Genomic DNA, 56,048 nt, shown 5'->3' with positions numbered 1-56,048 from the left:
GGTCGTCGTGGTCGCGGGCGAGACCGGCTCGGGCAAGACGACGCAGCTGCCGAAGATCGCGCTCGAGCTGGGCCGGGGCGTGCGCGGCCGGATCGGGCACACCCAGCCCCGCCGGATCGCCGCCCGCAGCGTCGCGGAGCGGATCGCCGAGGAGCTGGGCGCCCCGCTCGGCGAGGCCGTCGGCTACAAGATGCGCTTCAACGACCAGGTGAGCGAGTCCACGCTGGTCAAGCTCATGACCGACGGCGTCCTGCTGGCCGAGATCCAGCGCGACCGGCTGCTGCGCCAGTACGACACGATCATCCTCGACGAGGCCCACGAGCGGAGCCTCAACATCGACTTCCTGCTGGGCTACCTGGCGCAGATCCTGCCCCGGCGCCCGGACCTCAAGCTGGTCATCACCTCCGCGACGATCGACGTCGAGCGGGTGGCCGCCCACTTCAGCGGCGCGCCGATCGTCGAGGTCAGCGGGCGCACCTACCCGGTCGAGGTGCGCTACCGCCCGGTCGTCGACCCGGACGACGAGGACGCGGACGAGGACCGCGACCAGGTGTCGGCGATCCTGGAGGCCGTCGACGAGCTGACCGCCGAGGGGCCCGGCGACATCCTGGTCTTCCTCGCCGGCGAGCGGGAGATCCGCGACACCCAGGACGCGCTCGGGGAGCGGGGCCTCCCGAACACGGAGGTCGTGCCGCTCTACTCCCGCCTGTCGGCCGCCGACCAGCACAAGGTCTTCGCCCCGCACACCGGACGGCGGATCGTGCTGGCGACCAACGTCGCCGAGACCTCCCTGACCGTCCCGGGCATCCGCTACGTGATCGACCCGGGCAGCGCGCGGATCTCCCGGTACAGCCATCGCACCAAGGTGCAGCGGCTGCCGATCGAGGCGGTCAGCCAGGCCTCCGCGCGGCAGCGCTCGGGCCGGTGCGGCCGGCTGGGGCCCGGCATCGCGATCCGGCTGTACACCGAGGCCGACTTCGAGGCGCGGCCCGAGTTCACCGACCCGGAGATCCTGCGCACCAACCTCGCCTCCGTGCTGCTGCAGATGGCCGCCCTGGACCTCGGTCCGGTGGAGGAGTTCCCCTTCGTCGACCCGCCGGACCGACGGGCGGTCGCCGACGGCCTGGCCCTGCTGGAGGAGCTGGGCGCCCTCGACGAGCAGGGCGCGCTCACGTCCACCGGCCGGTCGCTGGCGGCGCTCCCGCTGGACCCCCGCATCGCCCGCATGGTGGTCGAGGCCGATCGCCGCGGCGTGCTGGAGGAGGTCCTGGTCATCGCGGCGGGCCTCACCATCCAGGACCCGCGCGAGCGCCCCACGGAACACCAGCAGGCCGCCGACGAGCTGCACCGCCGCTTCGCCGACGAGAACTCCGACTTCCTCGCGCTGCTCAACCTGTGGCGCTACCTGGCGGAGCAGGCCGAGGCCCTGTCGGGCAACCAGTTCCGCCGCACGGTGAAGCGGGAGTTCCTGCACTACCTGCGCATCCGCGAGTGGCAGGACCTGCACGGTCAGCTCCGCGGCACCGTCCGCCGGCTCGGGATGAACCTGGGTGAGGCCGCGACCGAGCCGGACGAGCGCGGCATCACGGCGTCCCTGCTGGCCGGCCTGCTGTCGCAGGTGGGGATGCAGGCCGAGCTCGGCCCGGGGCGGAGGGGTGGGCAGGAGACGCAGCAGCGGGACGGCAAGCCGGGACGGCCCGGACGGGAGTACCTCGGGACCCGCAACACCCGGTTCGTGCTCGCGCCGGGCACCCCGCTGGCGAAGAAGCCGCCGCGCTGGGTGGTCGCCGCCGAGCTGGTGGAGACCAGCCGGCTGTTCGCGCGCACGGTCGCCCGGATCGACCCCGAGACCGTCGAGAAGCTCGCCGACCACCTGGTCAAGCGGCAGTACTCCGAGCCGCGGTGGGACGCCAAGCGCGGCTCCGTCGTCGCCACCGAGCGGGTCACCCTCTACGGCCTGCCGCTCGTGGTCGGCCGGCGGGTGCAGTACGGCTCGATCGACCCCGAGGTGAGCCGCGAGCTGTTCATCCGGCACGCGCTGGTGCAGGGGGAGTGGACGACGCACCACCGCTTCTGGGCCGACAACGCCCGCGCGATCGAGCAGGTCGCCCAGCTGGAGGAGCGCGCCCGCCGGCGGGACATCGCCGTCGACGACGAGACGCTGTTCGAGCTCTACGACGCCCGGGTCCCCGCCGACGTCGTCTCCACCCGGCACTTCGACCGCTGGTGGAAGCGCGCCCGGCACGAGACGCCCGACCTGCTCACCTTCACGCCGGAGATGCTGACCAACGCCGCGGCGGCCGGTCAGGTGCGGGTGGAGGACTTCCCGGACGAGGTGCCGCTGACCCAGGCGCTGACCCTGCCGCTGTCCTACGCGTTCGCCCCGGGAGCGCCGGAGGACGGCGTCACCGTCGACGTTCCCCTCGGGATGCTGGACACGGTGGTCGGCGCGACGTCGGGGGAGTCGCTCGCGTTCACCGTCCCGGGGCTGCGCGAGGAGCTGGTGACCGCACTGCTGCGCACCCTGCCCAAGCAGCAGCGCCGCGCGCTCGTGCCGATCCCCGACCGGGTCCGGCAGGTGCTGCCGCACATCGATCCGGGTGAGCCGCTGCTGCCGGCGCTGGAGCGCGAGCTACGGCGGGCCGCGGGCGTCGTCGTCCCGCCCGACGCGTGGCAGCCCGCGCAGGTGCCCGACCACCTGCGCGCCACGTTCCGGGTGCTCGACGACCAGCAGCGCCCGCTGGCCACCGGCAAGGACCTCGCCGCGCTCAAGGCGCAGGTGGCCCCGCAGGCGCGGGCCACGCTGGCCGCCGCGGCGGCCTCGGTCGAGCGCAGCCGGATGACCACCTGGGACGTGGGCACGCTGCCGCGGACGGTCCAGGTGCGCCGTGGCGACCACCTGGTCACCGCCTATCCCGCCCTGGTCGACGAGGGGGAGACGGTCGGCGTCCGCGTCGTCCCCACCGAGGTGGAGGCCACCCGGCTCACCTGGCGGGGGGCGCGGCGGCTGCTGGTGCTCGTCGCCGGCTCGCCCACGAAGCAGGTGGTGAAGAGCCTCGGCCCGCGCACCCGGCTGGCGCTGCAGTTCAACCCGGACGGCGAGATCCCGGCCCTGGTCGACGACTGCGTGGACGCCGCCGCGGTGGAGCTGATCGCCGCGGCCGGTGGCCCACCGCGGGACCAGGCGGCCTTCGACGCGCTGGTGACGACGGCGAAGCGGGAGCTGCACCCGCTCACGGCCGACACGGTCCAGAAGGTGGAGGCGGTCCTCACCCAGGCGCGGGAGGTCGCGGTCGCGATCGGGGCGGCGCCCGGACGGCGGGTGCCCGAGGCGGCGGTCGCCGACCTGCGGCGGCAGATGACCGGCCTGCTGCACCGCGGCTTCGTCGCCTCGGCCGGCCGACGCCGGCTGCCCGATCTGGTCCGCTATCTGCGGGCGATGGCCCACCGGCTGGAGAAGCTGCCCGCCAACGCCATCCGGGACGAGCTGTGGACGGCGCAGCTGGCGGGGGTGGTTGCCGAGTACGAGCAGCTGCGCGCCCAGGTCCCCTCGACCGGGGCGCCCGACGACCCGGTGGCGCGGGTGCGCTGGATGATCGAGGAGCTGCGGGTCGGGCTGTTCGCCCAGGGCATCGGCACACCGCGCCCGATCAGCGAGCAGCGCGTCTACAAGGCGATCGACGCGCTCATCGCCTGACGGCTCGCCGCCTCACTCCGTCCGGTCCTGCGACTCCGGTTCCCGCAGCAGTGCCGAGATGCGCTGTCGGGTCACGCCGAACAGCGCGGCGATCCGGTTGATGCTGATCTGCTCCGCCTGCAGCGCGGCGGCCTGCTCGCGTCGCCAGGTGTGCCCGGCCGCGGAGAGCGACGCGAGCACGGTGGAGATCCGCTCGACGATGAGTGGGCGGGACTCGCTGGTCACGATCTCCAGCCAGGGCTCGCCTCCCTGCCGGCGGCGGAGGAGCGTCTCGGCCCGGGCGCGCGACTGGACCAGTTCGTCCACGCACCGGTCGAGCTCGGTGAGCAGGTCCGTCAGCGCCTGTTCGGCCACGTCCGGGGACGAGGTCGGACCGGCAACGTCGCCCATGACCTCCTCCTTCCGCTCGGAACCGGTTGCACACTACCAAACCGAACGGGCGTTGCGTGTAACCCCTATTGCGACGCAACAAGGGTGACACGCAATGGCCCTTGCATATGGTCGACGTCCGTGGTTGGTTGTGCGCAACGCAGTCGGCGGGTCCACCGTGGCCCGCGGCGCCGTCGCAGATCGGAGCCCGATGTCCAGTCGCAATGCCAGCTTCGATCTGCCGCCGACGGCAGGCAGCGTGCGCGTCGCGCGCCACGTGGTGCTGGAGCTGATGCGGGCCTGGGGCGTCCCGCACGACGGGGAGGACGCCGCACTCCTGGTCACCGAGCTGGTGGCCAACGTGGTGGACCACGTCGAAGGTGACGCGGTGCTGACGCTCGAGCTCGGCGCCTCGGAGGACTGGCTGCGCATCGCCGTCGTCGACGGTTCGGCCATCCGCCCGGTGGTGCGGGAGCTCTCGCTGGACGAGCCACGCGGCCGCGGCATGCGGATGGTGCAGGCGATCGCCGAGCGCTGGGGCGTCGAGGACCACCTCGGCGGCAAGCGGGTCTGGTTCGAGCTCCGCCCACCGGGGATGTGACCGGGCGGCTGGTTTGCCGCCGTCCGGGATCGGGGACGGTCAGGCAGACCACGACCGAGAGGAAGGACGGCGATGAGCGAGCCGAACAACACGCACGCCGCGGGCGAGGGTGTCTCCGACGAGGAGATGATCGAGAGCGTCGCGGGGCAGACCGACAGCGCCTCCGAGAACGCCGACACGGCGGGCAAGGACTGGAACGGCGACCCGAGCGAGGCCCCGGCCCCGACCGACCAGGCCTGACGCACCCAGCTGACCGCGGTCCCGGTTCCCCGCACGGGGGACCGGGACCGTGTGCGTCCGGGCGATCTACGGGGCGACCAGCATCCCGGCGCCGACGGTGGCGTTGGTGGCCTCGTCGACGAGGATGAACCGGCCGGTGGCCCGGTTGCGGGCGTAGTCGTCCACGAAGAGCGGCTGGGTGGTGCGCAGCCGCACCCGGCCGATGTCGTTGAGCCCGAGCTCCGCCGCGTCCTGGTCCCGGTGCAGGGTGTTGACGTCGAGCCGGTACGCCAGGTCCTTGACCACTGCCCGCACCGAGCGGGTGGTGTGCTTGACGGCCAGCCGCTGGCGCGGGCGCAGCGGCTCGTCGGCCATCCAGCAGACCAGCGCGTCGAGGTCCTGGGAGACGTGGGGCGCGTTGGCCGGCCGGCAGATCAGGTCCCCGCGCGAGACGTCGAGGTCGTCGCTGAGCCGCACGGTCACCGACATCGGCGGGAACGCCTCGTCCACCGGGCCACGCGGACCGTCGATGCCGGCGATCGTCGTCGTCAGCCCGCTGGGCAGCACCTGCACCTCGTCCCCGGTGCGCAGGACGCCGCTGGCCACCCGCCCGGCGTAGCCGCGGTAGTCGTGGTGGGCGTCGGACTGCGGCCGGATCACGTACTGGACGGGGAACCGGGTGTCGACGAGGTTCCGGTCGCTGGCCACGTGCACGTTCTCGAGGTGGTGCAGCAGCGAGGGGCCCTCGTACCAGGGCGTGTTCTCCGAGCGCGTGACGACGTTGTCGCCGTTGAGCGCCGAGATGGGGACGACGGTCAGATCGGGGATGTTCAGCTTCGCGGCGAAGGCGGTGAACTCCTCGCGGATCGCCTCGTAGGAGGCCTCCGACCAGTCGACGAGGTCCATCTTGTTGACCGCCACGACCAGGTGCGGCACCCGCAGCAGCGAGGCGAGGAAGGCGTGCCGCCGGCTCTGCTCCAGCATGCCCTTGCGGGCGTCGACGAGCACGATCGCCAGGTCCGCGGTCGAGGCGCCGGTGACCATGTTCCGGGTGTACTGCACGTGCCCGGGGGTGTCGGCGAGGATGAACGTGCGCCGCGGGGTGCTGAAGTACCGGTAGGCGACGTCGATGGTGATGCCCTGCTCCCGCTCGGCGCGCAGCCCGTCGGTCAGCAGGGCGAGGTCGACGTAGTCGCCCTTGCTGGCGCGCTCGACCGCCTCGTACTGGTCCTCGAAGACGGCCTTGCTGTCGTAGAGCAGCCGGCCGATCAGCGTGCTCTTGCCGTCGTCGACCGAGCCCGCGGTGGCGATCCGCAGGATGTCCTTGCGGGCGAGGGCGATGTCGTGGGCCTGGGCCGCGGCCGCGGAGTGCACGTCGACGGGCGCCTGGACGGGGGTCATCGGGCGGTCTCCTGGCAGCGGACGGCGGGGCGGCGCACCCTGGGGCGCGGACCCGGGGAGAGGTGCGCATGTTCGTGTTCGCGGTGGCCGCGCCCGCGCTGCTGGTCGTCGTCCTCGGCTACGCCGTGGGCTACGCGGCGGGTGCGTGGTTCAGCGGCCTGTTCGATCACGCGTCCCCGGTCGTGGCCGAGCGGGTCGGCTGGGCGACGGGCCTGCTGCTGCTGGCCGTCGTCGTGCGGGTCCTGGTCCTGCTGTGGCGTCGGCGCAAGGGTGCGGCTCATCAGAAGTAGCCCTCCTTCTTGCGGTCCTCCATGGCGGCGTCGCTGACCTTGTCGTCGCCGCGGGTGGCGCCGCGCTCGGTCATCCGGGTCACCGCGATCTCGGCGATGACCTCCTCGACCGTCGTGGCCTCCGACGGCACGGCGGCGGTCAGGTTGGCGTCGCCGACCGTGCGGTAGCGGACGGTCTCCCGGCGCACCTGCTCGCCCTCGCGGGGGCGGATGAACTCGTTGACCGCGTAGAGCATCCCCTGGCGCTCGACGACGTCGCGCTCCTGCGCGAGGTACAGCGCCGGGATCGCGATCTCCTCGCTGAGGATGTACTGCCAGATGTCGAGCTCGGTCCAGTTCGACAGGGGGAAGATCCGGATGGACTCACCGAGGTGGATCCGGCCGTTGTAGAGGTCCCAGAGCTCGGGCCGCTGGTTCTTCGGGTCCCACTGCCCGAACTCGTCGCGGAAGGAGAACATCCGTTCCTTGGCCCGCGCCTTGTCCTCGTCGCGCCGGGCCCCGCCGAACAGGGCGGTGAAGCCGTGCTCCTCCACCGCGTCGAGCAGCACCGGCGTCTGGATCCGGTTGCGGGAGCCGTTGGGCTCCTCCTTGACGGTGCCGGCGGCGATCGCGTCGGGCACCGAGGCCACGACGAGCTGCACGCCGAGCTCGGCCACCCGCTTGTCGCGGAACTCCAGCACCTCGGGGAAGTTCAGCCCGGTGTCCACGTGCATCACCGGGAACGGGATGCGGGCCGGTGCGAACGCCTTGCGGGCCAGCTCCAGCATCACGATCGAGTCCTTGCCGCCGGAGAAGAGCAGCACCGGCCGCTCGAGCTCGGCGACGACCTCGCGGATCACGTGGATGGACTCGGCCTCCAGCGTCTCCAGCTGGCTCAGCCGGTAGTCGGGCGTGGTCACGAGGGAGAGCTCCGGGGTTTCGATGGCAGGACGGCGCACCAGCACCAACCCGATCAGTTCGGTGCGGATTCCCTCCAGTGTCCGCTATCGCCCCGCGCGCACCGCAGCCAGGATGGGCGCCGCCAGCTCCGGACGACAGACGACCAGGTCGGGCAGGGCGGTCTCGGCGGCGTTGTAGACCAGCGGGGCGCCGTCGATCCGGCTCGTCGCCAGCCCGGCGGCGCGCGCGACGGCGACCGGCGCGGCGGAGTCCCACTGGTACATCCCGCCGGCGTGCACGTAGGCGTCGACCTCCCCGCGCACCACCGCGAGCACCTTGTAGCCGGCCGATCCCATCGGCACGAGCTCGCCGCCCAGGGCCCGCGCGACGGTCTCGGCCTCGGCCGGCGGGCGGGTGCGGCTGACGGCGATCCGGACCGGTCCGTCACGCCGGGCCGGAGACGGCGGTGCCGGCTCGGTGACGTGGACCTCGCCGAGCGCAGGGAGGGCCACGGCGGACGACGACAGCCCGCCGTCGGCCCAGAGGGCGACGTGCACCGCCCAGTCCGAGCGCCCCGCCTCGCCGTACTCGCGGGTGCCGTCGAGCGGGTCGACGATCCACACGCGGTCGGCCGACAGCCGCCGGTCGTCGTCGGCGGCCTCCTCGCTCAGCACGGCGTCGCCCGGTCGCTCGGCGGCGAGCACGGCGCTGATCGCCTCCTGCGCCGCGGCGTCGCCGGCGTCCCCGAGCGCGCGACCGGTCAGCGCGCCGTCGGCCCGCAGGGCCAGCAGCACCTCGGCCGCTGCGCGGGCGGCGCGGGCCGCGACCGCGACGTCGTCCACCGGGTCAGGCCAGCCGGAGCGCGGTCGCGTCACCGGGGCGCCGCGGCGGGGCGTGGTTGCCGGAGGCGTCGGTGATCGCGCCGAAGTAGGCCGCCTGCTTCTCGGGCCGGGGCAGGACGAACAGGCCGCGCGCCTCCACGAGGATCTTCTCCGGCGCCGACGCGAGCGCGATGGTGCCCGAGATGTGCGCCTTCCGCCCCTCGTGCGACTCCACCCGGGCGCGCAGCACCAGGGGCGTCTGCAGCGGCAACGGTCCGCGGTAGTCCAGCTCGAGGTGGGCGGTCATGCCCCACAGGCCCGCGGCGCCCGCCGCGCTGCCCAGCATCTGGTCCATGAACAGCGCGCTCATGCCGCCGTGCACGAAGCTGGGCGGGCCCTCGTAGGCCAGGCCCAGGGTCGCCTCGGCGACGACGCCGTCGCCCTCGACGCGCACGACCAGCGGCGGTGCCATCGGGTTGGCGATGCCGGTGACCGGGTTGAACACCCGGCGCCCCTCCGACGGGTCGTCGAGGCGGGGCAGCTGGGACACCGACCGGCGGGTGCCGCCGATCCGGGCGGTGGCCGCGCGCACCAGCTCGGCCGCCGCGGCGACCTCGCCGGCGGGGGCGGCGGTGGTCACCGACGCCTCGATCAGCTCGCGGAGGGCGTCGCCCAGTTCGGTCGTCACGGTCATCAGCTCGGCGTCGGGGGCGGCGCCGCCGTCGTTCGAAGTCACGTTCGAATGGTGACAGGCACCCTCAGCCGGGCCGGTCGGCGGCCCCGTCCGCGGCGGTGGGCGCGGGCTCCGCAGGGCCGGAGCGGCGGAGGCGGACGGTGAACGTGGCGCCCCGTCCCGGTGCGGTGTCCAGGGTGATCGTTCCGCCGTGCGCCGCGACGAGGGAGGCGACGATCGACAGCCCGAGCCCCGAGCCGCCGGCCTCGGCGCCCCCGCCGTTGCGGGTGCGGGAGCCGTCGGCCCGGTAGAACCGCTCGAAGGCGCGGTCGGCGTCGGCGGCGTCCATGCCCGGCCCCTCGTCGGCGACCCGGAGCAGCAGGACGTCGTCGTCGGCGTCCTCCGCCACGGTCACGGTGACCCGCGTGCCCGGCGGCGTGTGCGTGAGCGCGTTGGTGACCAGGTTGCCCACGACCTGGCGCAGCCGGCCCTCGTCGCCGAGCACGACCGGGACGTCGGCGAGGGACTCGTCCAGGTGCAGGGCGATGGGCCGGTCGGGCTGCACGGCGCGGGCGTCGTGCACCGCGTCACCGGCGATCTCGGCGAGGTCGACCGGGGTGAGGTTCAGCGGCCGGCGCTGGTCCAGGCGGGCCAGCAGCAGCAGGTCCTCGACGAGGACGCCCATCCGGCCGCCCTCGGCCTCGATGCGGGCCATCAGGCGGGCGACGTCCTCGTCGGAGCTCACCGCCCCCTGGCGGTAGAGCTCGGCGAACCCGCGGATCGACGTCAGCGGCGTGCGGAGCTCGTGGCTGGCGTCGGCGACGAAGCGGCGCATCTTCTCCTCCGAGCCGCGGGCCTCGGCCTCGGAGGCCTGCTGCGCGCGGAAGGCGCTCTCGATGCGGGCCAGCATCCCGTTGAGCGCGGTGGACAGCCGGCCCACCTCCGTGCGGGAGTCGCCCTCGGGCACCCGCTGGGAGAGGTCGCCGGCGGCGATGGCCTGCGCGGTGCGCTCCACCTCGGCCAGCGGACGCAGGGCGTTGCGGACGAGCAGGTAGCCGGCAGCGCCGAGGAGCGTCAGGATGATCAGCCCGACGACGAGTTCGATGCGGACGAGCCGGGCGATGGCCTTGTCGTCGCCCTCGAGGTCGACACCGACGACGAGCGTGTAGCCCTGGGGCAGCTGGCCGGTCATGACCCGCCACCTGGACCCGTCGTCGGCGCGGACGGTCATCGGGCGCTGGGACAGTTCGCCGGCGTCCACCTGGTCGGCCTCGATTTCCGGGATGCCGCGCTCCTCCGGCGGCCCCTGCAAGGCGACCACCGCGTCCGAACCCGGCGCCAGGCAGCCGAAGTAGGCGGCCTGCGGTCCTGCCTGGTAGTCACCCTTGAGACACGCCCCGAAGACCTGCGGGTTTGGGTCGCTGACCGCCGCGCGGAGTGCGTCGTCCTGCTGGTCGCGCAGGTAGTCGCGCAGCAGGGAGGTGGTGGCGAAACCGGTTGCCAGCAGGGCGAGGCTGAGCAGCACCACCATCAGCGCGACGAGGGTGACGCGCAGGGGGACCCGCCCGGGTCGGACCCGCCCGGGTTCCCGAGAGACGAGCGGGGTGGACGTCACGCGCCGCGGGGGAGCCGCAGGGTGTAGCCGACCCCGCGGATGGTGTGCAGCAGGCGCGGCTCGGTGGTGTCGATCTTGCGACGCAGGTAGGAGATGTAGGACTCGACGACGTTGGCCTCGCCGTTGAAGTCGTAGTTCCACACGTGGTCGAGGATCTGTGCCTTGGACAGCACCCGCCCGGCGTTGGCCATGAGGTAGCGCAGCAGCTTGAACTCCGTCGGCGACAGGCTGATCAGCGTGCCCGCCTTGATGACCTCGTGGCTCTCCTCGTCCAGCTCGATGTCGGCGAAGGTGAGCCGCGGCGCCTCGGCCGCCGCCTGCTGGGCGCCGGCGGTGCGCCGCAGCACCGCCCGGATGCGGGCGATGACCTCGTCGAGGCTGAACGGCTTGGTGACGTAGTCGTCGCCGCCCAGCGTGAGGCCGGAGACCTTGTCCGCGGCGGCGTCCCGCGCGGTCAGGAACAGCACCGGCGTGTGCTTCCCGGACTCCCGCATCCGGCGGACGACGCCGAACCCGTCGAGCCCCGGCATCATCACATCGAGCACCAGCATGTCGGGCCGGAACGACTCGGCCAGCGCGAGCGCCTGCTGGCCGTCGGCGGCCGTGGCGACCTCGAAGCCCGCGTAGCGCAGGCTCGCCGAGAGCAGCTCGCGGATGTTGGGCTCGTCGTCCACCACGAGCAGCCGTGCCTCGGGGGTCCGGTTCTGGGGGCTACCGGCCACGGATCCTCCGGTCGAGCGAGCGGGTGCCGTCGTCATGCGCCCGAGCCTCCCGGGCCGAGCTGCGGTCGGTCTGGACGCTACCTGTGAGCTGGCTGGGAAGCGCTCGGTCGGCCGTGTCCGACTGGCCGGCTTCCGCGCGCCGGTCCGCTCCTCGCTCGTTCCTCGCTGCGGTGCTCCGGCGCTGTCAGCCGGCGGGCGACATCGCGCGGCCGCGACGCCAGTACCCGATGGCGTGGTGCTGCGCCCGGCTCAGGCCCCACCGGCTCCGCAGGTCGGCGCGGATCGCGCGGACGGCGGCGGACTCGGCTCCTACCCAGGCGAACAGGTCGTCGGTGGCGGGCCGCTCCAGGGCGGCGACGGCGTCGACCAGCAGGGTGCTCTCTCCCGGTGGGGTGCCCATCCGGTGCAGCCAGTGCACGGCGATGCCGGCGGGTGCGGCCAGCGGCTGCTCCTCCTCCGGGCCGGCCACCTCGAGGAACGCCACACCGGTCGTCGTCGGAGCGGCGTTGGCGAGCAGCCTGCTGATCGCGGGCAGTGCTGTCTCGTCCCCGGCGAGCAGCAGCCACGAGGCAGGGCGGTCCGCGAGGGACGCCGCCCCCGCGACGGCGAGCAGCGCACCGGGCCGCGCGGCGGCGGCCCAGGCGGCGGCCGGCCCGTCGCCGTGCAGCACGAAGTCGATCTCCAGCTCGCCGGCGGCGGGGTCCTGCCGCCGCGCCGTGTAGCTGCGCAGCGCGACGCCGTGGCTGCCCTCGGGCCAGACGATGCGGCCGTCGCGCTGGATGCGGGGCCACCGGGGCTCGGCGTCCCCGACCCGCGGCACCAGCAGGTTCACCGTCGGACCCGCGGCGGCGACGGCGTCCGGGCTGCCGGCCAGCAGCACGCGGCGGACCGACGGCGTGACGTCGCTGACCGCGGTGACGGTGAGGACCTCGACGGCGCGCAACCCGTCGGAGGCGGGGCCGTCGAGGGAGACCCCGTCGATGGAGAACATGGGTCGGAGGCTAATCGGCGGCGGCGTGGGCCGACCCGGCCGTCCCCGGGGGAATGGGGTCGACCGGGCCGGCGATCGCGGACGGCTGGGCTCACGCACGGTGACGACGGGTGGGGGTCGGCACGCTGGGCAAGGCCCGATTCTTCGTCGGTGACCACGCTAGGTGATCGATCGCCTCCTGGCAGCGCCCGCACGGGTGACGCCCGCTCCCGAACGGGTGATCGAGCCGCGGGTCGCGGGGATGTGTGTGCGGGGGCCGGGGCGGGCACGGGACCTCAACCCGGCCCACCATCGCGAGGAGCCCGTCATGGCCGACCAACTGGAGAAGGGTGACCACGTCACCTGGCAGAGCCACGGGAACACGACCGAGGGGACCGTGGAACGGAAGATCACCTCGGAAACCGAGGCCTCCGGGCGCACCGTGCGCGCCAGCAAGGACGAGCCGCAGTACGAGGTGACGAGCGACAAGAGCGGCCGCACCGCGGTGCACAAGCCCTCGGCGCTCGACAAGGACTGACCGCCCGGCACTCGCCGGGACAAGCGACAGGAGACGACGTGACCGAGTCCGGAGACGACTTCGCCGGCGCCAGCCAGCGGAGCACCAAGCACAACCCGCGGGTCGACGAGGGGCTGGAGCACGAGATCCAGGGGATGCTCAAGGCCGAGCGGTCCACGCGCGCGAACGAGTGGCGCGAGGTGGAGCCGGTCGCCGAGGGCGGCCCCGACATCGACGCCGACCCGGCAGGCACGCTCGTCGGGGGCACGCCGGTCGGGATGGGCCCCGACGCGGTCGTCGCCCGCACGGAGCTGGCCCGCTGGCTGGACCGGGCCGACTTCCCGAGCACCGGACCCGAACTGGTCGAGGCGGCCCGGGACCACCGGGCGCCCGATGTGGTGGCGGCCGAGCTCGAGCGGCTGCCCGCGGACCAGACCTTCGAGCGCATCGGCGACGTCGTCCGGGCGCTGGGGTACCCGACCGAGACCGGTCCGGGTCCGGGTGCCACGGAGCCCCAGGCCTAGGCGCAGCCGCACGACCGTCCGCAGCGGCCGCCTCCCCCCGCTCGACGGTGGGCGAGGCGGCCGCTGCCGCGGGTCTCCAGGCCTAGCTGCTCTCCTCCTGTGCCTCCCCGGCGATCTCCTCCGCGCCACGGCGACGGAACAGCTTGGAGCCCGGGAACCCCTTCACCACCTGACGCATGTCCTGCACCGTGTCGACCAGGTCGTTCAGGTTCGGCCCCACGTCGCCCAGGGTCTCCAGGACCGGCAGGATGTCCTCGTCGAGGTGGATGATCAGCTGCGGCAGCCGGTCGACGAGGGTGATCAGCGCCTGGACCTCGGCCGGCTCGAAGCTGGCGGCCAGCTTCCGCACGGAGGGCGCCAGTGCCGTGAGGGCCGGCGCGTAGTCCTCCAGCATCGGCTCGACCCGCCCGACCATGCCCTCCGCGCGCCCGACGAGGGAGTCGGCGCGCGACGACGTGGTCTCGACCGCCCCGATGGCCGCGTCGGCCAGGGTGTTCGTGCGGCCGACGGCCTCGATGGCGGCGTCGGCCAGGGTGTTCGTGCGACCGACGGCCTCGATGGCCGCGTCGGCCAGGTCGTTCGTGCGACCGACGGCCTCGATGGCGGTGTCGGCCTTCGCGTTGGTCTGCGACACCGCCTCGATGGCGGCGTCGGCCTTCGCGTTGGTCTGCGCCACGGCCTCGATGGCGGCGTCGGCCTGGTCGTTGGTCCGGGCCACGCCGGCGATCAGCTCGTCCGCGCGGCCGACCACCCCGTCGACCCGCTCCAGGAGCCCGGAGACCTGGTCGAGCAGCTCCTCCACCCGCCCCAGCACCGCCGCCGCCCGCGGGACCAGGGCGAGAACGTCCGCCATCCCGTCGCGCGCGCCGGTCACGGCGGCGACGACGTCGGAGGGGCCGGGCAGGGAAGGCAGTCTCACCTGTCGCACGCTACGCACGTCGCCGGTCGGGCACATCTCGGTGGGACACCATCGGATGGTGCTGATCCGGGCACTCTGCGTTGCGCGCGTCGGGGGAGCGTCGTGGCTCGCCCCCGTATCGTGGAGGGCTGGCGCCTCCGGGCGCGGGACCAGAGCGGACCACGAACAGAGGGTGTCCACACCGGTGGGGGACGAGCCGACGGCCGACGACGCGGGCAACCGCGGCGTCCCCGACGGCTCCCGGCGACACCGCGGCGGCTCCGAGCCGCTCACCGTCGAGCAGCTGCTCGCGCGTTCGGGAAGCACCGGGGGCGGCCGCCGTGCGGCCCGCCGTGCGGGGAACCTGCCCTCCGCGCCGGCCGCACCGCCGCCGGGCGTGCGCAACGGGCTGCCACCGGTGCCCGGCGCGAGCACCACCCCGCCGCCCGCGCCGCAGGCCGGCCTGCCGCCGGTACCGGGTGCCCCGCCGCCCGCGCCGCAGGCCGGCCTGCCGCCGGTACCGGGTGCCCCGTCGCGGCCCGTCCGGCCACCGACGCCGGGAGCGCCGGCCGACTGGGCGCCCGAGCCCCGGCCCTCGCGCCGGAGCGGTCCGATCCCCCCGCTGCCCGGAACGGTCCCGCCGCCACGCACCGGCAGCACCCGGATGCGTCCTCCGCGGCCGGCGCCCCGGACGCCCGGGCGCCGACGGCTGGTCCGGACCGCGGCCGCGCTGGCGGCCGTCGCGGGCGTGGTCCTGCTCTACCACCTGGGGCTGTACTTCTACGTCGACCAGAAGATCAACCGTGTCGACGCCCTGGCGACCGACGGACCGGAGATCCTGGCCGCCCAGCTGCAGGAGGCCTCGGAGACCTACCTCGTCGTCGGCACCGGTGTCCCGGACCAGGACGGTCCGTCCTCGGTGGCGACGCTGCTCGCCTCGGTGTCCGACGACGGGGAGCGCGCCGTGCTCGTCGGCTTCCCGCCGACGGCACTGGTCGACACCCCCATGTGCCGCACGGCCGACGGCGAGGTGCGCGCGCCCACGACGGAGGTCTTCGCCCGGTCGCTCCTCGACGGTGGGCCGGCCTGCATGGTGCGCGCGGTGCAGCAGCTGTCCGGGGTGGAGATCGACCACTACCTCGGGGTGGACCTGGCGCGCCTGCCCGGGATGGTGGACGCGCTGGGCGGCGTCCCGGTGTGCGTCGTGCCCTCGCGGGCGACGGCCGCGGCCGCCGTGCCGCCCCCGGCCGGTCCGTCGGAGTTCTCCGGTGACACGGCGGCCGGCTACCTGCGGCCCGCGGGCGACGGCAGCGACGCCACGGGTACCGCCGTCGCGGAGCGCACCCAGCGGTTGCTCACCTCGACGCTGCGGGCGGCGATGTCGCGGGACAACGTGCTCGATCCGGTCACGCTCGCCCGCTTCCTCACCCGGGCGGCCGGGGCCCTGACCGTCGACGAGCAGACGACCCTCGGCGACCTCCGGGAACTCGCCACCTCCCTGGGCGCCGTCTCCGGCGACGCCGTGGTGCGGACCGGGCTCCCGGTGGCGCAGGTGGGCCACGTCCCCGTCGGCGGCGACGAGAGCTACGTGCTGCTCGACGGGGCGGGCACCCGCTCCCTGTTCGACGCGGTGATCGACGGCAGCCGGGTCCCCGAGGGCTTCGCCGCCGAGACCGACGCGCCGGCCCCTCCGCCGGGGGACGAGGCGGCAGAGCCGCGCCCGGCGGCCGACCCGGGCACCGCCGTGCTGCCGCCGGCCGACGTGGCCGTCGACGTGCTCAACGGGACCGGTACCCGGGGCCTGGCCGCCACCGTCGCCGATGCGCTCCGGGGCGAGGGCTTCGTCGTCGGCGCCGTCGGTAACGCCGAGGGCACGGTGAGCCAGTCCGTGGTGCGGCACGGACCGGGGATGGTCGCGCAGGCGCGCACCGTGGCCGCCGCCGTCCCCGGCGCGGTGCTGCAGGGCAGCGACTCCATCGGGGAGAGCGTGCAGCTGGTCATCGGTCCCGGATACGAGTCCGTGGTGCCGGTGCCGCCCCCGGCGGCCGCTGCTCCGGAGCCGGTGGCGGACACGAGAGCGGCCGCCCCCGAGGTGGAGGCGGCCGCAGTCAGGTGTTAGATCGCGATCCTCCGGATCGCACCGCGACCACCTGCCGTCCCCCGGTGCGCGGAGCGCGTCCGTCGCTCGGTCGCTCGGTCGGGACCATGCGAAGAACTCAGCCGAAGCGCCCGGAGATGTAGTCCTCGGTCGCCTTCTCGTCAGGGTTGCTGAAGATCTTCTCGGTCGGGTTGAACTCGATCAGCCGCCCCGGCTGGCCGACGCCGTTCAGGTTGAAGAACCCGGTCTGCTCGCTCACGCGCGCGGCCTGCTGCATGTTGTGCGTGACGATCACGATGGTGAACCGCTCCTTGAGCTCGGCCATGAGGTCCTCGATGGCGAGTGTGGAGATCGGGTCGAGGGCGGAGCACGGCTCGTCCATCAGCAGCACGTCGGGCTCCACGGCGATCGCCCGGGCGATGCACAGCCGCTGCTGCTGCCCGCCGGAGAGGCCCGAACCGGGACGGTCGAGCCGGTCCTTGACCTCGTTCCAGAGGTTGGCGCCCTGGAGTGACTTCTCGACCAGGTCGTCGGTCTCGGACTTCTTCATCTTCTTGGCGTTCAGCCGCATGCCGGCGGTGACGTTGTCGTAGATGGACATCGTCGGGAACGGGTTGGGCCGCTGGAACACCATGCCGATCTGCCGGCGGACGGTGACCGGGTCGGAGTCGGCGCCGTAGAGGTCCTGGCCGTCCATGACGACCTTGCCCTCCACGCGGGCGCCCGGGATGACCTCGTGCATCCGGTTCAGCGCACGCAGGAACGTGGACTTGCCGCAGCCGGACGGCCCGATCAGCGCGGTGATGCTGCGCGGCTCGATCGAGACGTTGACACCCTGGACCGCCAGGAACTTGCTGTAGTAGATATCGAGGTCGGACACCTCGATGCGCTTGGCCATGGGTGGTCCCTTCCGGGGAGGTCGGTCAGCTGGTCTTGGGGGCGAAGAATCGGCTGATCAGGCGGGCGATCACGTTGAGACCCATGACCAGGATGATGAGGACGAGTGCCGCCGTCCAGGCCCGGTCGATGGCGTTCTCCGGCGGTACACCCGGCTGGGTCAGCTGGTAGTACGCGTAGACCGGCAGCGTGGCCATGCGGCCGTCGAACGGGTTGAAGTTCGTCGCGTTCGTGATGCCGACGGTGACCAGGAGCGGAGCGGTCTCCCCGATGACCCGCGCGATGGCCAGGGTGACGCCGGTACCCAGGCCGGCGATGGCGGTGGGGATCACCACCTTCGTGATGGTCCGCCACTTGGGGACGCCGAGGGCGTACGCCGCCTCGCGCAGCTCGTGGGGGACCAGCTTGAGCACCTCCTCGGCCGAGCGGACGACCACCGGGATCATCAGCACGGACAGCGCGATCGCGCCCATGATGCCGAGGCGGACGCCCGGACCGAAGAAGATCACGAACAACGCGTAGGCGAAGAGGCCCGCGACGATGGACGGGATGCCGGTCATCACGTCGACGAAGAAGGTGATCGACCTCTTGAGCCGGCCGGAGCCGTACTCGACGAGGTAGATCGCCGTCATCAACCCGATCGGCACGGAGATCAGCGTGGCGAGGAGCGTGATGATCAGCGTGCCCATGATCGCGTGGTAGGCGCCGCCGCCGGCGCCGATGATGCCGACGAGCGAGGAGCCGAAGAATTCACCGTCGAAGCGCTCGGCCCCGCGGCGGATCACCTCGTAGGCCAGCGACACGAGCGGCACCATCGCGATCCCGAAGGCGGCGGTGACCAGGCACGTGACCAGCCGGTCGACCGCGCGGCGCTGACCTTCGACCACCCGCGACACCGCGTAGACCGCGATGGTCCCGAGGACCACGGTGTAGATCACCAGCAGGACGATGTTCGTGCTGGTGGCCAGCCCCACCAGGTACGCGACGGCGAACGCCCCGGCGAAGCACGCCCAGGGCGCCCAGTTGGGGAGCTTGCCGGACGGGCGGCCGTGCGGAGTGGTGGCCACGTCCGTGCGGGCCGGGCCCTGCTGGGTCGACGTGCTCATCAGTTGGCTCCGGAGAAGTCGGCCCGGCGGTTGACGATCCAGCGGGCGAGCATGTTGACCAGCAGCGTGATGATGAAGAGCACCAGGCCGCTGGCGATCAGCGTGTTGACGGCGAGCCCGGTGGACTCCGGGAACTGCAACGCGATGTTGGCGGCGATGGTCTGCGGGTTCGCGCTGGAGATGAGCGCGAAGGTGATACCGGCGGCGGAGCCGGAGAGGATGATGGCGACCGCCATGGTCTCGCCCAGCGCGCGGCCGAGGCCCAGCATGGCGCCGCCGATGACGCCGGACTTCCCGTAGGGGATCACAGCCATCTTGATCATCTCCCAGCGGGTGGCCCCGAGGGCGAGCGCGGCCTCCCGGTGCAGCGACGGCACCTGGCTGAAGACCTCGCGGGAGATGGCGCTGACGATGGGCAGGATCATCACAGCCAGGACGAGGCCGATCGTCAGCATCGTCCGGCCGGTGGACGAGACAGGTCCGGCGAAGAGCGGGATGAACCCGAAGTTCTCCTCGAGCCAGCGGTAGAACGGGACCAGCCGCGGGGCCAGCCAGGCGATCCCCCAGAAGCCGTACACGATGCTCGGGATGGCGGCGAGCAGGTCGACGACATAGCCGAGGACCTGGGCCAGCCGGCGCGGCGCGTAGTGGGTGATGAACAGCGCGATGCCGACGGCCAGTGGGGTGGCCACCAGGAGGGCGATGGTCGCCGACAGCAGCGTGCCGAAGACCAGCGGCCAGACGTAGGACATCAGCCCTTCGTCCCCGGGGATGTCCTCCGCCGGGGCGGTCAGCGCCGGGACGGACTCGGTGACGAGGAAGAGCGACACGCCGGCGAGGATGACCAGGATCAGGATCCCGGCCGCCTTCGCGCTGCCGGAGAAGATCCGGTCGCCGGGGCGTCGGACCGGGGGAGGGGCCGTCGGCTCGTGGGGTGGGCTGGTGACTGTCACCGGTGCTCCGTCTGCTGGGCTGCGGTAGGTGCCGTCGTGTGCTCGTGCCCGTCCACGACGGGCGGAGCGACGGCCCGGAACGTCATCCTGACGTCCGGGCCGTCGCTGTGGTGCCGAATCAGCCGGCGGTGATGGCGTCGATCGCCGACTGGGCCTGCTCGCGGAGGCCGTCCGAGATCGGCGCGGAACCAGCCGCGTCGGCCGCGGCCTGCTGCCCGTCCTCGCTGACCACGTAGGACATGAAGTCCTTGACCAGGTCTGCCTTCTCCTGGTCGTCGTACTCGATGCAGCCGACGTGGTAGCTGATCAGCACGATCGGGTAGTTGCCCGACTCGGTGGTGTCGCGGGCCAGCTCGATGGCGAAGTCGTACTCGCCGCGACCCTCGAGGGTCTCGGAGTTCTCCACGACCGCCGAGGCGGACTCCGCGGTCGGCTCCACGAACTCGTCGCCCACGCCGATGTTGGCGACGCCGAGGTCGCCGGCCTGGCTCAGGTCGGCGTACCCGATGGCACCGTTGCCGGCCCCGACGGCGCTGACGACGCCGGAGGTGCCCTGGGCAGCCTCGCCGCCGCTGACCGGCCAGTCGCCGGACGGCTCGTGCGGCCAGGCGTCAGTCGCCGCCGCAGCCAGGTACTCGGTGAAGTTCTCGGTCGTGCCCGACTCGTCGGAGCGGTTCACCGGGGTGATCGACAGGTCCGGCAGCGTGGCGTCCGGGTTGTCCGCGGCGATGGCCGGGTCGTTCCAGTTGGTGATCTGCTGGTTGAAGATCCCGGCGACCGTCTCGGGCGAGAGGTTCAGCTCGTCGACGCCCTCGAGGTTGTAGACGACCGCGATCGGCGCGATGTAGTTCGGCAGCTCGAAGATGCCGGACTCGCCGCAGCGCTCCTCCGCCTCGGCGAGCTCCTCGTCGTCCAGTGCGGCGTCCGAACCGGCGAAGTCGGTGCCACCGGCGAGGAACTGCTCGCGCCCGCCGCCGGAGCCGACCGGGTCGTAGTTGACGGTGACGTCCGGCTGGACGCTGGAGTACCCGGCGGTCCAGCCCTGCATGGCCGCCTGCTGGCTGCTGGCGCCGGCGCCGACGAGAGTGCCGCTGAGCGACTCCTCACCGCTGGCGGTGTCGCCGCCGTTGCCGGAGCCGGAGTCCTCGTTGGAGGCGCCGCACGCGCTGAGCGCGAGCGTGCCGGCGAGTGCCAGTGACAGCGTGAGCGCACGGGACTTGGTGCTGAGCTTCAACTCTGGAGCCTCTCGACATGAGCCCGGTTCCTCCGGGCAGCAGTGGACCGATCGACAGGAAAGCTAGGGAGCCGAAGTGGCCGGATCCCCCGGCGCGGGTTAACGGCCGATGAACGCGGGCTGAGGCCTGCCCCACACCCGGTGGGACGTGTCACATCGGGTCGATGAATGACGGCGCGCCCCTCTGTACATCACGGTCCGGTAACGGTAGAGATGGGCGGTTGTGGCCGTCATGGTCGCTCTCTCCGGCGTCCGCGGCGATCACGCACCGGGCGGTCCAGGTCACCGACCCTAGGAGACGGACCCGACGGGCGAGGGAACAGCGGGTGAAGGCGCCGCTGCGCGCCGGCGGTGGCCGGCCCGGTGACGATCAGGCCTGCTGACGCGGTTCGCGCCGCCAGGAGACGTCGACGGCGAACCGGGTGAACCCGCGGCCCTCGTACAGCCGCACGGCGGCCTCGTTGTCCTCCTCGACGTAGAGCAGGACCGAGCCCAGCCCCTTCCGCCGCAGGTGGGCCAGGCCGAGGTCGGTGAGCGCTCCGCCCAGCCGCAGCCCCTGGGCGTCGGGGTCGACGCCGAGCACGTAGATCTCCCCGACGGGATCGGGCCCGGCGTCCCCGGCGGGGTGCACCTTGGTCCAGTGCGAGCCCAGGAGCGTGCCCCCGTCGTCCGGGTCCCCGCGCCACGCCATCAGGAAGCCCTCCGGGTCGAACCACGGCTCGGCCTCCCGGAGCTCGAGGTCCGTCCGGGTCATGCGTCCCTGCTCGGGGTGCCAGTCGAAGGCCCGGGCGTTGACCCGCAGCCACGCCTCCTCGTCCCGGCCGGGACGGAAGGGGAGGACCCGCACGTCACCCGGCAGCTCCGGGCGCGGATCGGGGTCGATGCCGGCGAGGTCCCCCCGCATCTGCAGCAGCACCCGGGCGCGGGCGAAGCCGTGCGGGGTCAGCAGCTCCGCCGAGCCGGGCAGGTCGCCGTGCGCCCAGATGCTCAGCGGCTGGTCGCCGGCCAGGTCGAGGAGCTGCCGGAGCAGCGTCCGGCCGTGCCCCCGCCGCCGGTGGCCGGGGTGCACGACGAGCTCGGCCACGCCGTCGTCGTACCGGGCGTACCCCACGAGCGTGTCGCCGTCGTGCACGACGAGGTCGCGCCCGCCGGCGGCGCCGTGCTGCAGGCGCAGCTCGGTCTCCTCGGAGACCGGGCGGACACCGTCGGCCGCGGCCGCGGCCCGCAGCAGCGACAGGACCGCGTCGACGTCGACGCCGGGCTGGGAGCTCACCGCCCCATCAGACCAGCTCGGCGTCGCTCTCCGCCTGCGGGGCCCGGGAGGTGGCATCGGCCACCTGCTGGTCGAGCTTGTAGCCGACGTTGCGGACGGTGCCGATGAGCGCCTCGTGCTCGGTGCCCAGCTTGGCGCGCAGCCGGCGCACGTGGACGTCGACGGTGCGGGTGCCCCCGAAGTAGTCGTAGCCCCAGATCTCCTGCAGCAGCTGCGCACGGGAGAAGACCCGGCCCGGGTGCTGGGCGAGGTACTTGAGGAGCTCGAACTCCTTGTAGGTGAGGTCGAGCGGGCGGCCCCGCAGCTTGGCCGAGTAGCTGTGCTCGTCGATGACCAGCTCGCCGGCCTGCGTCACGCCCTTGTCGGCGCCGTCGGCCGGGGCCGTGGCGGCCAGCCGGCGGGCGGTGGCCCACTTGAGCCGGGCGTCGACCTCGGCGGGGCCGGCGGTGTCGAGCAGGACGTCGTCCACGCCCCAGTCGGCCGACAGCGCCACGAGGCCGCCCTCCGCGAGCACCGCGACCAGGGCCGCGGCCACGCCGGTCGAGGAGAGGAGGCCGCACAGCGTGCGGGCGCGGATGAGGTCGTGGCGGGCATCGACCAGGACGACGTCGCCGGAGTCGCCGTCGAGCAGGCTGGACAGCTCCGGGGCGACCACGCGGACCTGGTGACCCAGCAGGCCGAGGGCCGGCAGCACCTCGGTGGTGGCCTGTCGCGCCGAGGTCATGAGGACCAGTCGCATGTCGTCTCCTCGAGGGTTCCCACGACGCGCAGCCGTGGCGGCCGTCGACGACGCTGTCGAGGTGAGTGGGAAGGATAACCGACGGGCCCGCGTCCGGGCAGCTCCCGGTGCCGAACCTCCCTCGCGGCGGTGACCGGCCGGACGCCGCTGGTCTGCCACCATCGACGACGTGACCAGCGCCGCCCCGACGTCCCGACTGAGCGCGCGGGAGCACCATCTGCCCGCCGCGGCGCTCGCGGTCCTCGCGGTCGCGCTGCTCGTGGGACTGCCCGAGGCGCTGGGTCAGACCGGGCGGCTGGCCGCCGTGCTCGTGCTCCAGCTGGGTCTCGTCCTGTGCTGGGCGCTCGTCACCGGCGTCCAGGGTTTCGCCGGGTCGCTGGCGGTGGGGGCGGGCGCCGCGGTCGCTGCAGACCTGGCCCTGGTCCTGCCCGAGGATCCCGAGCTCGGGGAGCTGCTCGCGGTGATCGGCGTCGGGTTCCTGGCGGTCGTGCTGCAGCAGATGCTCCGTCGCCCGCGCTCCGAGGTGGTGGCCTCGCTGTCGCTCTCGGTGCTCATGCTGGTCGCCGTCGCCTCGCTCGCCGCCCTGCTGCTGCTCGGCCGCACCGACGCCGGCTCCGAGCGGGCACTCGTGGCGCTGCTGGCGGTCGGCGCCGCGCTGCTCGTCGGCCACGTCACGGACCTGGTGCTGCCGCGGCCGCAACTGGCCGACGGCGTCCCGCGCGGGCTGGTGGCCGTCGTCCTCGCCGTCCCCGCCGGTGCGGCGGTGGCCCTCGTGGCGGCCGGCGCAGGGAACGCGCTCGACGGCGAGCGGGCCCTGGTGCACGGCGGTGTCGTGGCCGGGGTGGCCGCGCTGACCGCCCTGGTGGCCAGCTACGTCGTCGTCGAGGCCACCGCCGGGGACGACCCCGACGCGGCGGACGGCGAGCAGAACTTCTCCCGGTGGCTGCTGCCGGTGATCCAGGTGGCCCTCCCGCTGGCTGCCTGCGCCCCCGTGGTGCTGGCCCTGCAGGCGACACTGTGAACGGGGCCCGGTGAGGGCGCTGTTGGTCGTCGTGCTCCTGCTCGCCGGCCTGGGGCTGCTGGCCGACCGGGTGGCCGTCGGCATCGCGGAGGACCGGGTCGCCGAGGAGCTGGCCGGCACGGGCGGCCTGGTCGGCACCCCCGAGGTGGACATCGCGGGCTTCCCGTTCCTCACCCAGGTGTTCGCCGGTCGCTACGAGGACGTGCGCGTGGCGTTCGACGCCGAGGAGCTGCCGCAGCCGGAGGGCACCCGGGCCTCGGTCTCGCTCCAGGGGGTGCAGGTGCCGTTGTCGGCGGTGCTGGCCGGATCGGTCACGGAGGTGCCGGTGGACCGGATCGACGGCGTCGCCACGCTCTCCTACGACCGGCTGGCCGCCGAGATCGGCGCCGGCACCACGCTCGTCCCGGAGGGCGACGGCCTGCGGATCGAGCGCAGCGTCGAGCTGCTCGGCCGGACACTGCCCGTCTCCGCCGCCGGGACGGTCGCCCTCGAGGACGACGAGCTGGTGATCGACGTCGACCGGGCCCGGGGGGCGGGGGTGGAGATCCCCGCCTTCCTCGTCGACCGGGTCAGTGATCTGCTGGACCTGCGCTACACCGTCCCGGACCTGCCGTTCGGGCTGCAACTCACCGGCGTGGCACCCGCGGCCGACGGCGTCCGCGTACGGGTCGAGGCGACCGGCTCGGTGCTGACGGCGCAGTAGGACGGGGTGGGGGCGGCGGAATAGCCGGCCGCCGCGCACCGGTTGCCGCTGGTGTGACGCTGCAGACCGCACCGGCCGCCGCGGCCCTCGCGCGCCTGGGCGTGCGCCCGGGGGAGGCGGACCTCACCGTCGTCCAGTTCTCGACGGCGTTCTGCGGCCCGTGCCGGGCGACGAAGGCCCGGCTGCAGCAGCTGCGGAGCACCCGCCCCGGCCTCGCCTACGTGCACGTCGACGCGGAGAGCCACCTCGACGAGGTGCGCGCCCTGGACGTCCGCAGCACCCCCACGCTGTTCTTCCTGGACCGGGCCGGTGCGGTGCGCGGCCGCAGCGACCGGGCGCTCGGCGCCGCGGAGCTGACCGCCCTGGTCGACGCCCGGCTCGGGGCCGGCCGGTGATCCGCTACCCTCGCGCCGTGGGCATCCTGCTGACCTCGCGCCGCACAGTCGACCTGTGCCGCGTCGGCAGCTGCCTGTGTCCGGCCCCCTGAGGGCGGCACTCCTGTCGTCCAGACGCGCGCGAACGCCGTCGGGATGTCCCTTTCTCCCCTGATCCGCGCGTTCGGGCGATCCGTGTCCAGCTGCTCGCACCTGACCGATCCCACCCCACACCGATCATCCGGAGGACCACCACCATGAGCCGCAACGACGTGCTCGTCACCGTCGACTGGGTCCAGGACCACCTGGGCCAGCCCGGCATCGTCTTCGTCGAGGTCGACGAGGACGCCAGCGCCTACGACGGCGGCCACATCGAGGGCGCCGTCAAGCTGGACTGGAAGCAGGACCTGCAGGACCCGCTGCGCCGCGACTACCTCGACAAGACCGCCTTCGAGGCGCTGCTCTCGTCCCGCGGCATCAGCAACGACGACACCGTGGTGCTCTACGGCGGCAACAACAACTGGTTCGCCGCGTACGCCTACTGGTACTTCAAGATCTACGGCCACCGCGACGTCAAGCTGATGGACGGCGGCCGCAAGAAGTGGGAGCTCGACGGCCGCCCGCTGTCCAAGGACGCCGTGCAGCGCCCCGCCACCCAGTACGTGGCCTCCGAGCCCGACCTCTCGATCCGCGCCTTCCGCGACGAGGTCGTGGCCGCCATCGGCAGCAAGAACCTCGTCGACGTCCGCTCGCCCGACGAGTTCTCCGGCAAGATCCTCGCCCCCGCGCACCTGCCGCAGGAGCAGTCCCAGCGGGCCGGCCACGTGCCCACGGCGATCAACATCCCGTGGAGCAAGGCCGCGAACGAGGACGGCACCTTCAAGAGCGACGAGCAGCTGGCCGCCCTCTACGGCGAGCAGGGGTTCGACGACAGCAAGGAGACCATCGCGTACTGCCGGATCGGCGAGCGGTCGAGCCACACGTGGTTCGTGCTCAGCGAGCTCCTCGGCAAGAAGAACGTGAAGAACTACGACGGCAGCTGGGTCGAGTACGGCTCGCTCGTCGGCGTCCCGATCGAGAAGTGAGCTGACATGTGCGGAGCACCGAAGCAGGGCGGCACCCTCGCGGGCATCGACCTGAGCACGCAGACCGTGATCCAGGGCTCGGTCTGGCACGACGGCGCCCCGGTGGCCGGTGCCTACGTCCGGCTGCTGGACGGCACCGACGAGTTCACCGCCGAGGTGGTCACCAGCCCCGAGGGTGAGTTCCGGTTCTTCGCCGCGCCGGGCACCTGGAAGGTCCGGACCCTGGCGCCGGTGGGGAAGGGCGAGCGCGTCCTCGACGCCGAGGTGGGCCTCAACGAGACGACCATCGTCATCGACTGACCACCCCGTACGACGACAGCGCCCGTCCCGGCTCCGGCCGGGGCGGGCGCTGTCGTGTCAGTCGAGGCCGGGCGGCAGCCGGTTGGGCCCGGCCTCGGGCGGCCGGGGGCGGTCCTCGCGGTAGGCGCGCACGGCGACGATCGCGACGTCGTCCTCGCCCGCCCGGGGCACCAGCCGGTCCAGCAGGGTGTCGAGCAGCTCGTCCAGCGGCCGCCCGCCGAGGTCGCGCAGCGCGTCCTGCAGCCGGGCCATGCCCTCGTCCAGGTCGGAGCCGCGCCGCTCGACCAGGCCGTCGGTGACCAGCAGGAGCGTGTGGTCGGAGTCCAGGTCGGCGGTGTGGTCGCGGCGGCCGGCCGACGGCTCGACGCCGAGCATCAGGTCGGGCCCGGTCTCCAGCACGCGGGAGCTGCCGTCGGGCGCGAGCACCAGCGGGGGGACGTGACCGGCGTTGCTCCAGCGCACCACCCGGCGCCCGGCGACGGGGACGTCGGGGTGGCGCTCGATGCGGGCGAGGATGGCGGTGGCGAGGGTGCCGACGGCGAGCCCGCGGGCGGCCCGGTCCGTGCGACCGAGCGTCGTCGCCGGCGTCTCGTCGTTGTCGTAGGCGAGGGCCCGCAGGAGCCCGCGCAGCTGGCCCATCGCGGCCGCGGCCTCGCTGCCGTGGCCCACGACGTCGCCGATGGCGATCACCGTCGCGCCGTCGGGCTGCATGAACGCGTCGTACCAGTCGCCGCCGACCTGGGACTCGTGGCCGGCCGGCTGGTAGCGGACGACGACGTGCAGGTGGTCCGGCTCGGGCGGCGGGGTGAGGAGTGCCTGCTGCAGCCGGTCGGACAGGGCGCGCGACGTGGCGGCCTCGTGCGCCAGCCGGTCGATCTCGGCGGCCTGCTGCTCGGCCGCGCGCCGCTCGGTGAGGTCGCGGAAGGAGACGATGACGCCGGTCACCGCCCCCTCCTCGACGGTCGGCACCGCGATGAGCTCCACCGGCACCGGCGTGCCGTCCTTGCGCCAGAACACCTCGTCGTCGGCGGTGACCGTCCGGCCGGTGCGCAGCGCCCGCCAGACGGGGCACTCCTCCCGCGGGTAGGGAGATCCGTCGAGGCGGTGGGAGTGCAGCAGGCGGTGCTGGTCGACCGCGCGCTGCTCCTCCAGCGGGTAACCGGTGATCCGGACGGCGGAGGGGTTCACGAAGTCGACGCGCCCGTCGGCGTCCAGGCCGTAGATCCCGTCGGCGACGTTGGCCAGCACCCACTCGTAGCGCACGAGCGCGCGTGCGAGCTCCTCCTCGGGCGTCCGCACGGGCACCTCCGTGTCCTGGCCGGGGGGCCGCGCCGGACCGGCTGCCGGCGTCGCAGATCCCGCTCGCACGGACTATAGGCGCCGCGGCAGCGCTGCCCGGCCCGGTCGGCGGCCGCGGTGGCGGAGCTGCCAGGCGGCGGCCAGCACCACGGCGACGCCCAGGGCGACGCCCCCGCCCCACGTGGCGGCGTCGTAGACGGCCTCGCCGACGCCGTCCGCCGACGCCGCGGCGGCCGCGCCGGTGACGCAGCCGGTTCCCGCCAGGAGCACCCACGGCCACCGGCGACCGGGCCGGCCGGACGGGCGGACCGGCGACCGCAGCCACCAGCGCACCACCCAGCCGACCAGCACCAGCCCGCCCAGCACGCTCGCGACGTACTGCAGCCACCGGTAGCCGGGCATGATCCCCCACTGCTCGGAGAGGACGGGGAACGTCGCGGGCCCCCACCGCCCGGCGTGGGTGAACTCGTCCCACAGGACGTGGGTGGCGGCGCCCACCGCGGCCGCGAGCACGGTCCAGGCCACCCGGCTCGCCGTCGCGACCCGGACGCGCAGCCCGACGGGGACGGCGGTCAGCCGGCCGCGCAGCGCCGCGGGCGCGGCGCGCAGCGCCGGCTCCGCGAGCAGCCCGTGCCAGAGCGCCCAGGCCGCGAGGGCGAGCAGCACGTCCACGGTGACGACGGCGGTGGCGGTGTGCGTGCGCCAGCCGAGGTCGAACGGCAGGTAGAAGGGCAGGTCGGGGGCGATGCTGCCGGCGACCAGGGCCGAGGCGGGCAGCGGCGTGCGGAGGAACGGCAGCACGGCCGCCGCGTGGCTCGGGGTGAAGGGCACTCAGAGGCCGATCAGGGACGCCAGCTCGGTCATCGCCCGGTCGAAGTAGCGGTCGGCGTCCTCGACCGAGCCGACGAAGTGGCCGAACAGCTCGAAGCTCAGCGTGCCGAAGAGCGAGCTCCAGGCGAGCAGGGCCCGCACGCGCACCGTGTCGTCGAGCGCCGGGTGGTCCCCACCCAGGACCTCCGCGGTCTCCCGGCTGATCAGGTGTACGTCCTGCTCCCCAGTCCCCTCGGGGAGGACGCCGGACCGGGCGGCGTCACCGAGGATGCGGCCCAGCACCACGCCGACCCGGGCGGCCGCCGGAACGGTGTCCTGCGGTGCGGCGTAGCCGGGTACGGGGGAGCCGTAGAGGAGCGCGTACTCGTGCGGGTGGTCCAGGGCCCACGACCGCACCGCGCGGCAGACCGCCAGCCAGCGCACCCGCGGGGCGTCGTCCGGGCGGTCGGCCGCCTCGGCGGCCGCGCCGAGGGCGTCGTAGCCGTCGATGATCAGCCGGGTCAGCAGGTCGTCCCGGCTCGGGAAGTACCGGTAGACCGCCGAGGACACCAGGCCGACGTCGCGCGCGACGGCGCGCAGCGACAGTGCCGCGGCACCGACCTCGGCCAGCTGGCGTCGGGCGGCGTCCGTGATCTCGGCGCTCACCTCGGCGCGGACGCGTTCGCGGGCGGTCGGCACGCCGTCCATGCTGCCTGGCGAGATCACTGATCGCAAGAGAGAGCACCGCTCTTGACACGGCGGGCCCATGCGCTGGAGCATCGCTCCCGAACGAGAGCACCGCTCTCGACGCCCGGAGGAGATCGTCATGGCACTGCACGTCATCGTCGGCAAGGGGCCGGTCGGCACGACGACCGCGGAGGAGCTGACCACCCGCGGGCACCGGGTGCGGGTGCTCTCCCGCAGCGGCGGCGTCTCCACCGACGCGATCGAGCACCGCCAGGTGGACGCCGCGGACGCCGGCGCCCTGACCCGGGCGGCGGCCGGCGCCGACGTCCTCTACAACGCGGTCAACCCGGCCTATCACCGCTGGGCCACCGACTGGCCGCCCGTCGCCGCGGCGCTGCTGACCGCGGCCGAGCGCACCGAGGCCGTCCTGGTGACCATGGGCAACCTGTACGGCTACGGGCGGCCCGCGGGCCCGATGACCCCGGAGACGCCGCTCGCGGCCACCGACGTCAAGGGCCGGGTCCGCAACCGGATGTGGGCCGATGCCCTGGCCGCGCACGAGGCCGGCCGGGTCCGGGTCACCGAGGCCCGGGCCGCCGACTTCGTGGGGCCGCAGGTACCCGCGGCCCAGTCGCACCTGGTCCGGCAGCTGCCCGCCCTGCGCGCCGGTCGCCGGGCCTGGGTGGTCGGCGACCCGGACGTCCGCCGCAGCTGGGCGTACCTGCCCGACGTCGCCGCCACGCTGGCCACCCTCGGTACCGACGAGCGGGCGCTCGGCCGGGCCTGGCACGTGCCCACCACGGCGCCGCGCAGCCAGCGCCAGGCGCTGACGGACCTCGCCGAGGCGATGTCCCTGCCTCCCGCGCGGGTCAGCGGGATCCCGTGGCCGGTGCTGCGGGCGGTCGGGCTCGCCGTGCCGGTGATGCGGGAGGTCGTGGACATCCGGCACCAGTGGGACGCCGACTACGTCTGCGACGGCACCGCGACGACGGAGACCTTCGGGCTGCGCGCGACGCCGTGGGACGACGTGGTCCGGGCGACGGCCGCGGGAGTGCCGGTGACCGCCTGAGGCCGCGGCGGCCCGGCGTCATTACCGTGGCACCCATGGTTTCTGCCTGGGTCCTCGTCACCCTGGCGGCGCTGGCCGCGCTCTCCTGCGGCTACGGCGCCGTGCGGCTGTCCCGCCGGCCGAGTGGGGGGCGGCGATGAGCGCGCCGACCGAGCTGCCGGTCCCCGACACCGTCGACGTCCGGAGCGGCCCGGAGGTCTCCGACCAGCTGCTCTCGGTGCTGCCGCTGCTGGGGGAGTGGCACGGCGAGGGGCAGGCGGCTGGGACCGGCGGGGACCACCGCTTCGGGCAGTGGGTCCGGTTCAGCCACGACGGCCGGGGGTTCCTGGCCTACGAGTCCCGCACGTGGCGGCTCACCGACGACGGGCAGATCGTCGGCCCCGATCTCCGGGAGACCGGCTTCTGGCGGCCCCGCGGTGAGGGTGACGACGTCGAGCTGCTGGTCGCCGGCGCCGACGGGGTGCTGGAGATCTACGTCGGCGCCGCCCGCACGACCACGAGCTGGGAGCTGGCCACCGACGTCGTCGCCCGCACGCCCGATGCCCCCGAGGTGACCCGCGCGGTCCGGCTCTACGGCATCGTCGAGGGCGCGCTGATGTACGCCGTGGACCGGGCGGTGGGTGACGGACCGCTGCGGCCGACGATGTCCGCCCGGCTGGAGCGGATCCGATGACCGACGCGGCCCCCACCATGCCCACCACCCCGCGGCAGGTCGCCGACGCCTACGTCGCCGCCGCCGCCGAGCTCGACCCGATCCTCGCCACCTCGCTGGGGGTCCGCCCGGGCGAGGACCGGCTGCCCGACCTCTCCCCGGAGGGGCTGGAGGCAGAGGTCGCCCTGGTCCGCGCCACCCTGGCCGAGCTCGACCGCGTGCTGGCCGAGGACCCCGCGCTCGAGGACGACCCCGTGGAGCGGCGGTGCGCCCGGCTGCTGCGCGAGCGGCTCACCGCGGAGCTGGACGCGCACTGGGCGGGCGAGGGCTTCCGCTCGCTCAACATCCTGTTCTCGCCGATCCACTCGGTCCGCCAGGTCTTCGCGCTGATGCCGACGGCGACCGACGAGGACTGGGCGGTCATCGGCCGTCGCATCGCCCGCGTGCCCGAGGCCTACCGCGGCTACCGGGAGACGCTCGAGGAGGCGGTGCGCCGCGACCTGCTGGTCGCCCCGCGCCAGGTGCGCACCGTCGTCCAGCAGCTGGACGAGTGGCTCGCCGGTCCGTTCTTCACCTCGTTCGTGGCCTCGGGCCCCGAGGCGCTGCAGCCGGAGCTGCTGGCGGCGGCGGCCGACGCCGACGCCGCAGTGGCCGCGATCCGCGACCACCTGCGCGACGAGTACGGGCCGCGCACCGAGGGCGTGCCCGACGCCGTCGGTCGCGACCGGTACGCGATGGCGGTGCGCCGGTGGACCGGCTCGGACCTGGGGCCGGACCGCGGCCTCGAGGAGGCCTACGCCTGGGGCTGGGCCGAGCACAAGCGGATCCTGGCCGAGCAGCGGATCGAGGCCGACCGTGTGCAGGCCGGCGCGACGCCGATGGAGGCGATGCGGCTGCTGGCCACCAGCGGCCCGGCCGTCGAGGGCGTGGAGGAGATCCGCGTCCGGCTGCAGTCGATGATGGACGAGGCGATCCTCGAGCTCGACGGCACGCACTTCGACCTCGCCGAGCCGCTGCGCCGGGTCGAGGCGATGATCGCGCCCCCGGGCAGCGCCGCGGCGCCGTACTACACCCGTCCCTCGCAGGACTTCTCCCGCCCGGGACGCACCTGGCTGCCCACCCTGGGCCGGACGCGCTTCCCGCTCTGGGACCTGGTGTCGATCTGGTACCACGAGGGCGTTCCCGGCCACCACCTGCAGCTGGCCCAGTGGGCGCACGTCGCGCAGGAGCTGTCGACCTACCAGACGTCGGTGGGCTCGGTGGGCGCCAACGTCGAGGGCTGGGCGCTCTACGCCGAGCGGTTCATGGACGAGCTGGGCTACTTCCCGGACCCGGGCACCCGGCTGGGCTTCCTCGACGCCCAGCAATTGCGCTCGGTGCGGGTGGTCATCGACATCGGCATGCACCTGCAGCTGCCGATCCCCGACGACGCCGAGGGCGCGCTGGCCGACCACCGCGGGCAGCCGTGGACGCCGGACCTGGCCCGCGCCTTCCTGGGCGAGAACTCCGGTGCGGCGCTCGCCTTCCTCGACAGCGAGCTGGTCCGCTACCTGGGCATCCCGGGCCAGGCGATCAGCTACAAGCTCGGCGAGCGGGCCTGGCTGGCCGGCCGGGAGAAGGCCAGGCAGGCGCGCGGCGAGGCCTTCGACCTCAAGGCCTGGCACATGGCCGCGCTGTCGCAGGGGTCGCTGGGCCTTGACGACCTCGAGGCCGAGCTCGCCCGGCTCTAGCCGTCAGCGGGCCCGGGGCGGCGGGTTGCGGGTGTCGGCCGCCAGGGCGGTCGAGTCGTGCGGGGCGGCCGGCGCGGCCTCCACGCCGGCCGTCCCGAGCAGTTCGCCGATGCAGGCGGCGGAGCCGCCCACGTACGTGCTCGTGAGATCGATGTCGGTGACCACGCACCAGGCCTGGTCGGCCGGCCACCAGAGGTTGGCGCTCTGCTCGTGCGGCTCCGGCGCGAGGTTGCGGACGGCGTCGGTGACGGCGCCGCGGACGAGCACGACGTCGTGGTTGCCGCGCAGCAGCAGCCGGGGCGGGGTCTCGGGATCGGGGAGGTCGTAGCCGAAGCCGTCCCACCGGCCGAACAGGCAGTCCTGCGGTGTCGTGGTGTGCCGGGCCAGGACGGCGGCGAGCCGGGCGGCCACGGCCACGGGCAGGTGGCCCTCCGCGGGGCCGTCGTCCCAGAACGCGGCCTGGTGCTCGGAGGGCTGGGCGTCCCAGCTGCCGGTGATGGTGTGCCACTGCATCAGCGGGTGGGCGGTGGTGCCGTTGTACGCGGCCACCTCGGCCCAGCTCACCTCGACGTCGTCGTCCCCGGCGTAGCGGACCGCGGGGTGGAACACCCGGGCGTAGGCCTCGAACGCGGCGGGGAGGAGGGCGGCCACGGTGGCCGGCTCGCCGCGGCGGCGGGCGGCGGAGATCCAGACGCCGCAGGAGACGTCCGTCTCGACCGGCAGGCCCCCCAGATGCATGAAGCGCAAAGTACCTGGAAAACGGACAACCCCCGGGCTGCTCCGCGGCGCTGTCCTCCGGAGAGGGAGCTGCACGCGGGCCGACTGGACAAATGTCGGCGGCCCGGGGGTCGGGTGACTGTCCGGTTCTCGCTCGCCGCCGTACGACGGACGGGCGATCTGCCGTCGCCCGGACGCGAGTCCGAGCGGGCGGCCCATCTGGACGGCGGCTAGCGGACAGCCACCTCACGAGTCCTGTAGCTATGCAAAGTTACGGACCACCTCCTCTCTCGTGTACGACGAAAGTACGTCGCCCGGCGAGGCTCGGCAACGAGGATTTGTCAGCCGTCGGCGAACGGCCTGGCGGGCCGCCCCGGCGGTGGCGCGCCCTTCCAGTCCGGGTCGTGCGCGGCCCGGTCGTCCACGGTCTCGTAGGCGGGGCGAGGAGCATCGCCCTCGCCGCCGACCGGGGCTGCCTCGCCGACGGCGCGCCCGGGCGGCGGCGCGCCCTCCCAGTCCGGGTCGTGCTCGGCCTGGTCGTCCACGGTCTCGTAGGCAGGGGGCGGTGCGTCGTCGGGGTCGGCGTGCTCGGCCTCCACGTCGGCCAGGGTCCGTCCCGGCGGCAGGGCGCCGTCCCACTCGGGGTCGTGCGCGGCCCGGTCGTCGACGGTGTCCCAGGCGTCGGGGATCCCATCGCGGTCGACGTCGCTGGTCTCGGCGGCGTACATCTGCTTGTAGCGGCGGTTGCGCAGCCGCAGGATGACGGCGGCGAGCACGGCGGCGAGCAGCGTCCCGAAGAGGATGCCGACCTTCGCGTGGTCGAAGCTCTCGGGGTCGTCGACGTAGGCCAGCTCGGTGATCAGCAGCGAGACGGTGAAGCCCATCCCGCCGAGCAGGGCGAGGCCCACGACGTCGAGCCAACCCAGGTTCTCGTCGAGCTGGGCACGGGTGAAGCGCGAGACCAGCCAGGTCGCCCCGGTGATGCCGATGGCCTTGCCCGCGACGAGGCCGACCACGATGCCGATCGCGATGCGGTCGCCGAGCGACTCGCCGAGCCCCGAGAGCCCGCCGACCGCGACGCCGGCGGAGAAGAAGGCGAAGACGGGCACGGCGATCCCTGCCGAGATCGGCCGGATGAGGTGCTCGAAGTGCTCGGCGAGCCCCGGGCCGGCGTCGGGCCCCCCGGCTGCCGCGCTGCGCACGACCGGGACGGTGAAGGCGAGCAGCACGCCGGCGACCGTCGCGTGCACGCCGGACTCGTGCATGAGCACCCACGTGAGGGCGGCGAGCGGCAGCAGCAGCCACCAGGACCGGATCCGCTTCTGCACGAGGTACCCGAAGGCCGCCAGCGGGAGCAGCGACAGCAGCAGGGCCGGGACGTTCAGCGTTGCGGTGTAGAAGATCGCGATGACCGTGATGGCCAGCAGGTCGTCGACGACGGCCAGGGTGAGCAGGAAGGTGCGCAGCGCGCTGGGCAGGTGCGTGCTGATCACCGCGAGCACGGCGAGCGCGAAGGCGATGTCGGTGGCCGAGGGGATGGCCCAGCCCTGCAGGGCGTCCCCGGGGCCGCCCAGGTTGAGCAGCACGAAGAACAGCGCCGGCACGGCCATGCCACCGACGGCGGCGGCGATCGGCAGCGCGGCCCGACGCGGTTCGCGCAGGTCGCCGGCGACGAACTCCCGCTTGAGCTCCAGGCCGGCGACGAAGAAGAAGATCGCGAGCAGGCCGTCGGCCGCCCAGGTGCCCAGCGTGAGGTCGAGGTGCAGCGCGGAGGGGCCGACCCGCGTGTCGCGCAGCGACTCGTAGCTCTCCGCCCAGGGCGAATTGGCCCAGACGAGGGCGATCAGGGCCGCGACGAGCAGCAGCACCCCGCCGACCGTCTCCTTGCGCAGGACGGCGGTGACGCGCTGCGCCTCGGTCCACGACCCGCGGCCGAGCAGACGGGTGGAGGGCGGGGTGGTCACGGGGGCGGCTCCGGGATCAGGGGTCGATGAGGACGTTGCCGACCAGACTTCCCGGCGCACCGTGGGTCCACGCTACCCGGCGAGCAGTTGCCGGATCCGCGGTGTCAGGTCGGCGTCACCGCGGCGTACACCGTCGAGGGTGTGCACCGGTGCGGCCCCGCGCACCCCCGACAGCAGCCAGACGGCGTCGGCGGCGTGCAGGTCGCCGACGGTGCCGCGGGTCCGCGCCGTGGGCCAGCCGTCGGCCTCCGCGCGCTCGAACAGCCGGGCGACCGTCGTGCCGGGCAGGATGCCGGTCTCCGTGGGCGGGGTGTGCAGGGTGCCGCCGGCCGCCCAGACGACCGTCGACGTCGGTCCCTCCAGCAGCTCGCCCTCCAGCGACGTGAGGACGACGTCGTCGGCGCCGAGCCGGTGCGCGTGCCGGTAGGCGGCCATGTTCACCGCGTAGGAGATGGTCTTCGCGCCGCCCAGCAGCCACGGTGCCTGCGCCCGGAAGTCCGCCGGGATCCCGAGCGACAGGGTGACGACCGAGATCCCGGTCGTGCGCTGGCGGACGGTCTCCGCGGGCACGGGAGCCAGCAGGGCGAGCGCGGTGGGCGCCGAGTCCTCGCCCGGGCCGCGGGTGAGGAACAGGCGCAGCACGCCCTCGGTCCGCGCGGGCCAGCCGGCCAGCACGGCGTCGGCCAGGGCCCGCCAGACGTCGTCGCCGGGGTGGGGGATCTCCAGCAGCGCGGCGGACCGGACCAGCCGGGCGAGGTGCGCGGCCAGGTGCGGCGTCCTCCCGTCGAGCACCGCCACGGACTCGAAGACACCGTCCCCCCGGACCAGGCCCTGGTCGGAGGCGGTGAGTACGGGCTCGTCCGCCGGGACGGCGACGGCCGCGCCGTCCCGCCAGATCGCGACGCTGCGCTGATCGGTCACCGGTCCAGACTGCCCGACGGCGGGCATAGGGTCGCGTCATGGGGCACGACGCCGGAGCCGACGAGCACGCCGCTCTCGGGCACACCGCTCTCGGGCACGCCACCGACGGGGGCGCCCCGCTGGCCGAGCGGCTGCGGGAGCGCGGGCTGCGGCTGACCCCGCAGCGCAGGCGGGTGCTGGCGGCGGTGGCGGCCCTGGAGCACGCCACCCCGGAGGCCATCGGGGCGCGGCTGCGCGAGGAGGCGGGGCCCGCCGGGTCGGCACCGGACGCCTCGACGGTCTACCGCAACCTGGAGCTGCTCGAGCGCCTCGGCCTCGTCTGGCACACCCATCTGGGCAAGGGGGCGCCGGTCTACCACGCATCCGAGCACCCCCACCTGCACGTCGTCTGCGCCTCCTGCGGGGAGATCTCCTCGGTCGCTCCGGATCTGCTCGACGGCGCCGCGGAACGTCTGGCCGCCGATCTGGGTTTCACCGTGGACGTGGGGCACGTCGCCTTGTCCGGGACCTGCCGCGCCTGCCGTGATCGAGCTGGATCGGAGACCCCATGAGTTCACCCCTGCTGTCCCGCCCGGGCGCCGTCGCCGTCGAGGAGCCGGTCGACGCCGCTCCCGCCGTGGCCGCCCACTACGGGGACCCGCTGCGGGAGCAGCGGCTGCTCGCCGAGGGCGCCGGGCTGGTGGACCGCAGCGACCGCGACGTGCTCGTCGTCCCCGGTGCCGACCGGCTGTCCTGGCTGCACAGCCTGACCAGCCAGCACCTCGACCGGCTGGCCGACGCCACCGGCAGCGAGGCGCTGGTCCTCTCCCCGAACGGGCACGTCGAGCACCACCTGGTGCTGGCCGAGCTGGCCGGCACCACGTGGGCCGACGTCGAGCCGGGCACGGGCGCGGCGCTGCACGCCTTCCTGGAGCGGATGCGGTTTCTGCTGCGGGTCGAGCCGCAGCTGCGGACCGGGCAGGAGGCCGTGCTCTCGCTGGTGGGGCCGCGGGCGCTCGAGGTGCTGGCCGCGGCAGGCATGCCGGCGCCCGCCGCCGAGTACGCCGTCGAGCCGCTGGCCGACGGCGGCTTCGCCCGCCGCATGCGGCCCATCGGCGACGGCACGGCGCTCGTCGTGGACCTGGTCGTGCCGCGGACCGCCGTGGACGGCCTCGCCGACCGGCTGCTCGCCGCCGGAGCCCGGCTCGCGGGGGTGCAGGCCTACGAGGCGCTGCGCGTCGAGGCGCGGCGTCCGCGGCTGGGCGTGGACAGCGACCACCGCACGATCCCGAACGAACTGGAGTGGCTGACCAGCGCCGTGCACCTGGACAAGGGGTGCTACCGCGGGCAGGAGACGGTCGCCCGGGTGCACAACCTGGGCCGGCCGCCGCGCCGGCTGGTGCTGCTGCACCTGGACGGCGTCAGCGAGGACCTGACCGAGCCCGGCGCCCCGGTGCTGGCCGGCACCCGCGAGGTGGGCCGCGTCGGCACCGTCGTGCGCCACCACGAGCTCGGCGTCATCGCGCTGGCGCTGGTCAAGCAGTCGGTGGCCCACGACGCCGCGCTGACCGTGGGCGGCTCGGTCGCGGCGATGGACCCCGACGACGCCGTCGCCGAGGTCGACGACACCCGGGCGGCGGCGCGGGAGCGGATCCGGGCGGTCCGGTCTGCGACGATGCCGCGAGCGTGAACAGAGTTCGACGCCGACGACCCGCCAGCGAGGAGAGCACGTGAGCCCGAAGACCAGTCCTGCCGGCGGCCCTGCCGTCGACGCGCTGCTGGAGCCCGCGTTCCTCGAGGACGCCACCCGGCGGTCCATGGCCGAGGTGCGCACCCTGCGCCGCCAGGCCGAGCAGGAGGAGGTCAACCTCTCCTACACCCGGCGTCTCCTGCAGGGTCGCCTGGACATCGTGCGCCGCGAGCTGCAGCGCCGCGCCGAGCACGACGGCCGGTCGCTGGTGGAGCTCCTGCCGGAGATCCTGGCCGAGAAGGGACGGGGCCCGGCGCACGGCCTGGGCCGGCACCAGACGGTGCAGCCGGCCGACCCGAACGGCTACGAGTTGTGGGTCAACGCGCTGACCCCCGGGGTCGACCTCTCCTCGATCACCGAGCTGAGCGACGCGAAGCTGGAGCAGGGTGCCCGGGCGCTGGCTGCCGCCGAGGCCGGGCTGTCGGAGCGGCGGCGCGGCGTGCAGCAGGTGATGGACGCCCTGGCCGCCGAGCTGGGACGCCGGTACCGCGACGGCGAGGCAGACGTCGCCGCCCTGCTGGCCGACGAAGGGCGATGACCGGCGGCTGGCCGGACAACCCGGTACTGGTCGAGGTCGAGCGCTCCGGGTTCCTGGAGTCGGTGCACCGCGGCTCGCTGGTGGTGCTGGGGCCCGACGGCGACGTGCTGTTCGCCGCGGGCGCCGTCGACCGGCCGATCCTGCCGCGGTCGTCCAACAAGCCCGTGCAGGCGACGGCGCTGCTCGCGGCCGGCTGGGCACCCCGCTCGGCGGCCGAGCTGGCCATCGGCGCCGGTTCGCACACCGGCGAGGACGGGCACCGGGAGCGCGCCGCGGCGATCCTCGACGGCGCCGGTCTGGGAGCCGGGCACCTCGGCTGCCCGCCCGTGCTGCCGTCGCACGAGGCGACCAGGGCGGCGTGGCTGTCCGGCGGCCGGGCTCCGGAGCGCCTGGCGATGAACTGCTCGGGCAAACATGCGGCGATGCTCGCCGCCTGCGTGGCGGCCGGCTGGCCCGTCGAGGGCTACCTCGACCGCGACCATCCGCTGCAGCGGGCCATCGAGGAACGGCTGGGCGAGGCCGCCGGGGAACCGGTGTCGGCCGTCGTCGTGGACGGGTGCGGCGCGCCCCAGCACGCGCTCTCGCCGACCGGCCTGGCGCGCGGGTTCCTCTCCCTGGTCCAGGCCGACGCAGGCTCGCGGGAACGTGCGGTGGCCGACGCGATGCGGGCCGAGCCGTGGTTCGTCGCCGGCACCGGCCGCGAGGACACCGGCCTGATGCAGGCCGTCCCCGGTCTGCTGGTCAAGGGGGGCGCCGACGGCGTGCACGTCGCGGCCGTCCCGGCGGCCGGTGCGGTGGCGCTCAAGCTCGACGACGGCGGCGACCGCGGCCGGATGCCGGCGCTCACCGCCGGGCTGCTCCGGCTGGGGGTGCCCGCGGAGCCGCTCGCACCGTGGTTGCAGCAGCCGGTCCACGGAGGTGGGGGCGTGGTGGGCGCCGTCCGCGCGGCGGCCTCGCTGAGCTCCTGACCTGCGGCGAGCGGTGTGACCAGGGCGACAGGCAGTGCTAGCTCACCCGCTTGCAAGAGCTAGCACCGGCGGTTAACGTCGTAGCTGTGCAGACACCCGGGGAGTTCGTCCGCGAGCAGGTGAGCACGGTCCGCACCACGGTGGACCGTGTCGCCGGCAGCGTGGCGGATTCGGTCGCCGAGGCCACGACCGCCTCGACGAGCAACGTCACCGCCGTCGGTTCGCAGGTGGGCAACTACATCCGCGAGCAGCGCAGTGCCGCCCAGGTGTCCCTGCGGGAGCTGGCCCGCACCGCCGGCGTCAGCAACCCCTACCTGTCCCAGGTGGAGCGGGGCCTCCGCAAGCCGTCGGCGGAGATCCTCGCGTCGATCGCCCGGGGCCTGAAGATCTCGGCCGAGACGCTCTACGAGCAGGCCGGGATCCTCGACCGGCGGTCCGGCAACCCGGACACCGTGGCGGCGATCCGCTCGGACGACGCACTGTCCGACCGGCACAAGGCCGTGCTGCTGGAGCTCTACGAGACCTACGTCCGCGAGCACCAGGCCGGCGCGGCGCGCGAGGCCGCTCCCCAGCCCGCACCCGCATCCCCACCAGTCCCTCCCGTGCACCCACCCTCCCGCCCAAGCAAGGAGTCGGCATGACCCCCACCCAGACCGTGAAGCAGGTCGGCGAGTTCGCCGTGGCCCAGGGCCGCACCCTCGCCGAGCAGGCCCGGACCCCGATCCTCGCCGTCGTCGGCGCCGGTGACCTGGCCGTCGAGCACGCCAGGACCGCCCTCGACCAGTTCCGCTCCAAGGCCGAGGCGCTGCCCGGCGAGGCGCAGGTCCAGACCGACCTGGCCGTCCGCGAGGCCCGCACCCGGGCCACCGAGGCCGCCGGCACCGCCCGCACCACGGCGCAGCAGCTGGCCGGCGCCGTCCGTCCCGACGTGCTCCGCAGCACCGTCACCGACCTGGTCGAGACCGCCCGCACCCAGGCGACCACCACCCTGGAGACCCTGGCCGGTCGCGGTGCCGAGGTCGTCGAGGACCTCCGCCGCCAGCCCGGCTTCCGCCGGGTCGTGCGCCGCGCCGAGCGGGCCGTCGACACCGTCGAGGACGCCCTCGAGGACGTCCTCGAGGAGACCGCCGAGACCGTCGCCGACGCCTCGGACGAGGTGACCTCGGTCGCGCAGAAGACCGCCGCGAAGGCCGGCAAGGTGGCCGCCAAGGCCGAGTCGTCGGTCGAGCAGGCCGCCGACGCCACCAAGGACGGGCTCGAGGACGCCGTGGAGGCACCGAAGGCCACCAAGAAGGCCTCAGGTAAGAAGAGCAGTGCCGCTGCCGGCACCTCGTCCGCCAAGACGACCTCGGCGCGCGTCACCCGGGCCCGGACCGCGAAGCGGACCGACCCGGCGGCTGTGCCGGCCAAGCGCAACGGCTGACACACGCCACCCACGGACCAGGGCCCCGGAGCTGCGCGAGCGCTCCGGGGCCCTGTCGCGTCCGGGGGCGGAGGCCTCCGGCGCGTACCCTCTCGCCCATGGCGGAGTTCGACGGTCTGGTGTTCGTGGTGCTCTACTGGGCGGCCCAGGCGCTGACCCTGTGGGCCTTCGTGGATGCGCTGATCCGCCCGGCCTCCGGCTTCGTGGCGATGGACAAGCTGACCAAGCCCGCCTGGGCGGCGATCACCGGGCTCGCGGCCGTCTTCGTCTACCTGTTCGGGGCGATGAGCCTGTTCGGGCTGCCGGCCGTCATCGCCGCGGTGGTCTACCTGGTGGACGTGCGCCCCGCCGTCCGCGGTCTGCACCGCGGCAACAGCTGGTGAGCTGAGCGCGCACCGCGGGACCTCACCGGGCGAAGACCCCGGCGGGTGGCTCGGGTGAGGGCTGGGCCTCGGCGTCGGTGACCGGCAGGGCCCGTCCGGCGAAGCGCTCCAGGTCCTCGCCGTCGACCACCCGCGCGGGCATCGGATCGCGCGCGCAGGCGCGGCTGAGGCCGGCCAGCGGCAGCTCGGCGTCGGACGCCACGGCGACCAGGTTGCCGAAGCGGCGGCCGCGCATGGTGCCCGGCTCGGCGAGCAGGCACACGTGCCGGAACACCTGGCGCAGGGTGGCGACCTGCCCGCGGGCGAAGCGGAGCGGTGGCCCGTCGGCGACGTTCGCGGCGTAGGTGCCACCGGGCCGGAGCACCCGGGCCACCTCGCGGGCGAACTCCACGGTGGTCAGGTGTGCCGGTGTCCGGGCCCCGGCGAACACGTCGGTGACGACGACGTCGGCGCTGGCCGCGTGCAGCGTCGCCAGCGCGGCGCGGGCGTCGGCGCCCCGGACCCGCACCCGGGCGTTCCGCGGCAGCGGCAGGTACTCGCGGACCAGATCGGTGAGCGGCTGGTCGATCTCCACGACGCGCTGGCGCGAGCCCGGACGCGTGGTCACGACGTAGCGGGGGAGCGTCAGTGCACCGCCGCCGAGGTGGACCACGTCCAGCGGCTCGCCCCCTCCCGCGGCGAGGTCGAGCACGTGGCCGATCCGGCGGACGTACTCGAACTCCAGGTGGGTCGGGTCGTCGAGGTCGACGTGCGACTGCGGGGTGCCGTTCACCATCAGCACCCAGGCGCCGTCGCGGTCGGCGTCGCCCAGCAGCTCGGCGGTGCCCCCCGCGACCTCCACCGGACCGGGCGGGATCCGCATCAGCTCCTGGCCGCCTCCGCGGCGGCCTGCAACGCCGCGTCGCGCTCGGCCGGGAGGTCTATCGCCAGGGCAGGCTCGCCGCGCTCGCGGTCCCAGGCCACGACGTCGGCCGCCGTCTGCTCCAGCGGGGTGGCGGTCAGCCCGACCGATCGGGCGAGGTCGGCGTTGCGGCGCATGCCGACGTCGAACCTCGGGTCGGGCAGCACGAGAGGGACCGCGCCGCCGGCGAGGGCGGGGTCGACCGGGACGACGTCGACGGTCGCGCCGGTCCCGCGTGCGCACGCCTCGACCAGCCCGGCGAGCGTGACCGGCTCGGCCGGCCCCACGGCGTTGAAGGTGCCGGGCCGGTCGTCGTGCAGCAGCGTGACGACGAGGCGGGCGAGGTCGCGGCTGTCGACGACCTGCACCGGCTGGTCCGGGCGGCCCGGCAGGGGGACCGTGCCCCCGTGGGAGGCCTTGCGGGCCCACCAGGTGAACCGGTCGGTCTGGTCGTGCGGTCCGGCCACGATCCCGGGGCGGACCAGCGTCGCCCGGTCGCCGTACCGCGCCAGCACCTCGTCCTCGCAGGCCACCTTCAGCGGGCCGTAGGTGCGCCCGTCGACCTGCTCGGTGCCGAGCTCGGGCTCGCGGCGGGGGGCCGTCTCGTCCAGGGGGCCGTCCGTGCGGCCGTCGTAGACGGCGCCGGTGGAGATGAACAGGTACCGGCCGGTGGATCCGGCGAGCGCGTCGGCGGCCTGCGCCACGTGGCGGGGGACGTAGCCGCTCACGTCGAGGACGGCGTCCCAGTCGGTGCCCTCCAGCGACGAGTAGTCGCCGGTCTCCCGGTCGCCGATCAGCCGGGCGACGTCGGGGAACAGGTCGGTGCCGGTGCGGCCGCGGCTGAACAGGGTGAGCTCGTCACCCCGCCCCAGTGCCTCCTCGACCATCGCGCGTCCGACGAACGACGTACCGCCCAGCACCAGGATCTTCACCGGCCGACCATAACGGCGGGCGGGCAGGTGCCGGCGGCCCGCGGCGGATAGGGTCCGCCGGACGGCGGAGGTGACCGCCGCCACACCCGGGAGGCACCGTGTCCACCGCATCACCCGCACCCGCCGAACTGCCCGCCGAGAGCACCGGCGGGGCCGAGGTCCTCGCCCGGCTGCGCGCCAACCGGCACGACGACGCCGACTGGCGCAACGGCCGCATCTTCGGGCTGATCTTCCACCCGGACGACGACGAGCTCGAGGAGCTGCTCGCGGAGGTCAGCCGCGAGTACCTCGCGGAGAACGCCCTGAACCCGGTCCGCTTCCCGAGCCTGGCCCGCCTCGAGCGCGAGGCGGCGGACATGGTCGCCGGCCTGCTGCACGGCACCCCGGGCGCGGGCGGCCTGACCAGCGGGGGCACCGAGTCGATCTTCATGTCCGTTCTCGTCGCGCGGGAGACGGCCCGGAAGAAGGGCATCGCCGACCCGGTGCTGGTCACCGGGATCACGGCCCACCCGGCGTTCGCCAAGGCCTGCCACCTGCTCGGCATGCGGCAGGTGCGGGTGCCGGTGGACGGCGGCTTCCGGGTCGACGTCGGGGAGATGCGCGCCGCGGTGGGCCCCGACACCGCCATGGTCGTGGCCAGCGCCCCCTGCTACCCGTACGGCGTGATCGACCCGGTCGAGGAGATCGCGGCGATCGCGCGGAAGGCCGGCGTGCTCTGCCACGTGGACGCCTGCCTGGGCGGGATGATGCTGCCGTTCTGGGAGCGGCTGGGCGAGCCGGTGCCGCCGTGGGACTTCCGGGTCGAGGGCGTCACGAGCATCAGCGCCGACCTGCACAAGTACGGCTACGCCTTCAAGGGCGCCAGCGTGCTGCTGCACCGCGACGTCGAGCAGTACCGGACCCAGTGGTGGTTCGACGACGGCGCCTGGGGCGGCGGGCTGTACGGCTCGCCGACGGCCGCCGGCACCCGGCCCGCGCCGCCCATCGCCGGGGCCTGGGCGGCGCTGCGCCACCTCGGCGAGGAGGGCTATCTGCGCCAGGCGGCCAAGGTGCGCGACGCCACCCGGCGGCTGATGGCCGGGGTCGAGGCGATCGAGGGCCTGTCCATCACCTCGACGCCGGACCTCTGCGTGTTCCAGTTCGGCAGCGACGTCCTGGACATGGGTGTCGTGGCCGACACCCTCGCCGAGCAGGGCTGGTACCCGAACCGGCAGCCCGGCGGGCTGCACCTGATGGTCTCCCCCTTCCACGTGCGCGTGGCCGACGAGTTCCTGGCGGCCCTGGCCGTCGCAGTCGACCGTGCCCGCGGCGGCGCCACGTCCGACACCGGCCCCGCCGTCTACGGCGCCGCCCTCCCGGGCAGGGAGCGCTCCGCATGACCGAGCCCTGGCTGCAGGACGCCTGCTCGCTGGTCGACGCCTTCCGGGCGCGCGAGATCAGCCCCGTCGAGGCGGTGCAGGCGGTGCTCGACGCCGTCGACGCCAGCGACCTGAACGCCGTCTGCCACGTGGACGCGGAGAACGCCCTGGCGGCGGCGCGGGACGCCGACGTGGGCAAGCCCTTCGGTGGCGTGCCGTTCGCGGTCAAGGAGCTGGAGCCGGTCGAGGGCTGGCCGTTCCCGCGGGGGAGCAAGCTCCTCGAGGGGACGACGGGCCCGTTCACCACGGTCCACGTGGAGCGCATCCGCGATCGCGGCGGCGCCATCCCGGTCGTGCAGACGACCAGCAGCGAGTTCGGGCTGGTCGGCTACACCTCCACCAAGCTGCACGGGACCACCCGCAACCCGTGGAACCCGGGCCTGACGCCGGGCGGGTCCAGCGGCGGCACGGCGGCCGCCGTGGCCGGGGGAGTGGTGCCCATCGGCACCGGCACGGACGGCGGCGGGTCGATCCGCATCCCGGCCGGCTACGCGGGCCTGGTGGGCATCAAGACGAGCTTCCGCACCATCCCCTTCGCGCCGTTCGCGCAGATCGAGCCGCTGCACTCCACGGTCGGCTGCCTGTCCCGCTCGGTGCGGGACACCGCGCGCTGGCTGGACGTCGCCAACGGCGCGCACCCCCGCGACCCGTTCAGCCTGCCGCGGGTCGAGGGGTTCGAGGCCGGGCTCGGGACCCACGACCTGGCGGGCCTGCGGGTCGCGGTGCTGCCCGACTTCGGGGGCACGGTGGTGCACCCCGACGTCGTGGCCGCGATCGAGGAGGCCGCCGGTGCGCTGATCGCCGCGGCCGGCATGCGGCGGGTCGACGTCGACTTCGCCGTCCCGGACATGGCCGCGATCTGGTCCGGGGCCTCGCTGCCGACCATGTGGCACGGCATGCACGCGTACTGGCCGCAGATCCGCGAGCTGCTCACCGACGAGGTCGCGGCGCTGATGGCCCGCTCGGAGACCTTCGGCATGGCCGAGGCGGCGGCGGTCGACCCGCTGCGCAAGCAGCTGAACGAGTCCTTCGCCGACCTCTTCGAGTCCGTCGACCTGGTGCTCGCCGCGACCAACCCGGACGACCCCTACGCCGCCGAGGGACCGGGACCGAAGCGGGTGGGCGACGTCGACGTCGAGGGGCTCGGCAACACCGGCCGGCTCACCATGGGCATGAACATCACCGGCGTGCCGGCGATCAGCGTCCCGGCCGGCCTCTCGCCGCGGGGGATGCCGATCGGCATGCAGATCGTGGGGCCGCGGCACAGCGACCCGCTGCTGCTGTCGGTCGCGGCGCTGTTCGAGCGCGAGCGCCCGTGGCCGCTGGTGGCGCCGTCGGCGAGGGCGCGGTGACGTGGGAGACCGAGACCGTCGCCGGTCCTGACGGGCTGGTCTGCAGCGTCGACCGGCTGGCCTCGGAGGCCGGCACCGCGGTCCTGCGCGCCGGTGGGAACGCCGTGGACGCGGCGATCGCGACCAGCGCGGCGCTGACCGTGACGACCCCGCACATGTGCGGGATGGGCGGTGACCTCATGGCCCTCGTCGCCGGGCCGGGCACCGGTTCGGCGCAGCCCCTGGTGCTGAACGCGTCCGGCCGGGCCGGCAGCGGCGCGGATCCCGACCGGTTGCGGGCGGAGGGGCACCGCGCCATGCCACCGCTGGGCGACGTCCGCAGCGCTCCGGTCCCCGGGTGCGTCGACGGCTGGCTGACCCTGCACGGCCGCCTCGGCCGGCTCCCGCTCGCCGAGGTGCTGGCACCGGCGGTCGAGCTGGCGGAGGAGGGATTCCCCACCTCGCCGATGCTCGCGTTCATGCTGCCGAAGCTGGCGGGGGTGACCGGCTGCGACGAGCTCGTGCTGTCCGGCGTGGCGTCCGGCGACCTCCTCCGCCGTCCCGGGCCCGCCCGCATGCTGCGGGCCATCGCCGCCGAGGGCCGCGACGGCTTCTACGGCGGGGAGTTCGGCGAACGGCTGCTGGAGGCGGGAGCGGGGGAGTACCTGCCCGAGGACCTCGACCGGCCCCTTGCGGACTGGGTGGAGGGCCTGGCGCTCGACGTCTGGGGCCACCGGGTGTGGACCGTGCCGCCGAACTCCGCGGGAGTCCTGGCGCTCGCCGGGGCCGGGATCGCCGAGCGCGCCGGCCTCGGCGCGGATGCCGACGACGCCGCCTGGGCGCACCTCACCGTGGAGGCCGCGCGGCTGGCCGGGCTCGACCGCCCCCGAGGGCTGTTCGAGGGTGCGGACGGCGGCGCGCTGCTCGACCCCGACCGGCTCGATGCCCGGGCCGCCATGGTGGACCCGCGGAGGACGGTGCTCCGGGACGACCGCTACGCCGGGGGCGGGACCATCTACCTCTGCGCCACCGACCGTGACGGCATGGGCGTCAGCCTGATCCAGTCCAACGCCAAGGAGTTCGGCTGTCACGTGGCGGTGCCCGGCACCGGGGTGCTGCTGCACAACCGCGGCATCGGCTTCAGCCTGGAGCCCGGGCACCCGGCCGAGTACGGCCCGGGCCGGCGGCCGCCGCACACGCTGTCGCCCACCCTCGTGACCCGCCCCGACGGGTCGCTGCGCGCGCTGCTGGGCACCATGGGCGGGGACTCGCAGACCCAGCTCGTCCCGCAGCTGCTCGCCCGCCTGCTGGTCACCGGGGACGACCCGGCCGCGGTGATCGGCGCGCCACGGTGGGTGCTGGGCGCCGAGGGCGGGACCGGCTTCAACCTCTGGGAGCGGCCCGCCGCGCACCGCGTCCGGATCGAGGCGCACGCGCATTCGTCGTGGCGGCCCGGTCTCGTGGAGCGCGGGCACGAGGTGCGGACGGCGCGGCCGGACCCCGCCGGCTTCGGCCACGCCCACCTGATCGACGTGCCGGCCGACGGTCCGCCGCGCGGGGCCGCGGACGCCCGGTCGCTGATCGGCGCGGCCCTCGCCGTCTGATCCGGAGGGCCTGGTGCGTTTATCGGACAACTGATAGAAAAAAAGCGGTGGGCCTCGCCCGGCACTTCCGGGCCCCGCCACTCGAGCGGAAGAGTCGATGAGATGACGCAGCTCCTCCCCCCGCGCACGGTGGACGCGGCCCTCCGCGCACGGGCCGGTGCGGTGATCCCCGGTGGCATGTACGGCCACATGAACGCGGCCGGCCTGCCCGACGCCTACCCGCAGTTCATGACCCGCGGCGAGGGCAGCCGGCTGTGGGACGTCGACGGCAACGAGTACATCGACTTCATGTGCGGCTGGGGGCCGGTCGTCCTCGGTCGCAAGGACCCGGTCGTCGAGGCGGCGGTCCGCGCGCAGCTGGACACCGGCGACCTGCTCGACGGCCCCTCCCCGGTGATGGTGGACCTCGCGGAGCTGCTGGTCGAGCTGGTCCCGCACGCGGACTGGGCGATGCTGGCCAAGAACGGCACCGACGCCACGACGGCGTGCGTCTCCATCGCCCGCGCGTCCACCGGCCGGCGGAAGGTGCTGCTGGCCACCGGGGCGTACCACGGCGCGATCCCGTGGTGCACGCCCCGGCCGGGCGGGGTCCTCCCCGAGGACCGGGCGCACCTGGGCTACTTCGACTACAACGACGTCGCCTCGCTGGAGGCCGCCGTCGCCGAGGCCGGCGACGACCTGGCCGGGATCATCGTCTCGCCGGTGCGCCAGGAGCTCGCCCGCGACCAGGAGATGGCGACCGGCGAGTTCGCCCGCGCGATCCGGGCGGTCTGCGACCGCACGGGCGCGGTGATGATCCTCGACGACGTGCGCTGCGGGTTCCGCCTCGACCTCGGGGGCAGCTGGGAGCCGCTGGGGGTCCGGCCCGATCTCTCCGCCTGGTCCAAGGCGATCGCCAACGGGTACTCGCTCGCCGCCATCACCGGCGTGGACGGCCTCCGTCAGGCGGCGTCGAGCATCTACGTGACCGGGTCCTTCTGGTACTCGGCGGTGTCCATGGCGGCGTCGGTCGCCACGCTCACCCAGCTGCGGGACACCGACGCCATGGCCCGGATGGCCGACGCGGGTTCCCGGTTGCGCGACGGGCTGGCCGCGCAGTCGGCGGTGCACGGCTTCGCCACCACGCAGACCGGCCCGGTCCAGATGCCCCTGCTGCGCTTCGTGGACGACGACGCCGGCTCCTCGCTGGCGCGGGCGTGGACCAACGAGGCCGTCACGCGCGGGGTGTACCTGCACCCGGTGCACAACTGGTTCCTCTGCGCCGCCCACACCCCCGACGACATCGACTCGGCGCTGGAGCGGACCGACGACGCGTTCGCCGCGCTCGCCCGCCTCGTGCGGCAGGGCTGACGTGAGCCTCGACGACCGGCGGCGCGCGGCCGCGGAGAGCCTGGTCCGGTACGGGCGCCGGATGAACCCCGACGGGCTCGCGGTGGGGCCGGCCGGGAACCTCAGCGTGCGCCTCGACGACATCGTCGCCATCACCCCGTCGCAGGTCCGCTACGACGAGATCACCCCCGAGTCGATCTGCTTCGTGACCCTGGACGGGGTCCCCGTCGGGGGCGAGGGGCGGCTCTCGTCGGAGACGCCCATGCACCTGTCGGTCTACCGGACCACGGCCGCGGCGGCGGTCGTGCACACCCACTCGCCCCGCGCGGTCGCGCTGTCGACGGTGGCCGGCGAGCTGCCCGCCGTCCACTACTCCATCCTGCGGGCCGGGGGCGGCCCGACCATCCGCGTCGCGCCGTACGAGCGGTTCGGCTCCGACGAGCTGGCGCAGGCCGCCGTGGCGGGCCTCGCCGACCGGACGGCGGTGCTCCTCCAGAACCACGGGGCCATCACCTACGGCGCCGACCTCGCGGACGCCTACGAGCGGGCGCAGCTGGTCGAGTGGCTGGCCGACGTGCACCTCGCCGCCAGCGGCTTCGGCTCCCCCCGCATCCTCACCGACGAGGAGCTCGGCCGGGTCGCGTCGGAGTCCGCCCGCCGCCGGTACGGCGCGGCTGCGGAGGCGGGCCGGTGAGCGGCGGGGTCCCGCGGTACGACGAGCTGCCCCGGGATGCCCACGGTGCGCCGGTCGGCTGGGGCGTCTTCGGTGCGGGGGACGCCGTCGGCCGGATGAACCTGCAGTCGGCCGAGGCGGTGGCGGCCGCCGCGCGCTCGGTCGTCCGGGGCGCGGTCTTCCCGCTGAACGCCCCGCACGACCTCTTCGACCCGCCGCTGTTCGGGCGCGGCAAGGTCCGCCACACCCGGCTCGCGAGCGCCGGGGGCACCGGCTTCGACGACGTGTACGACAACTACTACCCGCAGGCCTCCAGCCAGTGGGACGCGCTGTCGCACGTGGCGTACCGGCCCGACGTCTTCTACCAGGGCGTCCCGGCCGACGACATCGCGCGGGACGGGCGCAACGGCATCGACGCGTGGGCGGAGCGCGGCATCGCCGGCCGGGGCGTCCTCCTCGACGTCGCCCGCGCGCTGGCCGCGGCCGGCCGGACGCTCGACCCGGGCACGAGCACGGCACTGACGGTGGACGACCTGGAGCTGGCCCGCACCGCGGCCGGCGTGGAGTTCCGGCCCGGTGACGTCGTGCTGGTCCGTACCGGCTTCGGCGAGTGGTACCGGGGCCAGGACGGCGCGGTGCGGCAGGCGATGTCCCGCGGGCGGCTGACGGCGGCCGGCATCGAGCACACCGAGGCGATGGCCCGCTACGTGTGGGACAGCGGCGCGGCCGCCTTCGCCAGTGACGCGCCGGCGCTCGAGGTGTGGCCGCCGGACCCCCGTCCCGAGGCGGCCCCCTTCGGCTTCCTGCACCACGTCCTCATCGGGCAGTTCGGGCTGGCGATCGGCGAGCTGTGGGCGCTCGACGACCTCGCCGCGGACTGCGCCGCGGACGGGCGGTACGAGTTCCTGCTCTGCAGCGCGCCGCTCAACGTGCCCGGCGGGATCGGGTCCCCGGCCAACGCCCTGGCGATCAAGTGAGCGGCACGGTGCCCGCCGCGGAGCCGGCGACGGGCGGGCAGGGGAGGGCGGGAGCGCCGCCGCGGATCGCCTGCGTGGGCATCTACATCCTCGACGTCCTGGGGCGGGCGATCGACGTGCTGCCCACGACCCAGTCCGCAGTGCTCATCGACGAGATCCGGATGACGGTGGCCGGCACGGCCGGGGGGACGGCGGTCGACCTCGCCCGCCTGGGTGCCGACGTGCTGGCCGTGGGCGCCGTGGGACCGGACAACGTGGGCGCCTTCGTACGCACCCTGCTCCGGCAGGAGGGCGTCGACACCTCCGGCCTGGTGGTCAAGCCGGGGTTGCCGACGTCGGCCACGATGCTCCCGATCAGCAGTGCCGGCGTCCGTCCCGCCTGGCACGTGCGCGGCGCGAACGCCGAGCTGGGCCGGGACGACCTGCCCTGGGACGCCCTCGCCGGCGTCGACGTCCTGCACTACGGCGGCGTCTCGGCACTGCCGGGGCTCGACGGGGAGCCGTCCCGGGAGCTGCTGTCCTCCGCCCGCGCGCACGGCGCCATCACGACGGCCGACTGCCTCGGCGTCAAGCGCTCCGACGCGCTCGCCACCTTCGCCGCCTCGCTGCCGCACGTCGACGTCTTCATGCCCAACCGGGACGAGGTCGCGCGGCTGACCGGCCTGGCCTCGCCCCAGGACGGCGCCCGGGCGCTGCTGGACCTCGGCGCCCACGCCGTGATCGTGAAGATGGACGCCGACGGCTGCTTCGGGGTGAGCGCCGAGGGGGAGTTCTCCCTCCCGGCCATACCGGGGGACGTCGTCGACTCCACCGGCTGCGGCGACGCCTTCTGCGCCGGGGTGATCCGCGGGCTCACGCTCGGCCGGCCGCTGGAGGAGGCGGCGTGGCTGGGCATCGCCTCGGGCACGCTCACCGCCGGTGGCCTGGGCTCCGACGCCGGCCTGCGGGACCTGGACTCCACCCTCGCCTTCCTCGCCGACCGCCGTCCCAGCGTGCACCGGTGATCCGCATCCCCCTCCCGCCGCCGGTCAGCGCGGCACGACGACAGGAGCGCACGTGAGCCACGACCAGCTGTGGGCGACGCCGGCGACGGACCTGGACCGGATGATCGAGGCGAAGGAGGTCTCGCCGACCGAGGTCCTCGACTCCGTGCTCGAGCGGATGGACGCCGTCGAGCCGCAGGTCCACGCGTTCATCACCGTCACCGCCGACCTCGCGCGCGCGGAGGCGGCCGCGGCCACCGAGCGTGCTTCCCGCGGCGAGCGGATCAGCCCCCTGGACGGGATCCCGTACTCGATCAAGGACCTGGAGAACACCGCGGGCATCCGCACCACGCAGGGATCCCCGTTCTTCGCGGACGTCGTGCCCGACACCGACAGCGTCGTCGCGGGCCGGCTCCGCTCCAGCGGTGGGGTGCTGCTCGGCAAGACCAACACCCCGGCCTTCGGCTGGAAGGACATGGCCGACAACCTGGTCGCCGAGCCGACCGTGAACCCGTGGGACACCACCCGGACGACCGGGGCGTCCTCCGGTGGTGCCGCCGCCGCCGTGGCCGCCGGGATGGGCCCGCTGGCGCAGGGGTCGGACGGGGCGGGCTCCATCCGCATCCCGGCGGCGCTGTGCGGGGTGGTGGGCTTCAAGCCCTCGTTCGGGCGGATCCCGGTGCACCCGATCCGCGAGTACTGGGCGCACCGCACCCACATGGGCCCGCTGACCCGCACCGTGGCGGACGCCGCGCTCATGACGTCGGTGATGGCCGGGAACGACGACCGCGACCCCCTCTCGCTCACCTCGGAGCTGGGGGAGTTCGTGCCCCTGCCGGAGTCCGACCGGCCGCTCGCCGGCCGGAAGGTCCGCTGGAGCCCGGACCTCGGGTACGGGGCGGTCAGCCCGGAGGTGGTGAGCGTGGTCGCCGCGGCGGTCTCCGTCCTGGAGGAGCTGGGCGCGGCGGTCGAGGAGAAGGCGCCCGGATGGGAGGACCCCAGCCGGTTCCACCGGGTCATCTACTCCAGCGGCCTCGCCGTCGGGGTCGGCCCGCTGGCCGACCAGCAGCCGGAGTGGGTCGAGCAGGACCTGAGGCGGCTGATCGAGTACGGCCGGTCGCACTCCGCCGTCGATCTCAAGACTGCCGAGATGCAGCGGGGCCGGCTGTACGACGCGGCCCGGGCCCTCTTCGAGGAGATCGACTTCCTGGTCACTCCCGCCATGCCGCTCGAGGCGTGGTCCGCGGAGCCGGGCCCCGGGCCGCAGGAGATCGACGGGCAGCGGCTGGGCGCCCGGGGTCGTTCCTACCTGCTCAACCCCTTCAACCTGACCGGGCAGCCGGCGATCTCCATCCCGTGCGGCTGGACCGAGGCCGGTCTCCCGGTGGGCGTGCAGCTCGTCGGCCGGCGCAACCAGGACATCGACGTCCTCCAGGTCGCGCACGTGCTCGAGCAGCGCCTCGGGCTCGTGGACCGCTGGCCGACGCTCCCCTGAGCGTCGTCGTCCACCGGGAGGCACCGTGCCCAAGATCGTCGACCACGACGAACGGCGCCGGTCGATCATCGAGGCGACCTGGCGGGTGATCGCGCGGGAGGGCATCGCCAGCGCGACCACCCGCGGCATCGCCCGGGAGGCCGGCTGCTCCAGCGGGGTGCTGGCGCACTACTTCGCCGACAAGGCCGAGCTCATGGCCTCGGCCATGCTGGCCGCGCATGCCGAGGTGCACGCCCGGCTCGACCCCGGGCTGACCGGTCTGACGTCGGTCCGCCAGTACATGCTCGAGTGCCTGCCGCTCGACGAGCGGCGCCGGTTCCTGGCCGTCGTCGAGGTGAGCTTCTGGGGGCAGGCGGTCGGCAACCCCCGGCTGGTCGACGTGTACGCCGAGGAGGTCGAGGGGTTCCGCCGCAAGCTGCGCGTCCGTCTGGTCCAGGCGCGCGAGCAGGGTGAGCTGGGACCGGGGGTCGACGTCGAGGCGGTCGTCCACGAGCTGCACGTCCTGAACGACGGGCTGAGCATCCAGGCAGCACTGCACGCGCACAGCGCCTCGGCGGAGCAGCAGACCGCCATGCTCGACGCGATCCTCGACCGGATCCGCAGCTCCGTCCCGTGACCCGCGGGGGACCGTCCCGCTGCGGTCAGACCGGCGCGACCGCCGACCAGCGGACGGTGACCTCGCCGTGCCGCCACCGCCGCGACGTGCCCACCAGCGGCCAGCCCTGCTCGGTCAGCGACTCGACGGCGGCGACCCACCGCTGCCGCGGGCCGAAGGTCGACAGCCCGGCCGCGCTCGCCCACGCCGTGTCGAACGCACGCAGGAACTCGTGCACCGGCTGGCCGGGGACGTTGTGGTGGATGAGCGCCTTGGGCAGCCGCTCGGCCAGGTCGGAGGGGGTGTCGATGTCGGACACCCGCGCCGCCAGCGTCAGGGTCAGCGGCCCGTCGGCGTCCAGCGCGACCCACGCCGAGCGCCGTCCCCACTCGTCGCAGGTGCCCTCGACGACCAGCCCGCCGGGTGCCAGCCCGGCGCGCATGGTGTCCCAGGCTCGCGCGGCGGACTCCTCGTCGTACTGGCGCAGCACGTTGAACGCGCGGACCAGCACCGGTTGCAGGCCGGCCAGCTCGAACCCGCCCACGCGGAAGTCCACTCGCGGCGGGTCCCGGTCGTCCGCGACCGCCGCGACGCGCTCGGGATCGATCTCCAGGCCGACGACCTCCAGCCCCTGCACCTCGGGTCCGAGCCGCTCCACCAGCTCCAGCGTCGTGACGGCGGAGGCGCCGTAGCCCAGGTCCACCACCAGGGGCCGGGCGGAGTCGCGCAGCCGCGGCACCTGCGTGGCCAGGATCCACCGGTCGACCCGCCGCAGCCGGTTGGCGTTCGTGGTCCCGCGGGTGGGCAGGCCCAGCGCACGGGCCCGGCCGGCGGCCAGCCGAGGCGCCCGGCGCTGCGGATGAGGGGACAGCGAGGCCCGCTTCTTGTGCTCGCTGCCCGCCTCGCTCACCGGTCCGGAGCCTAGTCCCGGCTACCGTCGAGCCGTGCAGCTGCGATCCGACGTCCCGCTGGCGGAGCTCACCACCCTCGCCGTCGGCGGGCCGGCCGAGCGTCTGCTGGAGGTGGAGACGGCCGAGGAGCTGGTCGCCGCCGTCCGTGACGCCGACGAGGCCGGCCGCCCGCTGCTGCTCCTCGGGGGCGGCTCCAACCTGATCGCCCCGGACGAGGGCTGGCCCGGTGACGTCGTCGCGGTCCGCACGCGCGGCATCCGCCGGGACGGCGACCGGCTCACGGTGCAGGCGGGGGAGGACTGGGACGGACTGGTCGCCCGCACCGTCGCCGAGGAGCTGGCCGGCATGGAGGCGCTGTCGGGGATCCCGGGGTCCACGGGCGCCACCCCCGTGCAGAACGTGGGCGCCTACGGCCAGGAGGTGGCGCAGACGATCAGCGGGGTCCGGGTCTACGACCGCGCCGAGAAGGTCGAGCGGGCGCTGGCCCTCGCCGAGTGCGGGTTCGCCTACCGCGACAGCCGGCTCAAGCGCGAGCCCGGCCGCTTCGTCGTCCTGGAGGTCGCCTTCGACCTGCATCCGGGGCCGCTGTCCCGTCCGGTCGGCTACGCCGAGCTGGCCCGGACGCTCGGCGTGGAGATCGGGCAGTCCGCCCCGCTCGCCGCCGTCCGCGAGGCGGTCCTGCAGCTCCGGCGCGGCAAGGGGATGGTCTGGGACCCGGCCGACCCCGACTCGCGCAGCGCCGGCTCGTTCTTCACCAATCCCATCGTCCCGGTGAAGCGGGCCGTCGAGGGCTGCCCGAGCTGGCCGGCCGGCGACGGTCAGGTCAAGCTCAGCGCCGCCTGGCTGGTGCAGCACGCCGGCTTCGGCCGCGGCACGCGCGACGGCCTCGTGGGCACGTCGTCCCGGCACAGCCTGGCGCTCACCACCGAGCACGGCGCCACGGCGACCGAGCTGCTCGCCTTCGCCGACCGCATCGTCGCCACGGTGCAGGAGCGCTTCGGCGTCCACCTCGACCGCGAGCCCACCGCGATAACACCGTCGTCCTCCGGACGACACCGCGACCAGGAGCCGTCCCCCGGCTGAGCGGAGCCGCTGCGTCACGCCTGCGCGGACCCCTCCGGGGCCCACTCGGCGCGACAGGACGGGTTGGGGAAGTCGGTGTCAGCGGGCGCCCGGAGGGGCCAACTTCCCGGAAGTTGCGCTCGGAGTCAGTCCTCCTCGCGGAAGACCTTGTGCTGGGCGGCCTGGGCGCGCGGGCGGACCACCATGAGGTCCACGTTCACGTGGTGCGGCCGGGTGAGCGCCCAGGCGATGCAGTCGGCGACGTCGTCGGCGACCAGCGGCGCGCGCACGCCGCGGTAGACCGCGTCCGCCCTCTCCTGCGACCGCAGCCGGTTGAGCGAGAACTCCTCGGTGTGCACCATGCCCGGCGCGATCTCGATGACCCGCACGGGCTCGGCCACCAGCTCCAGCCGCAGGGCCCCCACCATGGCGTGCACGCCGTGCTTGGCCGCCGTGTAGGAGCTCCCGCCCTCGTACGTGACGAGTCCGGCGGTCGAGCTGACGACGAGCACGTCGCCCGCGCCCGACTCCCGCAGGGCCGGCAGCAGCGCCTTGGTCACCCGCACCGTGCCGAGCACGTTCACCTCGTAGGTGCGGGCCCACGAGTCGAGGTCGGCGTCGGCGACGGCGTTCGCGTCGAACGCCCCGCCCGCGTTGTTGACCAGCACGTCCACCCGGTCCAGCGCGGCCGCGAAGGCATCCACCGAGGCCTGGTCGGTGACGTCCAGCGGCAGGGCCCTGGCCCCGATCGACGCCGCCAGCTCCTCCAGCCGCTCGACCCGTCGGGCGCCGACGACGACGTCGAAGCCCTCGGCCGCCAGCCGCGTCGCGGTGGCCGCGCCGATGCCGCTGGAGGCCCCGGTGACGACAGCGGTGCGCCCTGCGCCGGGGCCCTCGGAGCTACTGGACCGGGTGAGAGGTGGGACACCTGACATGTGCTCATCCTGACCCTGTTGCAGGATGGAAGA

At 74.4% G+C, this 56,048-nt stretch carries 57 protein-coding genes (1 of these 57 only partly in view); 32 read left to right on the top strand and 25 right to left on the bottom strand.

The genetic code is table 11. The features are described 5' to 3' along the window. A protein-coding gene (hrpA, locus tag ACI793_RS10470) for an ATP-dependent RNA helicase HrpA (protein ID WP_456606310.1) crosses the window boundary here: on the top strand, window positions 1-3,697 show its 3' portion. The gene continues 269 nt to the left of window position 1, outside the view; only the last 3,697 of its 3,966 coding nucleotides appear in the window; its start codon lies beyond the left edge, outside the window; its stop codon occupies window positions 3,695-3,697. A 12-nt stretch (window positions 3,698-3,709) separates the two neighbouring features. Here hrpA and ACI793_RS10465 read toward each other — a convergent pair whose 3' ends face one another. After that, the gene (locus ACI793_RS10465) at window positions 3,710-4,087 is read right to left on the bottom strand and encodes a hypothetical protein (RefSeq protein ID WP_456606309.1); all 378 of its coding nucleotides are present in this window, start codon (window positions 4,085-4,087) and stop codon (window positions 3,710-3,712) included. 190 nt (window positions 4,088-4,277) lie between these two features. Here ACI793_RS10465 and ACI793_RS10460 point away from each other — a divergent pair, with 190 nt between their 5' ends. Together ACI793_RS10460 and ACI793_RS10455 are read left to right on the top strand one after the other, a co-directional pair. Further along, a complete protein-coding gene (locus tag ACI793_RS10460) occupies window positions 4,278-4,667 on the top strand; it encodes an ATP-binding protein (protein ID WP_456606308.1) in 390 nt (129 codons plus the stop codon). A gap of 72 nt (window positions 4,668-4,739) precedes the next feature. Next, entirely contained in the window at window positions 4,740-4,907 is a 168-nt protein-coding gene (locus tag ACI793_RS10455) for a hypothetical protein (RefSeq protein ID WP_456606307.1), read from the top strand. 66 nt (window positions 4,908-4,973) lie between these two features. Here ACI793_RS10455 and ACI793_RS10450 read toward each other — a convergent pair whose 3' ends face one another. Beyond that, window positions 4,974-6,287: a sulfate adenylyltransferase subunit 1 gene (locus ACI793_RS10450; protein ID WP_456606306.1), complete on the bottom strand. Its 1,314-nt coding sequence runs from the start codon at window positions 6,285-6,287 to the stop codon at window positions 4,974-4,976. 68 nt (window positions 6,288-6,355) lie between these two features. Here ACI793_RS10450 and ACI793_RS10445 point away from each other — a divergent pair, with 68 nt between their 5' ends. After that, window positions 6,356-6,577 carry a hypothetical protein gene (locus ACI793_RS10445; protein ID WP_456606305.1) on the top strand — a complete coding sequence of 74 codons (222 nt, stop codon included), beginning with the start codon at window positions 6,356-6,358 and terminating at the stop codon, window positions 6,575-6,577. On the opposite strand, the gene cysD is transcribed toward ACI793_RS10445, so the two are convergent. From cysD to ACI793_RS10415, 6 genes are all read right to left on the bottom strand, one after another. Next, a complete protein-coding gene (gene cysD / locus ACI793_RS10440) occupies window positions 6,568-7,476 on the bottom strand; it encodes a sulfate adenylyltransferase subunit CysD (RefSeq protein ID WP_456606304.1) in 909 nt (302 codons plus the stop codon). The two genes, ACI793_RS10445 and cysD, sit on opposite strands and share 10 nt — an antisense overlap. An 84-nt stretch (window positions 7,477-7,560) precedes the next feature. Continuing rightward, window positions 7,561-8,298, bottom strand: coding sequence for an inositol monophosphatase family protein (locus tag ACI793_RS10435; protein WP_456606303.1), 738 nt, complete (start codon window positions 8,296-8,298; stop codon window positions 7,561-7,563). A gap of 4 nt (window positions 8,299-8,302) precedes the next feature. Beyond that, window positions 8,303-9,013: a PaaI family thioesterase gene (locus ACI793_RS10430; RefSeq protein ID WP_456606302.1), complete on the bottom strand. Its 711-nt coding sequence runs from the start codon at window positions 9,011-9,013 to the stop codon at window positions 8,303-8,305. A 22-nt stretch (window positions 9,014-9,035) separates the two neighbouring features. Further along, window positions 9,036-10,565, bottom strand: a complete 1,530-nt coding sequence (locus ACI793_RS10425) for a sensor histidine kinase (RefSeq protein WP_456606301.1) — start codon at window positions 10,563-10,565, stop codon at window positions 9,036-9,038. Beyond that, window positions 10,562-11,287, bottom strand: a complete 726-nt coding sequence (locus tag ACI793_RS10420) for a response regulator transcription factor (protein ID WP_456606300.1) — start codon at window positions 11,285-11,287, stop codon at window positions 10,562-10,564. The genes ACI793_RS10425 and ACI793_RS10420 overlap by 4 nt, the downstream gene beginning before the upstream one ends. 184 nt (window positions 11,288-11,471) lie before the next feature. Continuing rightward, window positions 11,472-12,278, bottom strand: a complete 807-nt coding sequence (locus ACI793_RS10415) for a siderophore-interacting protein (protein WP_456606299.1) — start codon at window positions 12,276-12,278, stop codon at window positions 11,472-11,474. Window positions 12,279-12,585: 307 nt separating this feature from the next. On the opposite strand from ACI793_RS10415, the gene ACI793_RS10410 reads away from it, so the two are divergent. Next, a complete protein-coding gene (locus tag ACI793_RS10410) occupies window positions 12,586-12,795 on the top strand; it encodes a DUF2945 domain-containing protein (RefSeq protein WP_456606298.1) in 210 nt (69 codons plus the stop codon). A 38-nt stretch (window positions 12,796-12,833) separates the two neighbouring features. Beyond that, window positions 12,834-13,298, top strand: coding sequence for a DUF2795 domain-containing protein (locus ACI793_RS10405; protein WP_456606297.1), 465 nt, complete (start codon window positions 12,834-12,836; stop codon window positions 13,296-13,298). A gap of 82 nt (window positions 13,299-13,380) precedes the next feature. Here ACI793_RS10405 and ACI793_RS10400 read toward each other — a convergent pair whose 3' ends face one another. After that, entirely contained in the window at window positions 13,381-14,217 is an 837-nt protein-coding gene (locus ACI793_RS10400) for a hypothetical protein (protein WP_456606296.1), read from the bottom strand. 172 nt (window positions 14,218-14,389) lie between these two features. Here ACI793_RS10400 and ACI793_RS10395 point away from each other — a divergent pair, with 172 nt between their 5' ends. Further along, window positions 14,390-16,315 carry an LCP family protein gene (locus ACI793_RS10395; RefSeq protein ID WP_456606295.1) on the top strand — a complete coding sequence of 642 codons (1,926 nt, stop codon included), beginning with the start codon at window positions 14,390-14,392 and terminating at the stop codon, window positions 16,313-16,315. 97 nt (window positions 16,316-16,412) lie between these two features. Here ACI793_RS10395 and pstB read toward each other — a convergent pair whose 3' ends face one another. The 6 genes from pstB to ACI793_RS10365 all read right to left on the bottom strand — a co-directional run bounded on the left by pstB (window position 16,413) and on the right by ACI793_RS10365 (window position 22,496). Beyond that, entirely contained in the window at window positions 16,413-17,192 is a 780-nt protein-coding gene (pstB, locus tag ACI793_RS10390; protein ID WP_456606294.1) for a phosphate ABC transporter ATP-binding protein PstB, read from the bottom strand. A 25-nt stretch (window positions 17,193-17,217) separates the two neighbouring features. Next, window positions 17,218-18,297, bottom strand: coding sequence for a phosphate ABC transporter permease PstA (gene pstA, locus ACI793_RS10385; RefSeq protein WP_456606293.1), 1,080 nt, complete (start codon window positions 18,295-18,297; stop codon window positions 17,218-17,220). Next, window positions 18,297-19,250 carry a phosphate ABC transporter permease subunit PstC gene (pstC, locus tag ACI793_RS10380; protein WP_456606292.1) on the bottom strand — a complete coding sequence of 318 codons (954 nt, stop codon included), beginning with the start codon at window positions 19,248-19,250 and terminating at the stop codon, window positions 18,297-18,299. The genes pstA and pstC overlap by 1 nt, the downstream gene beginning before the upstream one ends. Window positions 19,251-19,368: 118 nt before the next feature. Then, window positions 19,369-20,484 carry a phosphate ABC transporter substrate-binding protein PstS gene (gene pstS / locus ACI793_RS10375; RefSeq protein ID WP_456606291.1) on the bottom strand — a complete coding sequence of 372 codons (1,116 nt, stop codon included), beginning with the start codon at window positions 20,482-20,484 and terminating at the stop codon, window positions 19,369-19,371. 370 nt (window positions 20,485-20,854) lie between these two features. Beyond that, window positions 20,855-21,757 carry a mycothiol synthase gene (mshD, locus tag ACI793_RS10370; RefSeq protein ID WP_456606290.1) on the bottom strand — a complete coding sequence of 301 codons (903 nt, stop codon included), beginning with the start codon at window positions 21,755-21,757 and terminating at the stop codon, window positions 20,855-20,857. Window positions 21,758-21,764: 7 nt separating this feature from the next. Beyond that, window positions 21,765-22,496: a winged helix-turn-helix domain-containing protein gene (locus ACI793_RS10365; protein ID WP_456606289.1), complete on the bottom strand. Its 732-nt coding sequence runs from the start codon at window positions 22,494-22,496 to the stop codon at window positions 21,765-21,767. Between the two features lie 169 nt (window positions 22,497-22,665). Here ACI793_RS10365 and ACI793_RS10360 point away from each other — a divergent pair, with 169 nt between their 5' ends. The 5 genes from ACI793_RS10360 (at window position 22,666) to ACI793_RS10340 (ending at window position 25,979) form a co-directional block, all read left to right on the top strand. Then, the gene (locus tag ACI793_RS10360; RefSeq protein WP_456606288.1) at window positions 22,666-23,517 is read left to right on the top strand and encodes a hypothetical protein; all 852 of its coding nucleotides are present in this window, start codon (window positions 22,666-22,668) and stop codon (window positions 23,515-23,517) included. Window positions 23,518-23,527: 10 nt separating this feature from the next. Then, window positions 23,528-24,220, top strand: a complete 693-nt coding sequence (locus ACI793_RS10355) for an LmeA family phospholipid-binding protein (RefSeq protein WP_456606287.1) — start codon at window positions 23,528-23,530, stop codon at window positions 24,218-24,220. A gap of 53 nt (window positions 24,221-24,273) precedes the next feature. Then, a complete protein-coding gene (locus ACI793_RS10350) occupies window positions 24,274-24,615 on the top strand; it encodes a thioredoxin family protein (protein ID WP_456606286.1) in 342 nt (113 codons plus the stop codon). Window positions 24,616-24,851: 236 nt separating this feature from the next. Continuing rightward, on the top strand, window positions 24,852-25,679 hold the full coding sequence (locus ACI793_RS10345) for a sulfurtransferase (RefSeq protein ID WP_456606285.1): 828 nt from the start codon (window positions 24,852-24,854) through the stop codon (window positions 25,677-25,679). Window positions 25,680-25,685: 6 nt separating this feature from the next. Next, a complete protein-coding gene (locus ACI793_RS10340) occupies window positions 25,686-25,979 on the top strand; it encodes a DUF1416 domain-containing protein (protein WP_456606284.1) in 294 nt (97 codons plus the stop codon). Between the two features lie 57 nt (window positions 25,980-26,036). Here the strand turns inward: ACI793_RS10340 and ACI793_RS10335 are convergent, their stop codons facing one another. The 3 genes from ACI793_RS10335 to ACI793_RS10325 all read right to left on the bottom strand — a co-directional run bounded on the left by ACI793_RS10335 (window position 26,037) and on the right by ACI793_RS10325 (window position 28,787). Beyond that, window positions 26,037-27,278, bottom strand: a complete 1,242-nt coding sequence (locus tag ACI793_RS10335) for a PP2C family protein-serine/threonine phosphatase (protein WP_456606283.1) — start codon at window positions 27,276-27,278, stop codon at window positions 26,037-26,039. Window positions 27,279-27,350: 72 nt separating this feature from the next. Then, complete coding sequence (locus ACI793_RS10330) at window positions 27,351-28,109, bottom strand: DUF4184 family protein (RefSeq protein WP_456606282.1); 759 nt, start codon at window positions 28,107-28,109, stop codon at window positions 27,351-27,353. After that, on the bottom strand, window positions 28,110-28,787 hold the full coding sequence (locus ACI793_RS10325) for a TetR/AcrR family transcriptional regulator (RefSeq protein WP_456606281.1): 678 nt from the start codon (window positions 28,785-28,787) through the stop codon (window positions 28,110-28,112). 127 nt (window positions 28,788-28,914) lie between these two features. Here ACI793_RS10325 and ACI793_RS10320 point away from each other — a divergent pair, with 127 nt between their 5' ends. From ACI793_RS10320 to ACI793_RS10310, 3 genes are all read left to right on the top strand, one after another. Continuing rightward, the gene (locus ACI793_RS10320) at window positions 28,915-29,844 is read left to right on the top strand and encodes an NAD-dependent epimerase/dehydratase family protein (RefSeq protein WP_456606280.1); all 930 of its coding nucleotides are present in this window, start codon (window positions 28,915-28,917) and stop codon (window positions 29,842-29,844) included. 136 nt (window positions 29,845-29,980) lie between these two features. Beyond that, window positions 29,981-30,517: an FABP family protein gene (locus ACI793_RS10315; RefSeq protein ID WP_456606279.1), complete on the top strand. Its 537-nt coding sequence runs from the start codon at window positions 29,981-29,983 to the stop codon at window positions 30,515-30,517. Next, the gene (locus ACI793_RS10310) at window positions 30,514-32,226 is read left to right on the top strand and encodes a DUF885 domain-containing protein (protein ID WP_456606278.1); all 1,713 of its coding nucleotides are present in this window, start codon (window positions 30,514-30,516) and stop codon (window positions 32,224-32,226) included. The genes ACI793_RS10315 and ACI793_RS10310 overlap by 4 nt, the downstream gene beginning before the upstream one ends. 3 nt (window positions 32,227-32,229) lie before the next feature. Here ACI793_RS10310 and ACI793_RS10305 read toward each other — a convergent pair whose 3' ends face one another. The 3 genes from ACI793_RS10305 to ACI793_RS10295 all read right to left on the bottom strand — a co-directional run bounded on the left by ACI793_RS10305 (window position 32,230) and on the right by ACI793_RS10295 (window position 35,828). Then, complete coding sequence (locus ACI793_RS10305) at window positions 32,230-32,964, bottom strand: hypothetical protein (RefSeq protein WP_456606277.1); 735 nt, start codon at window positions 32,962-32,964, stop codon at window positions 32,230-32,232. Window positions 32,965-33,284: 320 nt separating this feature from the next. Beyond that, window positions 33,285-34,907, bottom strand: coding sequence for a Na+/H+ antiporter NhaA (gene nhaA / locus ACI793_RS10300; protein WP_456606276.1), 1,623 nt, complete (start codon window positions 34,905-34,907; stop codon window positions 33,285-33,287). A 72-nt stretch (window positions 34,908-34,979) separates the two neighbouring features. Then, the gene (locus ACI793_RS10295) at window positions 34,980-35,828 is read right to left on the bottom strand and encodes an aminotransferase class IV (protein ID WP_456606275.1); all 849 of its coding nucleotides are present in this window, start codon (window positions 35,826-35,828) and stop codon (window positions 34,980-34,982) included. 38 nt (window positions 35,829-35,866) lie between these two features. On the opposite strand from ACI793_RS10295, the gene ACI793_RS10290 reads away from it, so the two are divergent. The 7 genes from ACI793_RS10290 to ACI793_RS10260 all read left to right on the top strand — a co-directional run bounded on the left by ACI793_RS10290 (window position 35,867) and on the right by ACI793_RS10260 (window position 40,869). Then, complete coding sequence (locus tag ACI793_RS10290) at window positions 35,867-36,379, top strand: Fur family transcriptional regulator (RefSeq protein WP_456606274.1); 513 nt, start codon at window positions 35,867-35,869, stop codon at window positions 36,377-36,379. Continuing rightward, on the top strand, window positions 36,376-37,497 hold the full coding sequence (ygfZ, locus tag ACI793_RS10285; protein WP_456606273.1) for a CAF17-like 4Fe-4S cluster assembly/insertion protein YgfZ: 1,122 nt from the start codon (window positions 36,376-36,378) through the stop codon (window positions 37,495-37,497). The genes ACI793_RS10290 and ygfZ overlap by 4 nt, the downstream gene beginning before the upstream one ends. A 40-nt stretch (window positions 37,498-37,537) precedes the next feature. Continuing rightward, window positions 37,538-38,095: an RsiG family protein gene (locus ACI793_RS10280; protein WP_456606272.1), complete on the top strand. Its 558-nt coding sequence runs from the start codon at window positions 37,538-37,540 to the stop codon at window positions 38,093-38,095. Continuing rightward, complete coding sequence (locus tag ACI793_RS10275; protein WP_456606271.1) at window positions 38,092-39,063, top strand: asparaginase; 972 nt, start codon at window positions 38,092-38,094, stop codon at window positions 39,061-39,063. The genes ACI793_RS10280 and ACI793_RS10275 overlap by 4 nt, the downstream gene beginning before the upstream one ends. A gap of 86 nt (window positions 39,064-39,149) precedes the next feature. Further along, the gene (locus ACI793_RS10270) at window positions 39,150-39,704 is read left to right on the top strand and encodes a helix-turn-helix domain-containing protein (RefSeq protein ID WP_456606270.1); all 555 of its coding nucleotides are present in this window, start codon (window positions 39,150-39,152) and stop codon (window positions 39,702-39,704) included. Then, window positions 39,701-40,486: a hypothetical protein gene (locus ACI793_RS10265; protein ID WP_456606269.1), complete on the top strand. Its 786-nt coding sequence runs from the start codon at window positions 39,701-39,703 to the stop codon at window positions 40,484-40,486. The genes ACI793_RS10270 and ACI793_RS10265 overlap by 4 nt, the downstream gene beginning before the upstream one ends. Window positions 40,487-40,584: 98 nt before the next feature. After that, window positions 40,585-40,869: a DUF2516 family protein gene (locus ACI793_RS10260; RefSeq protein WP_456606268.1), complete on the top strand. Its 285-nt coding sequence runs from the start codon at window positions 40,585-40,587 to the stop codon at window positions 40,867-40,869. A 22-nt stretch (window positions 40,870-40,891) separates the two neighbouring features. Here ACI793_RS10260 and ACI793_RS10255 read toward each other — a convergent pair whose 3' ends face one another. Then, complete coding sequence (locus ACI793_RS10255; protein ID WP_456606267.1) at window positions 40,892-41,731, bottom strand: spermidine synthase; 840 nt, start codon at window positions 41,729-41,731, stop codon at window positions 40,892-40,894. Further along, window positions 41,731-42,702 (bottom strand): NAD-dependent epimerase/dehydratase family protein, encoded by a 972-nt coding sequence (locus ACI793_RS10250; protein ID WP_456606266.1) that lies wholly within the window; start codon window positions 42,700-42,702, stop codon window positions 41,731-41,733. Before ACI793_RS10250 ends, ACI793_RS10255 begins: the two co-directional genes overlap by 1 nt. 98 nt (window positions 42,703-42,800) lie before the next feature. On the opposite strand from ACI793_RS10250, the gene ACI793_RS10245 reads away from it, so the two are divergent. The 9 genes from ACI793_RS10245 (at window position 42,801) to ACI793_RS10205 (ending at window position 53,128) form a co-directional block, all read left to right on the top strand. Then, window positions 42,801-44,081, top strand: a complete 1,281-nt coding sequence (locus tag ACI793_RS10245) for a pyridoxal phosphate-dependent decarboxylase family protein (protein ID WP_456606265.1) — start codon at window positions 42,801-42,803, stop codon at window positions 44,079-44,081. Continuing rightward, on the top strand, window positions 44,078-45,472 hold the full coding sequence (locus tag ACI793_RS10240) for an amidase (RefSeq protein WP_456606264.1): 1,395 nt from the start codon (window positions 44,078-44,080) through the stop codon (window positions 45,470-45,472). The genes ACI793_RS10245 and ACI793_RS10240 overlap by 4 nt, the downstream gene beginning before the upstream one ends. After that, the gene (locus tag ACI793_RS10235) at window positions 45,436-47,055 is read left to right on the top strand and encodes a gamma-glutamyltransferase family protein (protein WP_456606263.1); all 1,620 of its coding nucleotides are present in this window, start codon (window positions 45,436-45,438) and stop codon (window positions 47,053-47,055) included. The genes ACI793_RS10240 and ACI793_RS10235 overlap by 37 nt, the downstream gene beginning before the upstream one ends. A 102-nt stretch (window positions 47,056-47,157) precedes the next feature. After that, window positions 47,158-48,405 (top strand): aminotransferase class III-fold pyridoxal phosphate-dependent enzyme, encoded by a 1,248-nt coding sequence (locus ACI793_RS10230; protein ID WP_456606262.1) that lies wholly within the window; start codon window positions 47,158-47,160, stop codon window positions 48,403-48,405. Window position 48,406: 1 nt separating this feature from the next. After that, on the top strand, window positions 48,407-49,078 hold the full coding sequence (locus tag ACI793_RS10225; protein ID WP_456606261.1) for a class II aldolase/adducin family protein: 672 nt from the start codon (window positions 48,407-48,409) through the stop codon (window positions 49,076-49,078). Then, on the top strand, window positions 49,075-50,034 hold the full coding sequence (locus ACI793_RS10220) for a cyclase family protein (protein ID WP_456606260.1): 960 nt from the start codon (window positions 49,075-49,077) through the stop codon (window positions 50,032-50,034). Before ACI793_RS10225 ends, ACI793_RS10220 begins: the two co-directional genes overlap by 4 nt. Before the next feature lie 74 nt (window positions 50,035-50,108). After that, on the top strand, window positions 50,109-51,038 hold the full coding sequence (locus ACI793_RS10215; RefSeq protein WP_456606259.1) for a carbohydrate kinase family protein: 930 nt from the start codon (window positions 50,109-50,111) through the stop codon (window positions 51,036-51,038). A 52-nt stretch (window positions 51,039-51,090) separates the two neighbouring features. Beyond that, window positions 51,091-52,512: an amidase gene (locus ACI793_RS10210; protein WP_456606258.1), complete on the top strand. Its 1,422-nt coding sequence runs from the start codon at window positions 51,091-51,093 to the stop codon at window positions 52,510-52,512. 25 nt (window positions 52,513-52,537) lie between these two features. After that, window positions 52,538-53,128, top strand: coding sequence for a TetR/AcrR family transcriptional regulator (locus tag ACI793_RS10205; protein ID WP_456606257.1), 591 nt, complete (start codon window positions 52,538-52,540; stop codon window positions 53,126-53,128). A gap of 25 nt (window positions 53,129-53,153) precedes the next feature. Here the strand turns inward: ACI793_RS10205 and ACI793_RS10200 are convergent, their stop codons facing one another. Continuing rightward, entirely contained in the window at window positions 53,154-54,017 is an 864-nt protein-coding gene (locus tag ACI793_RS10200) for a class I SAM-dependent methyltransferase (protein WP_456606256.1), read from the bottom strand. A gap of 34 nt (window positions 54,018-54,051) precedes the next feature. Here ACI793_RS10200 and ACI793_RS10195 point away from each other — a divergent pair, with 34 nt between their 5' ends. Next, window positions 54,052-55,101 carry a UDP-N-acetylmuramate dehydrogenase gene (locus ACI793_RS10195; protein ID WP_456606255.1) on the top strand — a complete coding sequence of 350 codons (1,050 nt, stop codon included), beginning with the start codon at window positions 54,052-54,054 and terminating at the stop codon, window positions 55,099-55,101. 125 nt (window positions 55,102-55,226) lie between these two features. Here ACI793_RS10195 and ACI793_RS10190 read toward each other — a convergent pair whose 3' ends face one another. Further along, entirely contained in the window at window positions 55,227-56,015 is a 789-nt protein-coding gene (locus ACI793_RS10190; protein ID WP_456606254.1) for an SDR family oxidoreductase, read from the bottom strand. Between the last annotated feature and the right edge of the window lie 33 nt (window positions 56,016-56,048).

The organism is Blastococcus sp. SYSU DS0617 (assembly GCF_054051075.1).
Note: the sequence above shows the minus strand (reverse complement) of the source record. Positions and strands in the feature narration are given on the sequence as shown.

What these genes read in the sequence shown, in the direction of transcription:
- ACI793_RS10465 (WP_456606309.1), bottom strand. Translation starts at nt 4,087, where the DNA reads ATGGGCGACGTTGCCGGTCCGACCTCGTCCCCGGACGTGGCCGAACAG.
- ACI793_RS10460 (WP_456606308.1), top strand. Translation starts at nt 4,278, where the DNA reads ATGTCCAGTCGCAATGCCAGCTTCGATCTGCCGCCGACGGCAGGCAGC.
- ACI793_RS10455 (WP_456606307.1), top strand. Translation starts at nt 4,740, where the DNA reads ATGAGCGAGCCGAACAACACGCACGCCGCGGGCGAGGGTGTCTCCGAC.
- ACI793_RS10450 (WP_456606306.1), bottom strand. Translation starts at nt 6,287, where the DNA reads ATGACCCCCGTCCAGGCGCCCGTCGACGTGCACTCCGCGGCCGCGGCC.
- ACI793_RS10445 (WP_456606305.1), top strand. Translation starts at nt 6,356, where the DNA reads ATGTTCGTGTTCGCGGTGGCCGCGCCCGCGCTGCTGGTCGTCGTCCTC.
- ACI793_RS10415 (WP_456606299.1), bottom strand. Translation starts at nt 12,278, where the DNA reads ATGTTCTCCATCGACGGGGTCTCCCTCGACGGCCCCGCCTCCGACGGG.
- ACI793_RS10410 (WP_456606298.1), top strand. Translation starts at nt 12,586, where the DNA reads ATGGCCGACCAACTGGAGAAGGGTGACCACGTCACCTGGCAGAGCCAC.
- pstB (WP_456606294.1), bottom strand. Translation starts at nt 17,192, where the DNA reads ATGGCCAAGCGCATCGAGGTGTCCGACCTCGATATCTACTACAGCAAG.
- pstA (WP_456606293.1), bottom strand. Translation starts at nt 18,297, where the DNA reads ATGAGCACGTCGACCCAGCAGGGCCCGGCCCGCACGGACGTGGCCACC.
- ACI793_RS10365 (WP_456606289.1), bottom strand. Translation starts at nt 22,496, where the DNA reads ATGCGACTGGTCCTCATGACCTCGGCGCGACAGGCCACCACCGAGGTG.
- ACI793_RS10345 (WP_456606285.1), top strand. Translation starts at nt 24,852, where the DNA reads ATGAGCCGCAACGACGTGCTCGTCACCGTCGACTGGGTCCAGGACCAC.
- ACI793_RS10340 (WP_456606284.1), top strand. Translation starts at nt 25,686, where the DNA reads ATGTGCGGAGCACCGAAGCAGGGCGGCACCCTCGCGGGCATCGACCTG.
- ACI793_RS10320 (WP_456606280.1), top strand. Translation starts at nt 28,915, where the DNA reads ATGGCACTGCACGTCATCGTCGGCAAGGGGCCGGTCGGCACGACGACC.
- ACI793_RS10315 (WP_456606279.1), top strand. Translation starts at nt 29,981, where the DNA reads ATGAGCGCGCCGACCGAGCTGCCGGTCCCCGACACCGTCGACGTCCGG.
- ACI793_RS10310 (WP_456606278.1), top strand. Translation starts at nt 30,514, where the DNA reads ATGACCGACGCGGCCCCCACCATGCCCACCACCCCGCGGCAGGTCGCC.
- ACI793_RS10305 (WP_456606277.1), bottom strand. Translation starts at nt 32,964, where the DNA reads ATGCATCTGGGGGGCCTGCCGGTCGAGACGGACGTCTCCTGCGGCGTC.
- ACI793_RS10290 (WP_456606274.1), top strand. Translation starts at nt 35,867, where the DNA reads ATGGGGCACGACGCCGGAGCCGACGAGCACGCCGCTCTCGGGCACACC.
- ygfZ (WP_456606273.1), top strand. Translation starts at nt 36,376, where the DNA reads ATGAGTTCACCCCTGCTGTCCCGCCCGGGCGCCGTCGCCGTCGAGGAG.
- ACI793_RS10275 (WP_456606271.1), top strand. Translation starts at nt 38,092, where the DNA reads ATGACCGGCGGCTGGCCGGACAACCCGGTACTGGTCGAGGTCGAGCGC.
- ACI793_RS10265 (WP_456606269.1), top strand. Translation starts at nt 39,701, where the DNA reads ATGACCCCCACCCAGACCGTGAAGCAGGTCGGCGAGTTCGCCGTGGCC.
- ACI793_RS10260 (WP_456606268.1), top strand. Translation starts at nt 40,585, where the DNA reads ATGGCGGAGTTCGACGGTCTGGTGTTCGTGGTGCTCTACTGGGCGGCC.
- ACI793_RS10255 (WP_456606267.1), bottom strand. Translation starts at nt 41,731, where the DNA reads ATGCGGATCCCGCCCGGTCCGGTGGAGGTCGCGGGGGGCACCGCCGAG.
- ACI793_RS10240 (WP_456606264.1), top strand. Translation starts at nt 44,078, where the DNA reads ATGACCGAGCCCTGGCTGCAGGACGCCTGCTCGCTGGTCGACGCCTTC.
- ACI793_RS10230 (WP_456606262.1), top strand. Translation starts at nt 47,158, where the DNA reads ATGACGCAGCTCCTCCCCCCGCGCACGGTGGACGCGGCCCTCCGCGCA.
- ACI793_RS10190 (WP_456606254.1), bottom strand. Translation starts at nt 56,015, where the DNA reads ATGTCAGGTGTCCCACCTCTCACCCGGTCCAGTAGCTCCGAGGGCCCC.